General features: G+C 47.1%; 41 protein-coding genes. 38 read left to right on the forward strand and 3 right to left on the reverse strand.

The window, feature by feature from the left end; all coding sequences use genetic code 11:
- Positions 1-129 precede the first annotated feature (129 nt).
- Positions 130-1,332: an Rpn family recombination-promoting nuclease/putative transposase gene (locus tag Selli1_RS14165; RefSeq protein ID WP_281873549.1), complete on the reverse strand. Its 1,203-nt coding sequence runs from the start codon at positions 1,330-1,332 to the stop codon at positions 130-132.
- A gap of 411 nt (positions 1,333-1,743) precedes the next feature.
- Here Selli1_RS14165 and Selli1_RS14170 point away from each other — a divergent pair, with 411 nt between their 5' ends.
- The 30 genes from Selli1_RS14170 to Selli1_RS14315 all read left to right on the forward strand — a co-directional run bounded on the left by Selli1_RS14170 (position 1,744) and on the right by Selli1_RS14315 (position 32,940).
- Positions 1,744-2,124 (forward strand): Asp23/Gls24 family envelope stress response protein, encoded by a 381-nt coding sequence (locus Selli1_RS14170; RefSeq protein WP_087167318.1) that lies wholly within the window; start codon positions 1,744-1,746, stop codon positions 2,122-2,124.
- A gap of 184 nt (positions 2,125-2,308) precedes the next feature.
- Positions 2,309-2,716, forward strand: coding sequence for a transcription antitermination factor NusB (nusB, locus tag Selli1_RS14175; protein WP_087167317.1), 408 nt, complete (start codon positions 2,309-2,311; stop codon positions 2,714-2,716).
- Positions 2,717-2,719: 3 nt separating this feature from the next.
- Entirely contained in the window at positions 2,720-3,946 is a 1,227-nt protein-coding gene (gene xseA, locus Selli1_RS14180) for an exodeoxyribonuclease VII large subunit (RefSeq protein WP_281873551.1), read from the forward strand.
- Positions 3,924-4,121: an exodeoxyribonuclease VII small subunit gene (gene xseB / locus Selli1_RS14185; RefSeq protein WP_281873553.1), complete on the forward strand. Its 198-nt coding sequence runs from the start codon at positions 3,924-3,926 to the stop codon at positions 4,119-4,121. The genes xseA and xseB overlap by 23 nt, the downstream gene beginning before the upstream one ends.
- Entirely contained in the window at positions 4,108-5,007 is a 900-nt protein-coding gene (locus Selli1_RS14190; protein WP_087167314.1) for a polyprenyl synthetase family protein, read from the forward strand. Before xseB ends, Selli1_RS14190 begins: the two co-directional genes overlap by 14 nt.
- A gap of 12 nt (positions 5,008-5,019) precedes the next feature.
- The gene (gene dxs / locus Selli1_RS14195) at positions 5,020-6,921 is read left to right on the forward strand and encodes a 1-deoxy-D-xylulose-5-phosphate synthase (protein WP_281873556.1); all 1,902 of its coding nucleotides are present in this window, start codon (positions 5,020-5,022) and stop codon (positions 6,919-6,921) included.
- 3 nt (positions 6,922-6,924) lie between these two features.
- Positions 6,925-7,737 (forward strand): TlyA family RNA methyltransferase, encoded by an 813-nt coding sequence (locus Selli1_RS14200; RefSeq protein WP_087167312.1) that lies wholly within the window; start codon positions 6,925-6,927, stop codon positions 7,735-7,737.
- Positions 7,738-7,741: 4 nt separating this feature from the next.
- A complete protein-coding gene (locus Selli1_RS14205; protein WP_087167311.1) occupies positions 7,742-8,551 on the forward strand; it encodes an NAD(+)/NADH kinase in 810 nt (269 codons plus the stop codon).
- A 4-nt stretch (positions 8,552-8,555) separates the two neighbouring features.
- Positions 8,556-9,005: an arginine repressor gene (gene argR / locus Selli1_RS14210; RefSeq protein ID WP_087167310.1), complete on the forward strand. Its 450-nt coding sequence runs from the start codon at positions 8,556-8,558 to the stop codon at positions 9,003-9,005.
- 38 nt (positions 9,006-9,043) lie between these two features.
- On the forward strand, positions 9,044-10,729 hold the full coding sequence (gene recN, locus Selli1_RS14215; protein ID WP_087252883.1) for a DNA repair protein RecN: 1,686 nt from the start codon (positions 9,044-9,046) through the stop codon (positions 10,727-10,729).
- Between the two features lie 103 nt (positions 10,730-10,832).
- The gene (locus Selli1_RS14220) at positions 10,833-11,894 is read left to right on the forward strand and encodes a SpoIVB peptidase S55 domain-containing protein (RefSeq protein WP_281873558.1); all 1,062 of its coding nucleotides are present in this window, start codon (positions 10,833-10,835) and stop codon (positions 11,892-11,894) included.
- Between the two features lie 130 nt (positions 11,895-12,024).
- Complete coding sequence (spo0A, locus tag Selli1_RS14225) at positions 12,025-12,813, forward strand: sporulation transcription factor Spo0A (protein ID WP_087167511.1); 789 nt, start codon at positions 12,025-12,027, stop codon at positions 12,811-12,813.
- A gap of 70 nt (positions 12,814-12,883) precedes the next feature.
- Positions 12,884-14,320 (forward strand): glycogen synthase GlgA, encoded by a 1,437-nt coding sequence (gene glgA, locus Selli1_RS14230; RefSeq protein ID WP_087167307.1) that lies wholly within the window; start codon positions 12,884-12,886, stop codon positions 14,318-14,320.
- A gap of 32 nt (positions 14,321-14,352) precedes the next feature.
- A complete protein-coding gene (gene metF, locus Selli1_RS14235) occupies positions 14,353-15,222 on the forward strand; it encodes a methylenetetrahydrofolate reductase [NAD(P)H] (RefSeq protein ID WP_281873560.1) in 870 nt (289 codons plus the stop codon).
- Positions 15,215-15,862, forward strand: a complete 648-nt coding sequence (locus tag Selli1_RS14240) for a vitamin B12 dependent-methionine synthase activation domain-containing protein (RefSeq protein WP_087167305.1) — start codon at positions 15,215-15,217, stop codon at positions 15,860-15,862. The genes metF and Selli1_RS14240 overlap by 8 nt, the downstream gene beginning before the upstream one ends.
- A gap of 16 nt (positions 15,863-15,878) precedes the next feature.
- Positions 15,879-18,341: a homocysteine S-methyltransferase family protein gene (locus tag Selli1_RS14245; protein ID WP_281873561.1), complete on the forward strand. Its 2,463-nt coding sequence runs from the start codon at positions 15,879-15,881 to the stop codon at positions 18,339-18,341.
- 87 nt (positions 18,342-18,428) lie between these two features.
- The gene (gene alaS / locus Selli1_RS14250) at positions 18,429-21,074 is read left to right on the forward strand and encodes an alanine--tRNA ligase (RefSeq protein ID WP_281873563.1); all 2,646 of its coding nucleotides are present in this window, start codon (positions 18,429-18,431) and stop codon (positions 21,072-21,074) included.
- Positions 21,075-21,215: 141 nt separating this feature from the next.
- Complete coding sequence (rpsU, locus tag Selli1_RS14255) at positions 21,216-21,392, forward strand: 30S ribosomal protein S21 (RefSeq protein WP_005603101.1); 177 nt, start codon at positions 21,216-21,218, stop codon at positions 21,390-21,392.
- A 108-nt stretch (positions 21,393-21,500) separates the two neighbouring features.
- Positions 21,501-22,175: a response regulator transcription factor gene (locus tag Selli1_RS14260; protein ID WP_087167302.1), complete on the forward strand. Its 675-nt coding sequence runs from the start codon at positions 21,501-21,503 to the stop codon at positions 22,173-22,175.
- An 89-nt stretch (positions 22,176-22,264) separates the two neighbouring features.
- A complete protein-coding gene (locus Selli1_RS14265) occupies positions 22,265-23,191 on the forward strand; it encodes an ATP-binding cassette domain-containing protein (RefSeq protein WP_281873565.1) in 927 nt (308 codons plus the stop codon).
- Positions 23,175-24,023 carry an ABC transporter permease gene (locus tag Selli1_RS14270; RefSeq protein WP_281873567.1) on the forward strand — a complete coding sequence of 283 codons (849 nt, stop codon included), beginning with the start codon at positions 23,175-23,177 and terminating at the stop codon, positions 24,021-24,023. Before Selli1_RS14265 ends, Selli1_RS14270 begins: the two co-directional genes overlap by 17 nt.
- Positions 24,024-24,926 (forward strand): sensor histidine kinase, encoded by a 903-nt coding sequence (locus tag Selli1_RS14275; protein ID WP_281873570.1) that lies wholly within the window; start codon positions 24,024-24,026, stop codon positions 24,924-24,926.
- Between the two features lie 123 nt (positions 24,927-25,049).
- Positions 25,050-26,177 (forward strand): D-alanyl-D-alanine carboxypeptidase family protein, encoded by a 1,128-nt coding sequence (locus Selli1_RS14280; protein ID WP_281873581.1) that lies wholly within the window; start codon positions 25,050-25,052, stop codon positions 26,175-26,177.
- Positions 26,178-26,223: 46 nt separating this feature from the next.
- Positions 26,224-27,042: an HAD-IIA family hydrolase gene (locus Selli1_RS14285; RefSeq protein WP_191436544.1), complete on the forward strand. Its 819-nt coding sequence runs from the start codon at positions 26,224-26,226 to the stop codon at positions 27,040-27,042.
- On the forward strand, positions 27,039-27,938 hold the full coding sequence (locus tag Selli1_RS14290) for a metallophosphoesterase (RefSeq protein WP_281873573.1): 900 nt from the start codon (positions 27,039-27,041) through the stop codon (positions 27,936-27,938). Before Selli1_RS14285 ends, Selli1_RS14290 begins: the two co-directional genes overlap by 4 nt.
- Positions 27,939-28,042: 104 nt before the next feature.
- Positions 28,043-28,831 carry a segregation and condensation protein A gene (locus Selli1_RS14295; RefSeq protein WP_191426474.1) on the forward strand — a complete coding sequence of 263 codons (789 nt, stop codon included), beginning with the start codon at positions 28,043-28,045 and terminating at the stop codon, positions 28,829-28,831.
- Positions 28,800-29,369 (forward strand): SMC-Scp complex subunit ScpB, encoded by a 570-nt coding sequence (gene scpB / locus Selli1_RS14300; RefSeq protein ID WP_087167295.1) that lies wholly within the window; start codon positions 28,800-28,802, stop codon positions 29,367-29,369. Before Selli1_RS14295 ends, scpB begins: the two co-directional genes overlap by 32 nt.
- Before the next feature lie 104 nt (positions 29,370-29,473).
- Positions 29,474-30,505 carry a 3-deoxy-7-phosphoheptulonate synthase gene (locus Selli1_RS14305; RefSeq protein ID WP_087167294.1) on the forward strand — a complete coding sequence of 344 codons (1,032 nt, stop codon included), beginning with the start codon at positions 29,474-29,476 and terminating at the stop codon, positions 30,503-30,505.
- A gap of 239 nt (positions 30,506-30,744) precedes the next feature.
- Entirely contained in the window at positions 30,745-31,968 is a 1,224-nt protein-coding gene (locus tag Selli1_RS14310; RefSeq protein ID WP_281844595.1) for a D-alanyl-D-alanine carboxypeptidase family protein, read from the forward strand.
- Positions 31,969-32,187: 219 nt separating this feature from the next.
- A complete protein-coding gene (locus Selli1_RS14315; RefSeq protein ID WP_281844596.1) occupies positions 32,188-32,940 on the forward strand; it encodes a transposase in 753 nt (250 codons plus the stop codon).
- A gap of 64 nt (positions 32,941-33,004) precedes the next feature.
- Here Selli1_RS14315 and Selli1_RS14320 read toward each other — a convergent pair whose 3' ends face one another.
- On the reverse strand, positions 33,005-34,795 hold the full coding sequence (locus Selli1_RS14320) for an aminopeptidase P family protein (protein WP_087254885.1): 1,791 nt from the start codon (positions 34,793-34,795) through the stop codon (positions 33,005-33,007).
- Between the two features lie 225 nt (positions 34,796-35,020).
- Positions 35,021-36,397 carry a peptide MFS transporter gene (locus tag Selli1_RS14325; protein WP_281844598.1) on the reverse strand — a complete coding sequence of 459 codons (1,377 nt, stop codon included), beginning with the start codon at positions 36,395-36,397 and terminating at the stop codon, positions 35,021-35,023.
- A gap of 1,066 nt (positions 36,398-37,463) precedes the next feature.
- On the opposite strand from Selli1_RS14325, the gene Selli1_RS14330 reads away from it, so the two are divergent.
- From Selli1_RS14330 to cmk, 8 genes are all read left to right on the forward strand, one after another.
- Positions 37,464-38,900 carry an acyl-CoA carboxylase subunit beta gene (locus tag Selli1_RS14330; protein WP_138372876.1) on the forward strand — a complete coding sequence of 479 codons (1,437 nt, stop codon included), beginning with the start codon at positions 37,464-37,466 and terminating at the stop codon, positions 38,898-38,900.
- Between the two features lie 14 nt (positions 38,901-38,914).
- Positions 38,915-39,676 (forward strand): OadG family transporter subunit, encoded by a 762-nt coding sequence (locus tag Selli1_RS14335; protein WP_087254875.1) that lies wholly within the window; start codon positions 38,915-38,917, stop codon positions 39,674-39,676.
- 12 nt (positions 39,677-39,688) lie between these two features.
- Positions 39,689-40,057: a biotin/lipoyl-containing protein gene (locus Selli1_RS14340; RefSeq protein WP_087167287.1), complete on the forward strand. Its 369-nt coding sequence runs from the start codon at positions 39,689-39,691 to the stop codon at positions 40,055-40,057.
- Positions 40,058-40,084: 27 nt separating this feature from the next.
- Positions 40,085-41,236 carry a sodium ion-translocating decarboxylase subunit beta gene (locus Selli1_RS14345; RefSeq protein ID WP_087254871.1) on the forward strand — a complete coding sequence of 384 codons (1,152 nt, stop codon included), beginning with the start codon at positions 40,085-40,087 and terminating at the stop codon, positions 41,234-41,236.
- 19 nt (positions 41,237-41,255) lie between these two features.
- Positions 41,256-42,668, forward strand: a complete 1,413-nt coding sequence (locus Selli1_RS14350) for an oxaloacetate decarboxylase subunit alpha (protein ID WP_087167285.1) — start codon at positions 41,256-41,258, stop codon at positions 42,666-42,668.
- Positions 42,669-42,865: 197 nt separating this feature from the next.
- The gene (locus tag Selli1_RS14355; RefSeq protein WP_191436532.1) at positions 42,866-43,819 is read left to right on the forward strand and encodes a MurR/RpiR family transcriptional regulator; all 954 of its coding nucleotides are present in this window, start codon (positions 42,866-42,868) and stop codon (positions 43,817-43,819) included.
- Positions 43,804-45,039, forward strand: coding sequence for a BaiN/RdsA family NAD(P)/FAD-dependent oxidoreductase (locus Selli1_RS14360; protein WP_281873578.1), 1,236 nt, complete (start codon positions 43,804-43,806; stop codon positions 45,037-45,039). The genes Selli1_RS14355 and Selli1_RS14360 overlap by 16 nt, the downstream gene beginning before the upstream one ends.
- A gap of 46 nt (positions 45,040-45,085) precedes the next feature.
- A complete protein-coding gene (gene cmk / locus Selli1_RS14365) occupies positions 45,086-45,751 on the forward strand; it encodes a (d)CMP kinase (protein ID WP_087167282.1) in 666 nt (221 codons plus the stop codon).
- Positions 45,752-45,957: the final 206 nt, after the last annotated feature.

Genomic DNA, 45,957 nt, shown 5'->3' on the forward strand with positions numbered 1-45,957 from the left:
GATCTGCCCAAAGATCAGCTTTTGAGATTACATTATTATTCATATCCATTGGTATTACCTCCATCATTTGAGACCATCTTATCAAATGCAGGAAGGGATTTGAAGGTACGGATGATTACCTACTTACGTTTAAACGAACTGCTTTTGAAAATCGTCTGGGGACATCCCGCATGCAGACGCTGCCTGTTCTAGATTCAGGACCCCTTCCTGATATAATTCCATCACGGCATCCTTCCGTCCCTGCTCATGCGCAGCATCTTTCTGCGCACGAACTGTTTCCAACAGCCTTTGAGCTTCGGAAAGCTTTCCCTGAGTCTTTTCAGACCGTTGTTCCGCCTCAATCGTTTTTTGTTCCGCCTCAATCGTTTTTTGTTCCGCCTCAACCGTTTTTCGTTCAGCCTCGGCAGTTTTTTGTTCAGCCACGGCAGTTTTTTGTTCAGCCACGGCAGCCTTTTGTTCTGCTTCGACTGCTTTCTGTTCAGCCACGGCAGCCTTTTGTTCTGCTTCAACCACTTTTCGTTCTGCCTCGACTATTTTCCGCGCTGCCTCTTCCAGTTTTTCCTGTGCGTCTGTCAACTGCTGAAAAGTACGTTCGGCCTGTCGCTGCAGGGACAGCTGATCTCGAATTGCACGTTCTCTTGCCTCATATGCACGGCGTTTTTCTTCATCCTGGCTCATTTCCATCAGATCTTCATAGGCTTCTTCAAGATAAGAATTTCCTTTTGACATCTCCTTTAAGTCCTCCTTTTTACCGCCGCGGAAGAATTTCATCCATGCAATGATACCGTCCGGATGATGATACTCCTTGGGAATCTTGGGGAGTTCCAGAACCTGAATTTCCAGCTTGTCACTGTACAGGCTTCCGGTTTCTTCATCGTAAATCCGGGCCTTGCGATAACAGATATCATCATTTTTATAGTAGGTAAAATTCAAAACGCCGACATGCACGCATTTTTGAAGCTGATCATAGTCCTCGCCTTTGTGGAGTTGACTGGAAAACATCTTGCACAGATAAAACAGACTCCGGTCGTCCCAGTAGTGCATGTAGACGACCTGCATCTCGATGTCCAGCTGAGTGCCGTTTTCCAGAAGAACGTGAACATCCAGTACTCCCTTCTTTTCCTCCTCCGACCGTTTGGAAAGTTCATTTTCCAGGATGGTCGTATTCCCGATCTGATCAGGGGAAAGCTTCAGCAATTCGGCGATGAACCCTCTTCTTGTATTCGGATTCCGCATCAGCTCTTTGAAGCACCAGTCGATGTAAGGCTTCATAATAAAATCTTCTTCCGAAGTGGCCGCGGTGGTTTGATTTGTCATGTTGTTTTGCTGCATAAACAGTCTCCTTTCTGCGATGGCAATGCCTCTGACATAAGAAAACTGTTTCCGTTTCTTGTAGTCTACCATACTTTCCGGTATCAGAAAAGAGACACCCCGAAGGAAACGGATTTTCCAGATATATTTTCTAAACACATTTTCCAGACAGGAAGCTGCCAGCCATGTTTCTTTTGTCAAACAGTTGGGTAAATCGGCGAATGCCGTGAACGATGAAAAAGCAGAATGCTTTTTCCGATGGCCAAAGGATAGCACGAAAAACCGCAGCGGACAAGATGGAGAAAGATAAAATTTTTATGAAATGGCAAATCGCCTTGTAAGCATCCGGGGAATTTGGTATAATGAACACAGTAATTGTGTATTCTATACACAGGAAATGTGCATTAAGACCGAGATGAGGAGGTTTCAGATATGGGGAAAGAAGAAAGAAATACCTATACGATCCAGGAAGAGGAGATCGGACAGGTACAGATTGCTGATGAGGTGGTAGCGATTATTGCAGGCCTTGCGGCAATGGAAGTGGACGGCGTATCTTCCATGGCTGGCACATCCACGAGAGATCTCATCAGTAAACTGGGAAAGAAGAATCTCTCAAAGGGAGTCAAGGTAGATGTTCTGGACGGCGTAGTGACAGTATCCTTATCACTGAATTTACGGTTTGGAAAGAATATTATGGAAGTATCTTCCAAGGTACAGGAAAAAGTCAAGACAGCAATTGAAAATATGACAGGACTGACTGTCGCTGATGTCAATATCCGTGTTGTAGGCGTTGATGATGACACAGAAGCATAAAACCCGCACATTGTAAAGAATAAATATACGAGAAAATGCATTTTTATGCACAATAGATTGCCGCATAGCGGAAAGTACGGTATAATGAGGGGTGTCGGGATGATGCCCCTTTTTTATTCCACAGAAAAGTTCTGCCGGTAAAAGGCAGGAAAGCCATGCGGGAAGAGCAGAGAAAGGAAGTAATATGGGAAGATCAGAAATCAGAGAACACATTTTCAGAATTTTATTTGGAAAGGAATTCCACACACCGGAAGAGCTTCCGGAGCAGGCGGACCTCTATATGGACCTTCTGAAGACGGAACGGGAAGTAAGAGAAGAGGATGAGGCGTATATTGAGGAAAAAAGCAGGAAAATTGAAGCGCTGATCCCGGAGATTGACGTGCTGATCAATGAACATACGACCGGATGGAAGACCGGAAGAATGAATAAAGTGGACCTGACAATTTTGCGGCTTGCAGTCTACGAAATCAAATGGGACGATGACATCCCGGTCAAGGTGGCGATCAATGAAGCGGTAGAACTTGCGAAGCGGTACAGCAGTGACGAGGGTCCGGCTTTTATCAACGGAGTTCTCGCAAAGCTGGCAGATTAACAGATGATGAAAAATATATATACCGTCAGTCAGGTTAATCAATACATCAAAAATATGTTTACCCAGGACTTTATGCTGAGCCGCATCTATGTCCGGGGCGAAGTGTCAAATTGTAAATACCATCCGAAAGGACACATTTATTTTTCTCTGAAAGATGAGTCAGGAGCGATTTCCTGCATTCTGTTTGCGGGAAACCGGAAAGGACTGCCGTTTCGGATGCAGGACGGGCAGCAGGTTGCTGTGTTTGGCTCCATTTCTGTGTATGAGCGGGACGGGACCTATCAGTTGTATGCCAGGGAGATTGTCCTTGACGGTGCAGGGATTCTGGCGCAGAGATTTCAGGAGCTCAAAGAAGAGCTGGAAGAGATGGGCATGTTTGCGCCGGAATATAAGCAGCCGATTCCGGCTTTTGCGAAAAAGATCGGCATTGTGACCGCACCGTCCGGAGCAGCCGTCCGGGATATCATTCACATCGCAAAACGGAGGAATCCATACATAGAACTGATTCTCTCCCCGGCACTTGTTCAGGGAGCGGAGGCAGCGCCAAGTATTGTAAAGGCGCTTGAACGGATTCAGAAAGAGGATGTGGATGTTATTATCGTCGGAAGAGGCGGCGGATCCATGGAGGATCTGTGGGCATTTAACGAGGAAGAAGTGGCAAGAGCCATTTTTGACTGCCCGATTCCGGTGATTTCCGCGGTCGGACATGAGACAGATACGACGATTGCGGACTATGTGGCGGATTTACGTGCGCCTACGCCGTCGGCGGCCGCCGAACTGGCAGTATATGACTGCCGGGCGGTGAAAGACGAAATGGAAACGAGACGCCAGAGACTGAAGCGGGAAATCAACAGACAGACAGCCATCCGGAAGATGCGTCTTTCCCAGGAATACGAAGTGTTCCGGAGACTGCATCCGGGCACCCGGATTGCGGAAAAAAGGAAGCGTCTTGCGGATCTCGAAATGAGGATCAGAGAAGGAATGGATATAAAAATCCAGAGGCAGCGCCAGCGTCTTGCAGTGCAGATCGAGACTTTTTCCGGTCTGTCTCCAGTGAGCCGGCTCAATCAGGGCTATGCGTTTGTGCAGGATGAAACACGCCATGCGGTAAGGACGACCGGTCAGGTCCGGCAGGGAGACCGGCTGACTTTGTATGTGACAGACGGAACGATTCATACGATCGTGGAAAGGATAAAGAAGAACGACGATGGAGATCAACGAAATCTTTGAAAAACTGGATGAGATCCAGGAGAAGATGCAGTCGGAGGAAATCTCTCTGGAAGATTCCTTCCGGTATTATGCGGAAGCGATGGAGCTTTTAAAACAGTGCGATGAGCAGATCGGCACCGTGGAGAAACAGGTGCAGATTCTGGACGAGAATGGAGAAAAGCATGAGTTTGAATAGTTGGGAAAAAGAAAGAGAAAATAAAGTAAAAGAGCTGGAAGAGATCATCGTCTCCTATCTTCCGAAACAGGAGGGGTTTCAGAAGGTAATCATGGAGGCTATGGAATACAGTCTGATGGCAGGTGGAAAGCGGCTTCGTCCTATGCTGATGATGGAGACCTACCGGATGTTCGGAGGTACTTCCGACATCATCCGGCCGTTTCTTGCGGCACAGGAGATGATTCACACCTACTCTCTGGTGCACGATGATCTCCCGGCGATGGACAATGACGAATATCGAAGAGGGCGGAAGACTACTCACATCGTCTATGGAGAGGATATGGGAATTCTGGCCGGAGATGCCCTGTTAAATTATGCCTTTGAGACGGCTTCAAAAGCTTTTGATATGAAGCCGGAGGCGTCCCGGATGATCGGGAAGGCACTGCAGGTACTTGCAGGGAAAGCGGGAATCTACGGCATGATCGGAGGCCAGGTTGTGGATGTTGCTTCCACGGGAAGCCGGATCGGGAAAGATAAACTGGACTTTATCTATGAGCTGAAAACAGGCGCCCTGATCGAGAGCTCCATGATGATCGGAGCGATTCTTGCCGGAGCGTCCGAAGCGGAAATCCGGACGATGGAACGCATTGCGTCCAATGTGGGGATTGCGTTTCAGATTCAGGATGATATCCTGGATGTGACAAGCACGACGGATGAGCTTGGGAAACCGGTCCACAGTGACGAAAAGAACGAAAAGACAACCTATGTGACGCTGCGTGGACTTGAGAAAGCAAAAGAAGATGTGGAGCGGATTTCCCAAGAGGCGCTGACGCTTCTTTCAGGACTATCTGTGGAGAATCCATATCTGACATGGCTGATAAAGGAATTGATACATAGAAAGAAATAGTGAGGGATTTCTATGGTACTTGAGAGGATACAAAAAGAAAATGATATTCAGAACATAGCAAAAGACGAACTGCCGGTTCTCGCGCAGGAGATCCGGGAATTTCTTGTGGAGAAAATCAGCCGTACCGGCGGACATCTTGCGTCCAACCTTGGTGTGGTGGAACTGACAATCGCGATGCATCTGTGTTTCCATCTCCCGGAGGATAAGATGATCTGGGATGTGGGACACCAGTCCTACACGCACAAGATTCTGACAGGACGCCGGGAAGGTTTTGACGAGCTGAGAAAATACGGTGGAATGAGCGGATTCCCGAAACGGAATGAAAGTAAGTGTGACGCATTTAATACAGGACACAGTTCCACATCGATTTCCGCAGGACTCGGCTATGTGGAGGCACGGGATATCCGTGGAGAGGACTATTATGTGATCTCCGTCATCGGGGACGGTGCCCTGACAGGCGGAATGGCATTTGAGGCACTGAACAATGCTTCGAATCTGAAGACAAATTTTATCATTGTGCTCAACGATAATCAGATGTCGATCTCTCAGAACGTGGGCGGGATGTCCTGGTATCTGGATGAAATCCGGACGGCGGATGCCTATACGAACCTGAAGAAAAGTCTCGAAAAGGCGATTCGCAAAATTCCGTCAGGCGGCGATCAGATCATGAATCATCTGAGAAAGACAAAGAGCAGTCTCAAGCAGCTGTTTGTCCCGGGAATGTTTTTTGAAGATATGGGGATCACCTATCTGGGACCGGTGGACGGGCACAATATCAAAGAACTTGTCCGTGCCTTTCATGAGGCGAAGAAGGTCCAGGGACCGGTGCTGTTACATGTTCTGACGAAAAAGGGAAAAGGATATCTTCCTGCTGAGGAGGAGCCGTCCCGGTTCCACGGTACGGAGCCCTTTGATATCCGCACAGGAAAACCTTTAAAAAAGAAAGAGAAAGACACCTATACTGATGTGTTTGCAAAAGTCATGTATGAGATGGGCGCAAAGGAGCCATCTCTTGTGGCCCTCACGGCTGCAATGGAAGACGGAACCGGCCTTGCCCCGTTCCACCGGAAATACAAGGAACGATTTTTTGACGTGGGAATCGCAGAAGGACATGCAGTGACCTTTGCTGCAGGGCTTGCCGCAGGTGGACTCAAACCGGTGTTTGCGGTGTACTCTTCTTTCCTGCAAAGGGGCTTTGACCAGATCATTCACGATGTGGCCCTTCAGAATCTTCCGGTTGTGTTTGCCGTGGACAGAGGCGGACTGGTCGGAAGTGACGGCGAGACTCATCAGGGGATTTTTGATTTGTCCTATCTGTCCATGATTCCGAACATGACAGTGATGTCCCCGAAGAATAAATGGGAGTTTGCGGATATGATCAGGTTTGCTATCGGATTTACCAAAGGACCGGTTGCCATCCGCTATCCAAGAGGAACGGCATATGACGGATACCGGGAGTTCCGGCCGGCGATAGAATATGGAAAATCAGAAGCAGTCTTTGAGGAGGAGGACATTGCCCTGATCAGTGTCGGTCATATGTTTGAAACGGCTGCAAAAGTCCGGGAAAAGCTAAAAGAGGCGGGTCTCAATGCAAGCCTGATCAATGCCAGATTTGTAAAGCCTCTGGATGAAGAGCGGATTGCAAAGCTGGCGGAAGATCACAGACTTCTGGTAACAATTGAAGAAAATGTAGAAAGCGGCGGTTTTGGAGAACGGGTGCTGGAATTTGCCAATCGAATGGCTCTGGATGTCCGGATCTTAAACATCACTCTTCCGGATGATTATATTGAACACGGCAGTGTGGATATGCTGAGAAAAGAGGTCATGCTGGACGAAGAATCGATTCTGAAAAAGGTTCTGACCGTCTATGCGGGTATGCAGCATGAGATAGCAATGAAAAAAGGAGACCAGTAAAAAATGAAAGAACGTCTGGACGTATTACTTGTAAAACGAAATCTGGCTGAATCCAGAGAAAAGGCAAAAGCAGTCATCATGTCCGGCAATGTTTTTGTGGACGGACAAAGGGAGGACAAGGCCGGGACAACGTTTCCGGAGGATGTCGCCATTGAGGTGCGGGGCCATGCGCTTCCCTATGTCAGCAGAGGCGGACTGAAACTGGAAAAAGCCATGAAAGAATTTGACGTGGAGCTGCAGGATAAAGTATGCACGGACGTGGGATCCTCCACCGGAGGGTTTACAGACTGTATGCTTCAGAACGGGGCAAAAAAAGTATTTGCCATTGATGTGGGGAGAGGACAGCTTGCCTGGAAACTGAGGCAGGACGAGCGGGTGGTATGCATGGAAAAGACCAATATCCGCTATGTGACGCCGGAGGATCTGGGAGAGCCGATTGACTTTTCTTCCATCGATGTATCCTTTATTTCCCTGACCAAGGTTCTTCTTCCGATTTATCAGTATCTGACGAAGGACGGAGAGATTGTGGCGCTGATCAAGCCGCAGTTTGAGGCCGGCAGGGAAAAAGTCGGCAAGAAAGGGGTCGTGCGGGAAAGAAGCACACATGAAGAAGTGATCCGGATGGTGACGGACTATGCAGCTTCCATCGGATTTACGGTGAAGGATCTGACCTTCTCCCCGATCAAAGGACCGGAGGGAAATATCGAATATCTGGTCCACTTAAAGAAAACAAATGGGGAGGAGGATCGGGATGTGCCGTCAGATGAGGCGATCAAACGCGTCGTGACAGAGGCCTTTGAGACACTGGCAAAATAGAAAGATGAAACAGATTTACATTATCACAAACAGTGGAAAAGACGAACATCATAGAGTGACAAAGCAGGCGGTGTCTTATCTGGAAAGTCATGGTGTGCGCTGCATTCTGAACCGGGAAGAGGCGGAACAGGAAACAATCGACTGCGCCCTTGTCATCGGAGGTGACGGGACATTGATTCTTGCGGCCAGAGAGCTCCTGGGACGGGATGTTCCGATTCTCGGAGTGAATATGGGAACACTTGGATATCTGACAGAAGCGGAGGTGCAGAATCTGATTCCGGCACTGGACCGGCTGCTGGCGGGAGAATATTCTGTGGAAAACAGGATGATGCTTTCGGGAACGCTTAAAGATCTGAGGACAGATACGGCACTCAACGATATAGTTGTAACAAGAAGTGAATCGCTTCATATTGTCAGGCTGAATCTATATGTGAACGGAGAGTATCTGACTTCCTATCAGGCGGATGGCCTGATTATCTCTACGCCGACCGGCTCTACTGCCTACAATCTGTCGGCAGGCGGTCCGATTGTGGAGCCGACGGCATCGCTGATTTTGATTACGCCGATCTGTTCACACTCCCTGAATAACAGCAGCATTGTCGTATCGGATGCTGATCTGATTGAAGTGGAGATCGGATCCAGAAGAAACAAAGAAGAGGAAGAAGCGGTCGTGACCTTTGATGGAACCGACATTATGAGGCTGAAAACAGGAGAACGGGTGCGTATCCGAAAAGCCAAAGAAGTGACGAAACTGATCCGGTTAAGCAGGATCAGTTTCCTGGAGACACTGCGGGAAAAAATGAAAGGAAATTAGCCGAATGAAAGTAAACAGACATGCAAAGATTGTGGAATTGATCCGGAAATATGATATCGAGACACAGGAAGAGCTGGCAGAGCGCTTAAATGAGGCGGGATTCAAGGTGACACAGGCAACCGTCTCCAGAGATATCAGGGATCTGAAACTGACGAAGGTGCCGTCAGAGAACGGGAGACAGAAATATGCCCTTCTCAGGCATGATGGAAAAGAAATGAGCGAGAAGTACATCCGTATTTTACGGGATGGCTTTGCGTCAATGGATATGGCAGAAAATATTCTGGTTATCAAAACCGTGCCGGGAATGGCCATGGCTGTTGCGGCAGCCATTGACGCCATGCAGTGGCATGAGATTGCCGGATGTATTGCAGGGGATGACACGATCATGTGTGCCATCCGAAGCAGGGAAGAAACAGTGGAAGTGATGGACCGGCTCAGAGGAATGGTCATGTAACTGCAGCCGGACGGATGTGCATAGAAAATGGAGGAGACATGTTACAAAGTCTGCACGTAAAAAATCTGGCGCTGATCGAAGAGGCAGAAGTCGAATGGAAGGACGGGCTGAATATCCTGACCGGGGAGACCGGAGCGGGAAAGTCCCTTCTTCTTGGTTCAGTACATCTGGCTCTCGGAGGAAAATACAGCGCCTCCATGCTCCGCGAAGGGGCGGATTACGGACTGGTGGAAATGGTCTTTTATATCCGGGATCCGAGACAGAAAGAAAAGCTTGTAGCACTCGAAATTGAACCGGAGGACGGGATTGTGGTTCTGAGCAGAAAACTCATGGACGGAAGGAGTATCAGCAGGATCAACGGAGAGATGGTTCCCATCGGGCGGCTGAAAGCAGCAGCGGAGATCCTGATTGATATTCACGGACAGCATGAGCACCAGTCCCTGCTGTACAAGAAAAAGCATCTGGAAATTCTGGATGCCTACGCAAAGGAAGAGGCAGACCCGGTAAAGAAAAAAGTCCGGGATGCATACCGTGTATACCGGGAGGCGGTAAAGACGTTGGAAGAGGCGGACAAAGCAGAGACCGAGCGCAGGAAAGAGGCCGATTTTCTTTCCTTTGAGGCATCGGAAATCCGGGAAGCATCCCTTGTAACCGGAGAGGATGAGGAACTGGAACAGCGCTATAAAAAGATGCTCAATGCAAAGAAAATCACAGACAGCATTCAGGAAGCCTACCAGTGCACAGGGGAACTCTCCGATGTATCGGCATCCAGTCTGTTAAGCAGAGCCATCCACGCCATGTCGGAAGCATCGGCGTATGATGAACATATTAAAGAGCTTTACGGAGAACTGCTGGAGATCGACAGCCTGTTGAATGATTTCAACCGGGAACTCTCCGACTGTCAGGAAGAATTCCGCTTCTCCGAAGAAGAGTTTTATGAGACCGAAAACCGGCTCAATACGATCAATCATCTCAAAACAAAATACGGAAAAACCATTGAGGACATTCTGGCATACGCGGAAGAGACCGAAAAAAAACTCGCTGTACTGGCAGACTATGACGCATATCTGGAACAGCTTAGAAAACAGAAAGAAGAGGCACGAGAAGAGCTTCAGATCTGGACGGATCAGCTGACCCGGATTCGGAAATCCTATGCAAAAGGACTTTCCGAAGAAATCCGTCAGGGAATTCTCGACCTGAATTTCCTGAACGTTGAATTTGAGACAGAAATCCGGCCTCTTTCCGATTTCACCGAATACGGAAAAGACGAGGCGGAATTCATGATTTCCCTCAATCCGGGAGAAAAGAAAAAGCCCCTCGGCATGGTAGCATCCGGAGGAGAACTCTCCAGAATCATGCTGGCCGTCAAATCTGTACTGGCTGACAAAGATGAAGTTGAGACACTGATTTTTGACGAAATCGATACCGGAATCAGCGGCAGAACCGCACAGAAAGTATCCGAGAAAATGGCACTCCTCGGAAAACGCCATCAGGTTCTCTGCATCACCCACCTGGCCCAGATCGCAGCCATGGCAGACGCACATTACCTGATCGAAAAACAGACCGATGATCAGAAAACAACAACCGGAATCCGGCTTCTGAATGAAGACGAAGAAATCCAGGAACTCGCAAGGATTCTGGGAGGAGCCGAAATCACGCATGCAGTTCTTGCCACAGCCCGGGAAATGAAAAAGCTTGCCGGAAACATGAAAAAAACAGAATAGAATACATGGTTTTGAAAATACTAATTGGGGACGTGTTCCGATGCAAAGGAACCCGTCCCCAATGATCATTTTCAGAATATTCAGTTTTTTAGGAGGCGGCGTTATGTGGGTGAAATGGTATCGAAGGGGCGTGCTGATCGTGCTTGTGGCGTTTATGCTCCTGGGTGGGAGCTATTGTTTTCTGGAGTGGAAGCAGGGACAGTTTGAACAGGAGGTCAGTACATCGGAAATTGACGAAAATCTTGTCATTCCCGGAGGTATGCCGGTGGGGCTTTATCTGGAGACAGACGGTGTGATGGTTCTTGGGACAGAGGCTGTGGAGGATGCGGACGGGATCGCAAAGGAGCCTGCCAGACATCTGGTAAAACCGGGAGATTACATTGTAGGAGTTGATGAAAAAGAGATTGGTACGAAAAAAGAGCTTCAGGCGGCGGTGGCCCGGGAAGAAGCAAGTGAAGTTGTCCTTCATCTGCGCAGGGAGGAAGAATACCTGGATGTGAAGACCGAACTGGTTGACAGTGAAGAGGGAAAGAAACTTGGTATCTGGGTAAAGGACAATGAACAGGGGCTGGGAACGATTACCTTTCTGGACAGTCAGAGTCATTTTGGCGCGCTTGGACATGGAATCCGTGATACGGATACGAACGAACTTCTGGAAATCGGGGACGGACGCCTTTACACGACCAGCATTCAGGATATCCAGAAAGGAAAGGCGGGGGATCCGGGAGGAATGGAAGGCGTGATTGTCTACAATAATTACAATATCCTTGGATCCATCGACCAAAATACCGAGGAAGGAATTTACGGAACCGTTGACCGGATTGACGCACTGTTTTCGGATCAGGAGCCGGTTCCGGCGGCTGCAAAAAAAGAGGTTCACACCGGAGATGCCGTGATCCGGTGTGCAGTCAGCGGAGAGGTGGAAGACTACCGGATTCGTATTACAAAAATCGACTGGAATGCCAGGGAAGCAAATAAGGCATTCGTAATCGAGGTGACGGACGAAAAGCTCCTCGGCCTGACCGGCGGAATTGTGCAGGGAATGAGCGGAAGCCCGATTCTTCAGGATGGGAAACTGGTGGGGGCAGTAACCCATGTTTTTGTCCAGAACGCGGCCAGGGGGTACGGGATCTACATCGGGAATATGTTGAACCATGTCAGATAAGGAAAAAGAATGCAGGGAGATGTCGAATTGTTACGACAGCAATTTCTTGATTTGGCAAAATGTGAAATTTATAATAGTGATCGTAGCGTTTTTTAGGAAAGAATGGGAGAAAGCGGAGGTTGAAAGGAAAATGGATCAAGTAAATGTAGCGATCGCAGACGACAATGAACGAATGCTGGAACTTTTGGGAAATATTATCACATCGGACAAAGATCTTTCCCTCGTCGGCAAGGCGAACAATGGGGAAGACGTCTATCAGATTATAAAAACAAAAGAACCTGATGTCGTATTGCTGGATCTGATCATGCCGAAAGTCGACGGGTTAAGTGTGATGGACATGGTCAATAAAGACAGGACAATCCAGAAACGGCCGGATTTTATCATTGTTACAGCGGTTGGACAGGAGAAGATTACAGAAGATGCATTCCGCAAAGGTGCGGCCTACTACATTATGAAGCCATTTCGGAACGAAGTACTGATTGAGAAAATCAAAAGCACAAGATGCAAAAGACATATGGAAGCCCCTATGCAGGCGATGGAGGTACGAAAGAGAGAAGAAGACGCAAAGCCTCTGGAGACGAGGGTGACTGATATGATCCATGAGATCGGGATTCCGGCACATATCAAAGGATATCACTATCTGAGAGATGCGATTATCATGGCGGTGGAAGATATGGATGTTCTGAATGCCATTACGAAAATCCTCTATCCGACGGTAGCTAAAAAGCACCAGACAACGGCAAGCAGAGTGGAGCGGGCCATCCGCCACGCCATTGAAGTGGCATGGAGCAGGGGAAAGCTTGATGTTCTGGATGATCTGTTTGGCTATACAGTAAGCAACGGGAAAGGGAAACCGACCAATTCGGAGTTTATCGCCCTGGTAGCGGATACGATCCGATTAGAATACAAACATCGATAAATTCTTTGCAAATGCCGGAAAATGCGGTATAATAAGTCCATAGTTTATGTTTTATTCAGGAGGAAGACTTATGAAGAAAATATTATTTGTAGCATCTGAGTCGGTTCCATTTATCAAAACAGGAGGACTGGCAGACGTTGTAGGTTCCTTACCAAAATATTTTGACAAAGAAGAGTACGATGTCAGAGTAATGCTTCCGAAATACATGTGTATGAAAGAAGAGTGGAAAGAAAAACTGACATATAAAATACATTTTTATATGGACTTAAACTGGAGAGAGCAGTATGTCGGAATTCTGGAGCTTGTTCATGAGGGCATTACCTTCTATTTCATCGATAATGAATACTATTTCAACGGATTTACTCCGTACGGCGATACGAAATGGGATATTGAGAAGTTTGCGTTCTTCTCAAAGGCAGCATTAAGCGCCCTTCCGCTGATTGATTTCCGCCCGGATATCATTCACTGCCACGACTGGCAGACAGGACTTGTGCCGGTTTATCTGGACAATTTCCGGTACGGCAACGAATTCTTCCGCGGCATCAAGACGGTGATGACGATTCACAACCTCAAGTTCCAGGGAATCTGGGATACGAAGACAGTGAAGGACATCACAGGACTTCCGGCATATTATTTCGCGCCGGACAAGCTGGAAGCATACAAAGATGCCAACCTGTTAAAGGGCGGTATCGTTTATGCGGACAAGGTGACGACCGTCAGCAATTCCTATGCAGAAGAGATCAAGCAGCCGTTCTACGGAGAGCGCCTGGACGGTCTGATGAATGCAAGATCCAACTGTCTGTCCGGTATCGTAAATGGTCTTGATTATAATGAGTGGAATCCGGCGACGGACCCGATGATCGAGCACCACTACGATGTAACGAATTTCCGCAAGGAAAAGGTAAAGAATAAACTTGCGCTTCAGGAGGCACTTGGACTGAATCAGGATAAGAAAACCATGATGATCGGTATCGTATCCCGTCTGACTGACCAGAAGGGATTTGATCTGATTGCGTATGTGATGGATGAGCTCTGTCAGGATGCGGTTCAGATCGTGGCTCTTGGAACAGGAGAAGAGCGTTACGAAAATATGTTCCGCCACTTTGCATGGAAATATCAGGGTAAAGTATCGGCAAATATTTATTATTCTGAGCCGATTTCCCATAAGATTTATGCATCCTGTGATGCCTTTTTGATGCCGTCTCTCTTCGAGCCGTGCGGACTGAGCCAGCTGATGAGTCTGCGCTACGGTACCGTACCGATTGTCAGAGAGACCGGAGGATTGAAAGATACGGTAGAGCCGTACAATGAATTTGAAAAGACAGGGACCGGTTTCAGCTTTGCAAACTACAATGCCCATGAGATGCTTGCAACCATCCGGTACGCGGAGAAGATTTATTATGACAAACGCCGTGACTGGAACAAGATCGTAGAGCAGGGCATGAAGAAAGACTTCTCCTGGAAGAATTCCGCAAGGCAGTACGAAGAGCTTTATGAGAGCCTGTAAAGAATAAAACATAGACAGCTTAGGAGTACAACATGAAAATAAGAGAAAAATTACAATCAGGAAAAGTACATATTTCCTTTGAGGTGTTTCCACCGAAGACGGATGACAAATATGAGAGCGTCCTGAAAGCGGTGGATGAGATCGCCACTGTCAGACCTTCCTTCATCAGTGTTACTTACGGTGCAGGCGGCGGCACAAGCAAGAATACGGTGGGTATCGCATCCCATATTCAGAATGATCTGAAGGTGCCAAGCCTTGCTCACCTGACCTGCGTTTCTTCTACGAAAGCAGAAGTGCGGGAAGTGATCAAAAAATTAAAAGAAGAAGGTATTGAAAATGTGCTGGCTCTTCGGGGCGACATTCCGGAGGGAATGGAGTATCCGGCGGAGGACAAGTTTCAGCATGCCATCGGACTGATCGAACTTTTAAAAGAAAGTGGAGATTTCTGTCTTGGCGGAGCCTGCTATCCGGAAGGACATGTGGAGAGTGAAACACAGAAGGAGGATATCCGGCACCTGAAAGAAAAGGTGGACTGCGGGCTTGATTTCCTGACGACCCAGATGTTTTTTGACAATCATATTTTATACAATTTTCTGTATAAGATCCGGGAGGCAGGGATCACGGTTCCGGTGCTTCCGGGCATCATGCCGGTCACAAACAAAAGCCAGATCAAGAGGATCTGTTCACTGTCCGGAACTTATCTGCCGGAGCGGTTCAAAGCATTGGTAGACCGGTTCGGGGACAACCCGAAAGCAATGCGTCAGGCAGGCGTTGCATACGCGACGGATCAGGTGATCGATCTGATTGCAAACGGAATCAATAATATCCACATTTATTCCATGAACAAGCCGGAGGTTGCAAGGGCGATCATGGAGAATCTATCGGAGATTGTAGATGAATAGAAAGATAAGGGAGGCTGTCCGTTATCTGGGATATGGAAGACATGCGATAGATGAACAGACACTTGCTTTGGTGGAAAGCTCCATGGAGGAGCTTTCTTCCGGGGTAAGAGAGCGATTCATCTATCGCATTTTTGAATTATCTCAGGAGGGGGAGACCTTGAAAATCGGAGATTGGGAAATCAAAAGCAGAAGCCTTTCTAAAAACATGAAAGGCTGCAGACAGGCAGCAGTGTTTGCGGCGACTCTTGGGCCGGAAGCTGACCAGATGATCCGCAGGGCTTCTGTGACGGAGATGGCAAAAGCAGTTGTCCTGCAGGCCTGTGCAGCAGCGCTTCTGGAGGAGTACTGTGACAGCTGTCAGGATCGGATCGCGCAGGAAATGGCAGAAGAAGGAAAATACCTCCGTCCAAGATTCAGCCCTGGATATGGAGATTTTGATATCTGCCATCAGGAGATGCTTTTGAAGATCCTGCAGGCGGACAAGACCATCGGTCTTACGATGACAAAAAGTTTCATGCTGACGCCCACCAAATCGGTGACAGCACTGATCGGAATCAGTACGGAGCAGACGCCCTGTCACAGGCAGGGGTGCGAGGTCTGTGAAAAGACAGACTGCGCATACAGAAGAGACAGCAAGTAAGAAGGAGTGACCAGATATGAGAGAGCGGCTTGGAAAAGAGCTCCTGTTTTTAGACGGTGGAATGGGGACACTTTTGCAGGAGAGAGGTTTAAAGCCCGGAGAGCTTCCGGAGACATGGAATCTGAAGAGAAAGGAAGAGATTATTGAGATCCACAGACAGTATTATGAGGCCGGGAGCGACATAGTGCTGTCCAATACTTTTGGGGCCAATGCGCTGAAATTTCATGACGAGGACTGTTCTCTGCGGGAGATTATCTTTGCTGCGGTAGACAATGTCAAGACCGCCAGAGCTTTGGCCGGAAAGGATGACGGCAGACATTACGCGGCGCTGGATATCGGGCCGACGGGAAAGCTGCTTGAGCCAATGGGAGATTTGTCCTTTGACGAGGCTTACGAAGCCTTTGCTCAGGCGGCCCGTTATGGAGCTGAGGCAGGGGCGGATCTGATTCACATCGAAACCATGAGCGATACGTACGAAGTCAAGGCTGCAGTTCTTGCGGCAAAAGAGCAGACCGGTATTCCGGTGTTTGCGACATTGATTTTTGATGAAAGAGGAAAACTGCTGACCGGGGGCGATGTGACGGGGACAGTGGCCATGCTGGAAGGACTCGGCGTGGATGCTCTTGGAATCAACTGCGGACTGGGACCGGAGCAGATGCTTCCGATTTTAAAGGAGATCTGCCGACATGCCAGTGTTCCGGTGATTGTAAAGCCGAATGCGGGTCTTCCAAAGCAGAGAGACGGAAAGACATGCTACGATGTGACGCCGGAGATTTTTGCGGGATGGATGAAGCAGCTTGTGGAGACCGGAGCCTGCATCATTGGTGGATGCTGTGGTACGACCCCGGCTCATATCCGGGCCATGACAAAGGCATGCAGGGGTATGCAGATCCAGGTTCCAACGGAAAAAACGGAGACGATTGTTTCCTCCTACGGACAGGCTGTGGTACTTGGCGACTGCCCGGTGATTATTGGAGAGCGGATCAATCCGACCGGAAAGAAACGCTTCAAACAGGCGTTAAAAGAGCATGATATTGATTATATTTTAAAGGAAGGCATCCGCCAGCAGGAGCAGGGAGCCCATATTCTGGATGTCAATGTGGGCCTGCCGGATATTGATGAGCCGGCCATGATGGAGGAAGTTGTAAAGGAGCTTCAGGGCATTACGAGCCTGCCTCTGCAGATTGATACGGTGGATCAAAGAGCCATGGAGCGTGCCATGCGGATTTATAATGGAAAGCCGATGGTCAATTCCGTCAGCGGAAAACAGGAATCCATGGACATGGTCTTCCCGCTTGTGAAAAAATACGGCGGTGTGGTGATCGGCCTTGCACTGGATGAAAACGGAATTCCAAAGACCGCCGAAGGACGTGTGGAAGTAGCCGGAAAGATTATCCGGGAGGCTGCAAAGTACGGAATCAGGCCGAAAGACATTGTCATTGATGTGCTGACCATGACTATCAGTTCCGAGCCGGAAGGAGCCATCACGGTGCTTCAGGCACTGGAGATGGTACGGAAGAAATACCATGTCCGCACGGTGCTTGGCGTGTCCAATATTTCCTTCGGGCTTCCGTACCGCCCGGCAGTAAACTCCGTCTTTTATGCCCTTGCCATGCAGAAAGGCCTGACCGCGGGCATCATCAATCCGGGATCCGAAGAGATGATGAAGGCCTACCGTTCCTATCTGGCGTTGATGAACTTTGATAAAAACTGTGAGGCGTATATTGCGGCGTATGCAGATTATAAACCGGCCGGACCGGCCCGGACAGGCAGTCCGGCATCCGGGAAGACAGACAGTGCCGGCGGTGCTTCCGGAACTGGAAACGACCGGAAAACCGGGGAGATGGATCTGCGTTACACCATTGAGCGGGGGCTGAAAGAGGAAGCAGGCCGTCTGGCAAAAGCCCTTGCAGAGACGGAGGAGCCTCTTTCCATTATCAATCAGCATCTGATTCCGGCCCTTGACACGGTGGGAAAACGGTTTGAGCAGGGAACGCTGTTCCTTCCGCAGCTGTTGATGAGTGCGGATGCGGCGAAAGAGGCCTTTGCGGTACTCAAGGATACGATGGAACAAAGCGGCATTGTGCAGGAGAAAAACGGAAAAATCATTCTTGCCACGGTCAAGGGCGACATCCACGATATTGGGAAAAATATCGTCAAAGTGCTGCTGGAAAATTACGGATTTGACGTGATTGACCTGGGAAAAGATGTAGATCCGGAGCGGATCGTGGAAACAGCGGTCAAAGAGGACATCCGCCTCGTGGGATTAAGCGCGTTGATGACAACAACCGTGGTCAATATGGAGGAAACCATCCGGCTGCTCCGAAAAGAAAAGCCGGACTGCCAGGTTATGGTGGGCGGAGCGGTGCTCAATCAGGAGTATGCAGACATGATCGGAGCGGATTTTTACGGGAAAGACGCCATGCAGTCCGTCCATTTTGCGCAGAAAGTCCTGCATTCCGGGGAGAAGGAATCTTGACACCTTCCGTGCAATCCAGTATGATTAATAAGATAAGCAAAAGAAGAGAGAACGCTTGAAATATACAATGAGGAGGCAGACAGCGTCATGCAGACTTATGGAGTCAATGAGTTAAGAAAGATGTTCCTGGACTTTTTCGAGAGCAAAGAACATCTCGTTCACAAAAGTTTTTCCCTGGTGCCGCACAACGATAAGAGTTTGTTGCTCATCAATTCCGGGATGGCACCATTAAAACCATACTTTACCGGACAGGAGATTCCGCCGAGAAGACGGATGGCTACATGCCAGAAATGTATCCGTACCGGTGATATCGAAAATGTAGGAAAGACCGCAAGACACGGTACCTTTTTCGAGATGCTCGGGAACTTTTCCTTCGGAGATTATTTTAAAAGAGAGGCGATCCACTGGTCCTGGGAATTCCTGACCGAAGTGGTAGGACTTGATCCAAACCGCCTGTATCCGTCCGTTTACGTGGATGATCAGGAAGCCTTTGATATATGGAACAAGGAGATGGGCATCTCGGCAGACCGGATTTACAAGTTTGGAAAAGAAGACAATTTCTGGGAGCACGGTTCCGGACCTTGCGGACCATGTTCCGAGATCTACTATGACCGCGGCGAAAAATACGGCTGCGGCAAACCGGACTGTACAGTAGGCTGTGAGTGCGACCGTTACATGGAAATCTGGAACAACGTATTCACCCAGTTTGACAACGACGGACACGGCAATTACAGCGAACTGGAACAGAAGAATATCGATACAGGAATGGGACTGGAGCGTCTGGCAAGTGTTGTACAGGACGTGGATTCCATTTTTGATATTGATACAATGAAAGCGCTCCGTGACCATGTATGCCGGATTGCGGGCGTGACTTACAAAGAGGATGAGAAGACGGATATTTCCATCCGTGTCATCACAGACCATATCCGTTCCGTGACATTTATGATTTCCGACGGAATCATGCCGTCCAACGAGGGAAGAGGCTACGTGCTTCGACGTCTCCTGCGCCGCGCATGCCGTCACGGAAGAATTCTGAATATCGAAGGAAAATTCTTGTCCGGTCTTTGCGAGACGGTAATCGCCGGATCCAAAGACGGGTACCCGGAACTGGAAGAAAAGAGAGATTTCATTCTCAATGTCATTAGTAAAGAGGAAGACCAGTTTAATAAAACCATCGACCAGGGTCTCGGCATCCTTGCAGAGATGGAAGCAGAGATGAACGAAAAAGGAGAGAAGATTCTTTCCGGAGACAATGCGTTCAAGCTCTACGACACATATGGATTCCCGCTGGATCTGACAAAAGAGATCCTGGAAGAAAAGGGAATTTCCGTAGATGAGGAAGGATTCCAGAAAGCCATGCAGGTACAGCGGGAGACCGCACGTGCAGCAAGAGGCGTAACAAACTATATGGGAGCAGACGTGACTGTTTATGAGTCCATCGACCCGTCTGTGACATCGACTTTTGTTGGATATGAGATACTGACACACAGCTCCAGGGTAACGGTGCTGACGACAGAGAACGAACTGACTGAGGCGCTGACCGAAGGCGTGGAAGGTACGATTTTCGTAGAAGAGACTCCGTTCTATGCAACAAGCGGTGGACAGAATGCAGACAAAGGTGTGATTACTTCCGAAGATGGAAGCTTTGAATTCGTAGTAAAAGATGTGAAGAAACTTCTGGGCGGAAAGATCGCGCATATTGGATATACAGTAAAAGGCATGATCCGTACCGGAGAGACGGTTGTGCTGAAAGTCGATGAGGAGAACAGAAGACTCTCCGCAAGAAACCACAGTGCGACTCATCTGCTTCAGAAAGCACTGCGTACCGTACTTGGAACGCACGTAGAGCAGGCTGGTTCCTACGTGGATGCGGCAAGACTTCGTTTTGACTTTACCCATTTCTCCGCACTGACGCCGGAAGAAATCAAAAACGTAGAAGATATTGTAAACAAGGCCATTGCCGATGCACTTCCGGTGAAGGTAGAAAACCTTCCGATCGAAGAGGCCAAAAAGACAGGGGCGCAGGCTTTGTTTGGTGAAAAGTACGGCGATATCGTCCGCGTTGTCAGCATGGGAGAATTCTCCAAGGAATTTTGCGGTGGAACACACGTGGACAATACTGCATCCATCGGATCCTTCAAGATTGTTTCCGAAGCAGGTGTGGCAGCAGGTGTGCGCCGTATCGAGGCACTGACTTCCAAAGGACTGATGGAATACTATGCAAATCTGGAAATGATTCTTCATGAGGCTTCCAGGGCTTTGAAGACGACACCGGATCATCTGGAAGAGAAGATCAGCCATCTGCAGGCAGAGAACAAAGAGCTTAGAAGCGAAGTGGAAAGCCTGAAGAGCAAACTGGCAAAGGATGCCATGGGAGATGTCACAGATCAGGCAGAAGTGATCGATGGAATTTCCGTGATCGCAACAAAAGTCGAAGGCGTAGACATGAACGGACTGCGTGATCTCGGCGATCAGTTAAAGGAAAAAGTCGGTGAAGGCGTCATCGTGATCGCATCTGTGACAGACGGAAAAGTCAGCCTGATGGCGACGGCGACAGACGGCGCGGTGAAGAAAGGCGCCCATGCAGGAAACCTGATCAAAGCCATCGCAGGACTGGTCGGCGGAGGCGGCGGCGGACGCCCGAACATGGCACAGGCCGGCGGCAAGAATCCGGATGGCGTGGATGCTGCACTGGAAAAAGCAAGAGAAACCGCAAAGGAACAGCTGGCATAATCCCGCAAAAGCGCGTATAAAGATGCGAAAAACTCCTTGACGGATAAAGAAAATATGGTATAATACTTGTAGTGCAATAAAATACCCGAACAGTCGTATGATGCACAATACAGGACTGGAGGGGAGGTTAGGTGTGAGACTATGTCAAATGTAATCGTTAAAGAAAACGAAAGTTTAGACAGCGCTTTACGCAGATTCAAACGTAACTGCGCAAAAGCTGGTATCCAGCAGGAGATTCGTAAGAGAGAACATTACGAAAAACCAAGCGTAAGACGTAAAAAGAAATCTGAGGCTGCTAGAAAACGTAAATATAACTAAGATGTGCAGAGACAGGATGCCGGAAGGCATCCTGTTTTTTTCTATGTTTACAGAAAACTTCGGACGTGCTACGATAGGAAAAGATGAGCCAAAAGGAAGGAAGACAGGATGAATATGATTTTGATTGTGGAAGATGATGTCAATATCAATGAGATGCTGAAAGAAGCGTTGGAAAAGGAAGGATACCGCTGCGTACAGGCATTTTCCGGGACAGAAGGGAGATTTGTGCTTTCGCAGGAACGGCCGGATCTGGTCCTTCTGGATCTGATGCTGCCGGGCATGTCCGGGGAGGCGCTTCTGAAAGAGATCCGTGCAAAAGGGGCCATTCCGGTTATTGTTCTTTCTGCAAAAGATGAGATGGACGATAAGGTGGATGTTCTCCTTGGCGGCGCGGATGATTATGTGGTCAAACCTTTTGAGATCCGGGAAGTGCTGGCAAGAGTCCAGGTACAGCTCAGAAAAAGTTCCGGGGCCAAAGAAACGAAAGTGCTGGAGCACAATGGACTTCTCCTTGACCGTGAGGAGCACCAGATCTACGTAGACGGGGTGCGTCTGGAAGGAGTGACCAGGCAGGAGTTTTTGATTCTGGAACTGTTTCTTAGCTGGCCCAAAAAAGTATTCAGCAAGGAAGAGATTTTTGAGGCGGCGTGGGAGGAGCCGTTTATGGGTGAAACGAAGGCCATTGATGTGCATATCAGCAATATCAGGAAGAAACTAAAAACAGTATCGGACCGGTCGTTTATCGATACAGTATGGGGAATCGGCTATACACTTTCCAGATGAGATCTTTACGAAGTCTTTACTTTTTATTTGCGAAGGATTTGGAAAGAGAGTGTAAGATGAAAGCAAATAAAAAAAGGAGATGAATAAAAGTGAATCAGACGATAGTCAGAACCCAGGGACTTACAAAACAATACTGGCATCACAGGGCGGTCAGCCGGATCAGCATGCATGTCCGGAAAGGGGCGGTATACGGACTGATCGGACGAAACGGCGCCGGGAAGACAACGTTTTTAAAAATGCTTGCCGGACTTGCATCGCCAAGCAGCGGTGAGATCGAGATATTCGGGCTGAGGGGAAAAGAACTTGCAAATGTACGGTCCCGGATCGGGTGCCTGATCGAGGCACCGGGGATTTACGGAAATTTAAGCGCCTATGATAATCTGGACCTGAAATGTCGTTTTTTCGGAATTCATAAAAAAGGATACATTGAGGAGATTCTGAAAATTGTAGGCCTTTCAGACACGGGAAAGAAAAAAACGAAGCACTTTTCCCTCGGGATGAAACAGAGACTTGGAATCGGCCTTGCTCTGGTAGGCGAGCCGGACCTGCTGCTGCTCGACGAACCGATTAACGGACTGGACCCGCAGGGAATTGTGGAGATCAGAGATACCATCCTGAAACTGAATAAAGAGAAAAATATGACGATTGTGATTTCCAGCCATATTCTGGAGGAACTCTCCAAGATTGCGACGGATTATGGCATTATCCATCACGGGGAACTGATCGAGGAGATTACACGGGAAGAACTGATGGAGCGCTGCGGCGAGCGGATTGAGATTGCTACGGGAGTGCCGGAACAGATTGTGCCGATACTGGACCGGCTTGGAATTCAGCAGTATCAGATCGTGGATTCCGGTCATGTGTGGGTCTTTGAGAAGATGGACCGGAGCGCATGGTTAAACAGGGAGCTGATTCGTGCCGGGGCGGATATCCGGGAATTGAAGGTGTGCAGCGAGAAGCTGGAGAATTATTATCTGAATCTGACAGGAGGTGCCGGTCATGCTGAATATCATTAAAATGGACTTTTACCGGATGCTGAAATCAAAAAGCCAGTACATTCTCTGGATCTTGCTTACTGTGATGCTGGTTCTCACTACTGCATTCATGCGGGAAGAATATAAGGATCCACAGGCAAGTGCCAATAACTGGGAGACGATGCAGGAAGGAGTAGAAGATACGGCGGAGAATCTTGGCATGTATGTGACAGTGCCGACAGAACCGGGGCAGAAAGCAACGCTCTATGACATGTTTTATGCCAACACGCAGGGGAAAGTGGAAGCGATTTTTATCGTCATTTTTGCCGTTCTCTTTGCAACGGCAGATATTCGGAGCGGATACATTAAAAACATCGGAGGACAGTGCAGGAGGCGGTCGGATCTGGTGATTTCCAAGGCAGTGATTTTATTTTTCTATACGGTACTGACCTTTTTGCTTACTTTGGCAGTTCAGGCTTTCTGTAATGCAGTATTTTACGGATATCTGGAGGTCGGTCCGGTATCGGAGTTCCTCGGATATATCGGAACCCAGCTGCTGCTGCACTATGCACTGGCTCTGATTGTGATGGGAATTTCGATCCTTATTCTCAATAATATTATCAGCATGACGCTGGCGATCATGCTCTGCATGAATATGACGGTCCTGCTCTGGGGAATGGTCGGAAGAGGACTTCAATCAGTCTTTGACAGGACAGTGGACGTTCTTTCTTACACGGTAACGGGATCGATCAGTATACTGCAGCTTCACGGAGATCCGGATCTCCTGATTAAGGCAGCCCTGGTGGCGATTGTCTACGGTACAGTCTTCACTGTAGTCAGTGCCATTGTATTTCAAAGAAGGGACATCAGATAAATGGAATGGATCATTGGAATTCTTGCGGCCCTGGTGGCTGTACTTCTTATCATACTGGCAGTATACAAGCGGCAGATACGGGATATCTGCCGCCAGCTGGCGTTTCTGAAAGAATATGACAGCAATCTTCTGATTACAAGGCAGATGGATGCTTTCGGCATCCGGGAACTGACAGATGAACTGAATGAAATGCTGGAACTGCAGAGAGAGCAGCGGCGGAGATATCTGAAAAAAGAGCAGGACATTTCCGATGCTTATACGAATCTTTCCCACGATATCCGGACCCCTTTGACTTCGCTTGATGGATATTTCCAGCTGTTAAGAGACAGCAAAGAGCAGAAAGAACGGGAACGGTATCTAAAAGTGATTCAGGAGCGGATTGTAAGCCTGAAAGAAATGCTGGAAGAGTTGTTCACCTATACAAAACTGAAAAATGAGACCTATGAGCTGAAACTGGAGCCCCTTTATCTGAACCGGATTTTGACCGAGACGGCGTTTTCTTATTATGATGTCTGGGTGGAAAGAGGCATGGAACCGGAGATTGATCTTACCGAGGAGCAGCTGCAGATCGAAGGAAACGAAGCGGGGCTTCGCCGGACGCTCCAGAATATTATCAAAAATGGTCTCGATCATGGAGAGGGGAAGATGAAATTCTCCATGTTCAGGAAAGAGGGCTGGGCTGTGGTGGAGTGTGCCAACTATACGGCCAGGCCGGATGAAATTGATGTAGGGAAAGTATTTGAACGGTTTTATAAGGCGGACGAGGCAAGAAGCAGGAACGCTTCCTCCGGCCTTGGACTTTCCATTGCAAAGGAATTTACTGTACGGATGCACGGAGAGATCCGGGCCTGGCTGAAGGGGAACTGGTTTACGATTCAGCTTCGATTTCCGCTCCTTTCTTGATGGGACAGACATATTTTGGCAGGCAGAATCCTACAATGTAATAAATGCCAGATGAAGAGGTAAGAAGTGAAAAAGTGGATAGCAATGCTGATGGCGTCGGTCCTGTTCTGCATTTCGGGGAGTATGGCCGTCATGGCAGAAGAAGAGACAGGAGGAGAAAGTGCGGGAAGTGTGACCGTCACGGCTCCTTCTGTTTTTTTGATGGAGGCGTCAACGGGAAAAGTATTGTATGAAAAGGACGCGGATACCAGAAGACCGCCGGCCAGTGTGACCAAAGTTATGACGATTCTTTTGATTTACGACGCCCTTTCGGCAGGGAAAATTCACAAAGAAGATGTGGTGACCACCTCGGAGTATGCCGCTTCCATGGGAGGCAGCCAGGTGTTTCTGGAAGCCGGAGAAGAACAGACGGTGGATACCTTGCTGAAATGTATCGTTGTATCCAGTGCCAATGATGCCTGTGTCGCCATGGCAGAATACATTTCCGGCACAGAGGAGGCGTTTGTGCAGCAGATGAATGAACGGGCCAAAGGTCTCGGGATGGAGAATACAGTGTTTAAAAACTGTAACGGCCTGGATACGGACGGTCATGTGACGACAGCCAGAGATATTGCACTGATGTCACGGGAACTGATTACAAAATATCCGGATGTGTACGAGTATGCGAAAATCTGGATGGATACCATCGTACATAAAACGAAAAAGGGCGAGGAAGAGTTTGGCCTTTCCAATACGAATAAGCTCATCCGACAGTACTCCTATGCCACCGGGCTGAAGACAGGATCCACAGGAGAGGCAAAATTCTGTTTGAGTGCCACCGCACAGAAAGACGGAATTGATCTGATTGCCGTTATTATGGCGGCGCCGGACGTAAAGACACGGTTTGCAGATGCTCAGACACTGCTGAATTATGGATTCTCCATCTGCCGGAAGTACGAGGATCCGGACTGGGAGTCCGTGCAAAAAACGGTAAAAGTGGAACGTGGAGAAGAGGATCAGGTAAAGGTCGTGCAGAAGAGCGGTTTCTCTTATCTCGACGTCAGCGGAGCGGATGTAAGCGGAGTAGAAAAGGAAGTGGTGCCAAAGGCCTCTTTAAAAGCTCCGGTGAAGAAAGGACAGAAGGCTGGAACGGTACAGTATCTGCTGAACGGGGAGAAGATCGGAGAAGTGGAGCTGGCTGCGGCGGACGATGTGCCGGCCATGTCGCTAAAACACGCAATCGAAGATGTTTTGGACAGCTTTTCGTTGTAAAAGGAAGAGAAAAATTATATAATGTCTAGGAAAAGGAGCCAAAAGCATGTTAAAAGAAAAAAAGTATTTTTTATTTGATATTGACGGAACGCTGGCTGTCGGAGAGACATTATATGACGGAACCAAAGAGTTGCTGGAATGGATTGAAAGAAAAGGCGGCCGGAGTTTCTATATCACAAACAATTCTACAAAGAGCAGGAAAGACTATGTTGACAAATTTGCAAGATGGGGCATCGAAGCTTCGGAGGAGCAGTTTATGACTGCTTCCTACGCGGCATGCCTTTATATGAAAGAACACTATGCGGGGAAGAAGGTGTTTGTACTTGGGACACCTTCTTTCGTGGAAGAACTGAAAGGATTCGGAGTGCAGGTGACGGAAGAGGCAGAGCAGGATGTGACCTGTGTTCTTGCCGGGTTTGACGATACACTTCGGTATGAAAAACTGGAAAAAGCGTGTAAACTGCTGTTCCGGGAGGAAGTGGATTTCCTCGGAACCAATCCGGATCTGAGGTGTCCTGCACCTTTCGGATTCATTCCGGACTGTGGTGCTATCTGCGGGATGATCCGTGATACCGTCGGTCGTGAGCCGCACTTTATCGGTAAACCAAACCGGGTAATTGCGGATCTGTGTGCAAAGCAGTGCCGGGGATCTTCGGAAGAGTTCCTTGTTGTAGGGGACCGGCTTTACACCGATATCGCCTGCGGCATCAATGCCGGAATGGAGACGGCGGTTGTCTACACCGGAGAAGCCGATGAGGAGGAAGTGCGGACAAGCATCTGGAAGCCGGACTATTGTTTTGACACGATCCGTGACCTGTACGAGGCAGTTAAAGAAGCGGCAGAAACGGGGGAAAAGGCAGAATGATAACCGTTATCGTGTGTCTTTTCTTTCTTGCGCTTCTGGTGCTTTTGAGAATTTTTTATGAAAACCATACCTTTGTAGTAACACGCTATGATGTGGATTCCGGGACCAATGGCACAGGAGATGACTGGAAGATTGTTTTTTTAAGTGACCTTCACAATCAGGAATACGGAGAAGGCAATGAAAAACTGCTCCGCGCAGTACGTGACGAGAAGCCGGATCTGATCCTTGTTGGAGGGGACATGCTGATCCGAAGTACCGGTGAAAAATCGGAGAAGGCGGCACGCTTTATGGAACAGCTTCCGTCCATTGCTCCGGTTTACTGTGCCAATGGAAACCATGAGCAGAAGATGAAAGAGTGCGAGGAAGAATATGGAAAGGCCTATCAGAATTATAAAAAAAGGCTGGTCGACGCCGGAATTCATATGCTCGAAAATGAAGCCTGCACCCTGAAGCTTGGAGGACAGAATGTACAGATCGGAGGACTGGAAATTCCGGTTTCCTTTTTTGCCAAGCAGGTTCCATGGAAACACTATGATTCTTTTTGTGATGAGAGTCCGGAACAGTTGATGCCGGAACAGTTTGACATGCGTCCGGTCAAAGACGGAGGTCCGTATAAGATTCTGCTGGCTCATCAGGCACTTTATGCGGAAACCTACGCGGACTGGGGAATGAACCTTGTCCTGTGCGGACACCTTCACGGCGGAGTCGTACGCCTTCCCGGGATCGGCGGAATCATTTCACCGCAGCTGACATTATTTCCGAAATATTCGGGAGAACATTCCAGGCGCGGCGAGAGTGATATCATTGTCAGCAAAGGACTGGGAGGACACAGCATCCCGATCCGCTTGTTTGACCGGGCGGAAGTGGTTGTAATCTGCGGACGGCAGGAAAAATAGCAGCGTGTGGGAAACTGCGGGAAGGGAGCGGAATCTCTTGAGAAAAGAAGCAGGATCATGTATAATAAAACGGTTAGACGAAGCGTAGAGAAAGAAGGAACCAAATGGGCATACCGGTAAAGCTTCCGGTGTTTGAGGGGCCGCTGGACCTGCTCCTGCACCTGATTGATAAAAATAAAATAGATATTTATGATATCCCGATTGTAGAGATTACCAACCAGTACATGGAATATATCCGGCAGATGGAACGGGAGGATCTGAATGTCATGAGCGAGTTTCTCGTAATGGCGGCGACTCTTCTGGATATCAAATGCAGAATGCTTCTTCCAAAAGAAGTCAACGAAGAAGGAGAGGAAGAAGATCCAAGACAGGAGCTGGTAGAACAGCTTTTGCAGTATAAGATGTACAAGTATATATCGTATGAACTGCGGGACCGGGAAGTATTAGGCGAAAGGCGGATGTACCGGGAAGCGGATCTCCCGAAAGAGGTGGCTGAGTACACACCACCGGTAGATCTGGACGAGCTGATCGGGGATCTGACCCTGACCCGGTTAAACGAGATTTTTCAGGAAGTCATGCGCCGTCAGAACGATAAGATTGACCCGGTCAGAAGCCGGTTTGGCAAGATTGAAAAAGAAGAAGTAACACTCCCGGAGAAGATGGAATACATTTCAGAATATACAAGGACACACCGGTCATTTAAGTTCCGTGATCTGCTGATGAAACAGTCATCGAAAGTACAGGTTATCGTGACCTTTCTTGCAGTACTGGAGATGATGAAAGCCGGGAAGATCACTGCAAGTCAGGAAGAAACATTCGGGGACATTTTGATTCTGTCCACAGATGAGGAGGAAGAGGACAATGGAGATACGGAAACTGGAAGGAATCATTGAGGCCATCCTCTTTACCATGGGAGGAGCAGTGGAACTCTCACGCATTGCAAAAGCGGTAGAAGAGCCGGAAGAACGGATTAAAGAGGCGGTTACATCCATGCAGAAACGATACGAAGAAGAGGACAGAGGAATCAGCATTATTGAACTGGAAGATTCCTGCCAGATGTGCACAAAACCCGAGGCTTATGAGTATTTGATCCGCATTGCAAAACAGCCGAAAAAGCAGGTGCTCAGCGATGTTCTTCTGGAGACACTTTCCATCATTGCGTATAAACAGCCGGTTACCAAAATTGAAATTGAAAAGATCCGCGGCGTCAAGTCCGATCACGCAGTCAACAAATTGGTAGAATATAACCTCGTCTGTGAAGTTGGAAGACTGGACGCGCCGGGAAGGCCGCTTCTTTTCGGAACGACAGAAGAATTTTTAAGAAGATTCAGCGTACAGAAACTGGAGGATCTGCCGGGCATCGATCCGGATCAGATGGAACAGTTTAAAGAAGAGGCAGAGGATGAAGCGGAGATCAAGCTGCATGTATGATAATTGCAAACGGGCAATTTGATTGAAACTGTACAGAGCAAACAGAGATCAGGCAAATTTAAAGAAGACAGCAAAAGATAGAAAAAAAGAAAGAGGACAAGATTATGGCAATGAAGATACAGGCCAGACTTCCGGAGCCGGAAGAGCTGAAACAAAAATATCCTATGTCTGCGGACATGAAAAAAATCAAAGAAGAACGGGATGGAGAGATTCAGAATGTATTCACCGGGTATTCCGATAAATTTCTCGTTATCATCGGACCATGCTCCGCAGATAACGAAGATGCAGTCTGCGAATATGTAGAACGGCTCGCCCGACTCAACGAAGAAGTCAAAGACAAACTGATTCTGATCCCGAGGATCTATACGAACAAACCAAGAACAACAGGAGAAGGATACAAAGGCATGCTGCATCAGCCGGAACCGGACAAAGAGCCAAACCTTCTGGAAGGCTTGATCGCTATCCGGAAACTTCATCTGCATTCCATCGAAGTCAGCGGACTCACCGGAGCCGACGAAATGCTTTATCCGGAAAACAGAAGCTACCTCGATGACATTCTCTCCTATGAGGCTGTAGGAGCAAGATCTGTTGAAAATCAGCAGCACCGATTGACGGCAAGCGGCATGGATATCCCGGTAGGAATGAAAAATCCGACCAGCGGCGATCTTTCTGTTATGCTCAACTCTATCAAAGCAGCACAAGGCGCCCACCAGTTTATCTACCGGACACTCGATGTCACCACCAGCGGCAATCCACTCGCACACGCCATTCTCCGCGGCGGCGTAGACAAATACGGAACCTGCATACCAAACTACCACTATGAAGACCTTTACCGGCTCAGCGCAATGTACAAAACATCCAGACTCAAAAACCCGGCAGTCATCGTAGACGCAAACCACTCTAACTCAAACAAACAATACAAAGAACAGATCCGTATTGTCAGCGAAGTCCTGCATAGCAGAAATTATAACACCGATCTCAAAAAACTCATCAAAGGAGTCATGATCGAAAGTTACCTCATCGAAGGCCGCCAGGAAATCACCGACAACCGCACCTACGGACAGTCCATTACTGATCCATGCATCGGATGGGACGATACCGAAAAACTCGTCAAAAAAATCGCAGAAGAATGTTAAAATTTTTATTTTTCAACGTTTCAACGGGGACGTGTTCCGATGCACCGGAACACGTCCCCGTTGAAAAAATTATGAACAAAATGAGTAGCAAACCTTACATGAATATTACGGTAAAAGAACATTTTTGGAATAAAGGTGTCTGAATTTTCATAGAGTTGTCTTAGAAAGTTTGATCTGGGAGTGGTCTGTTGAAAATGAGGAGTTGTAGACGGTTGAAGTGGAAGGCCGGAGTAATTTTTATGATAGGTGTACTTTGTATTAGTGTTGGTTTTCCGGTGTTGCAGGTACAGGCGGAAGAAGAAGCTCAGGTGGATAATTTGCAATTATATGCACAGTCAGCTGTTCTCATGGATGGTGAAAGTGGACGGATACTGTTTGAAAAAGACGGTGGGGAAGAGCGTCCAATGGCAAGTACAACGAAGATTATGACCTGTATTCTTGCATTGGAAACAGCAAATCTTAACGATATTGTAACAGTTTCGAAAGAAGCAGCAAGACAGCCGGAAGTGCATCTTGGGATGAAGGAAGGCGATCAATTTTATATGGAAGATCTCCTGTACTCAATTATGCTGGAGTCTCACAATGACAGTGCGTGGGCAGTGGCGGAGCATATTTCAGGAACTGTGGATGAGTTTACAAGTCTGATGGATCAGAAAGCAAAAAAACTGGGGTGCAACCACACGAATTTTGTGACACCAAACGGGCTGGATGGAAAAGACGAAGACGGAATTCATCATACAACGGCGAAAGATTTGGCGAGAATTATGAGGTATTGCATTATGGAATCGCCACAAAAGGAAGCGTTTTTGCGGATCACACAGACAAAGACAAAAACATTTCAGGATACCACAGGGAAGAAACAATTCACATGCAGCAATCATAATGCATTTCTGGATATGATGGAAGGCGCACTGACCGGGAAAACCGGATTTACCGGAGAAGCAGGATACTGTTATGCGGGAGCGGTAAGACAGGGAGACAAAACACTGATCGTAACACTTCTTGCCTGCGGATGGCCGAATAACAAATATTATAAATGGGATGATATGAAGAAACTGGTGCAGTACGGGCTCGACCAGTACGAATACCGCCAATATTGGGAGGAAGCACTGCAAAATGGCGAAATACGACTTCTGGAGGCAGGAAAAGAAAAAGAAGTGAAGGATTCAACACCACAGGATGGAAATTTATACAATGATGGAACTGTGAATGCATTCCTGAATATATCTACAACAGACAGGCAAAAACGGATTCTGATGAAAAAGACAGAAACGATCGAAATCCAGATCCAGGAGCAAGATACGATCCAGGCCCCGGTAGAAAAAAAACAAAAACTTGGAGAAGTAACCCTTCTACTAAACGGAGAAGTTCTTGAACAAAAAAATATCATCAGCGGAGACCAAATTTCCAGAAAAGACCTGCTCTGGACCTACCGACAGATCTGGAAAACCTATGCACTGTAAATACACATAAGCAGTCGTCGAAATATACATAAAAAGAATAAGAAACAGTGGTACACTTCTATAAAAAAGAGTATAATATTTTTGGGGACGTGTTCCGGCGTATCGGAACCTGTCCCCGATGAAAAAAATCTGAAATCATATCTTTTAGTTTCTTTTTTCTAAATTGTATCTTATTTATTTTCAATTTTTAATTTGAAATTTACAGAACGGAGTGATGAATTGCCAAGAAATGGTAGAAAAAAATCTTCTTCGGATTTTTATCATGTAATCATCCGGGGAATCAATCGAGAACGCATTTTTGAAACAAATCGACATAAAGAAAAGTTGACAAAGTATTTAAAAGAGAAGGAAGTAGAGACGGTGGAAATCTATGCGTACTGTATTATGTCGAATCATTTACACCTTCTCCTGCACGGACCACTGAAAGAGATTTCTGAGTACATGAAAGCTGTGCAGACGGCTTATGCAATGTATTACAACCGAAAGATGGAAAGAAATGGACATGTATTTCAAAACAGATTTAAAAGTTTCCCAATTGAAAGTGAAGAATATCTCTGGCAGTGTTTCTATTATATCCACTTAAATCCAGTCAAAGCAAAGATTACAGGAAAAATGAACCGATATCAATATAGCAGCGCGCAGGAGTACCTTTATGAAAAGGAGGGACTGATACACGAAAATGCACGTCAGTTTATTAAAAGTGGACAAATGGTGTATTCGTCCGAAAGAGTGATCCCTCAATTAGAAGAAGTATTTATAGAAGATCTACCGGAAGATACCAGAGAACAAAAGGAAAAAATATTTCGGAAATGGATAGAAATTTATCTAGAAGAACATCCGGATTTGCAACTCTGGGATCTACAGAAATTACCTGAGAATCGAAAAAATTTTGCAGAAACAATGCTGGATCCTAGAATTATGTCGAGAAAAGAATTGTTTCGAAGACTTGATAAATTCAGACAACAGGGATAGGAGAGGATTTTTTATCGCGTCGGGGACGTGTTCCGATGCATCGGAACACGTCCCCGATTTCAAATTAAATTTCTCTTGTATATGTTTTGAGCCATTCTTTTTCTTCGTCTGTTAAGTGTGGAGAAATTTTTTCATATACTTGTTTGTGGTAGTTATTGAGCCATTCTCTTTCTGTTTTGGACAGGTATTCTGGATCGATTCCATCGAGATCGATTGGTGCGAAGGTGATGGTTTCAAAGTACATGAACTGTCCGTATTTGTTTTTGGTTCCTTTTCTGACGATGAATTCGTTTTCGGTACGGATTCCGAATTTGCCGTCTTCGTAGATTCCCGGTTCGTCAGTGATAACCATGCCTTCTTCGAGCTGGTGGTGTTCGTTCTTGCTCGGTACGACATACCAGCGGAAGCCTGTCGGTGGTTCGTGAATATTTGCAAGGTATCCTACGCCATGGCCGGTGCCGCACTGAAAATCAAGATCCAGTTCCCAGATTGGTCCTCTTGCAAGGACGTCAAGATTATATCCGTAACATCCGTAGAGGAATTTTGCTCTCGCAAGATTCATCATGGCACGTACAACAGCGGTATAGTATTTTTTCATTTCATCGCTGACAGAACCGAGTACAAAAGTACGGGTGATGTCTGTAGATCCTTCATAGTAACCGCCGCCTGTATCATTGAGGAAGAATCCGCCTTCCTTGAGTTGTACATCACTTTCTTCAGATGGTGAATAATGCATCATGGCTGCGTGGTCGCCGAATGCGCAAAGAGGTTCGAAACTGTCACGGATGTAGCCTTCCTGTTCAGCGCGCAGGGATGTAAGTTTTGCAGCGGAACTTAATTCTGTGATAACCTCTTTATCGTAGCGTGTTTTGATCCAGTGCATGAATTTTGTGATTGCCACACCGTCTTTGATATGAGCTTCTTTAATATTTTCAAGTTCAACCGGGTTTTTCATGGCTTTCATGAGGATAGTCGGGTTTGCGCATTCTACAATTTTGCAAGGAATGTTTTTGTAAAGTGCATAATTCATTTTCATTGGATCGATCATAGCGACTTCATCTGCAGAAAGTGTTTTGATATCTTCGTAAATGTCATTGTATGGATGAATATTTACATTGTTCTTTGCAAATTCTGCATGGATCTGTTCGTTTAATTTACTGTCGTCCACATAGAGTTCTACACTGTCCATTTTTACAATGGCGTAGGAGAGCAGAAGCGGGAAGAAATCGATATCATCCCCACGGACATTTAACAGCCAGCAGATATCATCGAGCGATGCAATCACATGTGCGGTAGCACCCTGTTCGGACATTGCTTTTCTCACGCGCTCCAGTTTGGAAGAGGTACTTTCTCCGGAATATTTTTCTTCAAGGAAAAATGCCGGTTTGTCTGAAAGAGGCGGGCGATCTTCCCAGATCGAGTCGATCAGATCTTCCATATAATCGATACGAATTCCTTTGGAAGCAAGTGCTTCTTCATACTCCTGACCTTCTCCCATGGAAAGTACACGTCCGTCAAATGCGACAGTGCCTCCCTCCGGAACATAGGAAGCAAGCCATTCTGTAACAGAAGGTGTATCGCCTACAAACATCTTCATCAGGCGGATACCGCTTCCTTTCATTTCGTTTTCAGCCTGGAAGAAATATCTTCCGTCTGTCCAGAGTCCGGCATCGTCCTTTCCGATGACAGCAGTACCGTAGGAACCACTGAATCCTGTAATAAATTTTCTTGCTTTGAAGTGTTCGCCTACATATTCGCTTTGGTGAAAATCAGCAGTCGGAACAACATATGCGTCAATTCCTTTTTCTGCCATCAGTGCACGAAGTCTGGCGATTCTGTCTGCTACAACAGTCATGAGAAAAACCTCCTTTTTATCTGAAATAATTTTAGCTATAAATATTTTATCACTATTGGTGCTTAAGTTCAAATCTTATATGGAAGAAATTGTAAAAAATGTACAAAAAACATAGAAAATGATATAACAAAACCGGCATGACAAAAGTCATGCCGGTCTGTGGAAAACAGATTGTTTTCTAAGGAATCACACACAATCAATATGTGGAAATCCTTTGGTTTTCAATTATTTTTCATCAGCCAGTTTATCCAGCTTGCCGCTGAATGCGTACAGCAGAACACCACAGATGATAACAACTGCAGCAATGATGCTGTAGTACAGGTTGAAGTTACCAGCTCTTGAACCAGCATCGAGAGCACCGTACAGGTTCGGGTAAATCAGTGTAGCGATAAATACAGCGATTGGCCAGAATCCTAACAGGAATCCCATCAGTTTTGCCGGTGCGAACATGGAAATAAAGGAGTTTCCAAGTGGTGAGAAAATCATTTCACCAACGGACATTAATAATGCGATCAAGATTACCCAGAACCATGAGCACTGTCCGTCGCCACGAATTACGTTAGCTACAACCATAGCTACGTAGGAAAGACCTACTAAGAAGATACCGATAGCTGTCTTCTTGAACATGGACATATCGCCCTGCGGTCTTGCTGCCATTTTAGCCCATACAACAGCGAATACAGGTCCCAGAACGATACATGTCAGAGCGTTCAGAGAGTCAAAGTAGGATGTCTGCGGAATCTGCCATCCGAACAGGCTCCAGTCAGCCCAGTTCAGGAATTCGGAGCTGTCGCCGAATCCGAAGTAGTAGTATACTACGTTGTAGGACATATACCATGCAATCCAGAAAATAGCAGAGAAAAGTGTAACGATTACGATAGCAACAATACGTTTTTTGTCGCCGGATGTAAGCGGTTTGTTTTCTTCTGCGGATTTCTTCTCTTTGTCAACGAAAGATCTCTGGTCTTTCTTGAATGGCTGTTTACCCTTGTCACCAAGAGATTTGCCATTAGCAAGGAACCAAACTGCATCGATGAGCAGAAGAGCACCAGCGATAAGCAGCAGGAACTGATATCCCTGAGAATCTGCAAGCAGTACTACGAATGTCGTTCCGATGAAAGAACCGATATTAACGAAAGAGTACTGTACAGAGAATGCTGAGTTCAGTTCATCCTGATCATCAAACATCAAACTGTTGACACCGGATAAGTTACCTTTGAATAAACCTGTACCAACAGATACAAAGATAATCATTACCCATACAAGTGTCATGTTGCTTGCCTGCCATCCGATAAGGTAGCCGACACCCATAAGAATCATACCAAGAACTACGCAAAGTCTCGGGCTTACCCAGTAGTCAGCGAGGTAACCGCCGATCATAGGAGTAATGTAAGTAAATGCTACGAAATAAGCGGAAACCTGACTTGCTTCTACAGAAGAAAGTCCCATACCACCCATTGAACTTGTTGTTTCCGTAGCCAGCCAAATAGCAAGAAGCCATTTAACTGTGTAGAATGCACATCTTTCAAATGTGAATCCCAGAGCACAAGCGTAGAAACCAAAAGGATAACCTTTCTTGGATTTAGTAGCTGTGTTTCCCATAGTCAAAACCCTCCAATTTAATTTTTGATTTCTCATACGTAAATCATCCAAGTCATTTTCTTCCCTATATTAATTAAGAAAGAAAACTTACTCAACATACCAAAGTGTGATGAGCTGTCTAATTGAAACAGACACTTTCTGATGCAGCAGATCATGCCGGACTCAGTCAGACAAAAGCGGCCTTTCGGCCAGGTGTCTTTTACAGATTATGAAATCCATTTCCATAATATACCGGCTGGAAAAGACTATGTAAAGGAATATAGTTCGCAAAAGAACAACATCTAAGACAGAATGAACAACTGCCGGAAGCAGAAGTCAGGGAATGGTCTGCCTTGTAGTCTCTGCCTTCATGAAAAGAAGACAATCTGGCAAAAACGGAAGAGGAATTCTCCCTTTTCTTGTTCCGGATGGTGAGCTTTCCTGATTTTATCTGCGGAGACAGACAAAAATATGTCAAAGACTGGATATTCCGCAAAAATAAAATCCGGTCATTTCAGGCATCTGGAACAATATCCGCTATCTGACAGAGAACGGTACTGCACTAGCCGCACACTGAAAGATGCTCCCTTTCGGGAAAGTAAGACAGAAGCGGGAAACTGCCCCGGCCGGCACCGGAAAACCGCATCTTTTCTGACTTGGAAGAAAACATGACGCTTCCGGGTTTTCCTGAATCTGTATTACTGCTTATGCCATAAAAAAGACAAAAGATGTCATTTCCCTTGGTATTCCTTTATAACATTATGACATCCCTGTAATGGCTATTTTAGCACAGTTTCCGTGTCGACACAATGAATTTTTTGTAACACAGTCCAAAATTATTAAATTTTCATAAAAAAAAGACAGATAAAGAAAGAAACTAAAAATTATATTGGGCCAAGTGTAGAAAAAGCTTGAAATATGCTGAAAAAACATTAATACGTTAATATGATAACGCAATATACGAGTGAAAAAATATGTCAAAAATTTCACATAAACTCTTGAAAAAGGATATTAGAAAAAGTATAATATAATTGGCTAAAATTTGGTTTAACTTTTAGGAATATATCACAAATGGAGGGCTAGGTTTATGAGTAATGAAGCAGCAAAAACGCCGGCAGTTTTCAGAATTTCAGAATTACTGGATGCCGGCAGCTTTGTTGAGATCGGTGGCGCTGTCACAGCCAGGAACACGGATTTCAACATGCAGGAAAGCAAGGTTCCGGGAGATGGCGTGATCACCGGATATGGAGTCATTGACGGCAGTCTGGTCTATGTGTACAGCCAGGATGCATCGGTACTCGGCGGAGCAGTCGGAGAGATGCACGCAAAGAAGATTACAGGCCTTTATGACATGGCGATGAAAATGGGGGCACCGGTGATCGGCCTGATTGACTGTGCAGGACTCAGGCTTCAGGAAGGAACAGACGCATTGCAGGCGTTTGGCAGTATTTATGCGAAACAGGCACTCGCTTCAGGAGTGATCCCGCAGATTACTGCTGTATTTGGTACCTGCGGCGGTGGAGCTGCAATCCTTTCCGGACTTTCCGATTTCACATTCATGGAAGAAAAAGGAAAGCTTTTTGTTAATTCCCCGAATGCGATCCCGGGCAATCACATTGAAAAATGCGACACGTCCGGTGCGGCGTTTCAGACAGAGGAGGCCGGTAATGTAGATTTCCTTGGAACAGAAAGTGAAATCCTGTCCGGTATCCGGGAGTTGATCTGTATGCTTCCTGCAAACAATGAGGACAACGATTCTTATGAAGAATGCACCGACGACCTGAACCGGTTATGCGCGGGAATTGAAAATGGAGCCGATGACGCTGCCCTCGTGTTATCGATGATCGCTGATGATCAGAAATTTATAGAAGTAAAGGCAGGGTACGCAAAAGAAATGGTGACCGGTTTTGTCCGGATGAACGGACTGACGGTCGGAGCTGTTGCGAACCGTTCCAAAGTATACGATGAAGAAGGCAAAGTACAGCAGGAGTTTGACGGCTCTCTTTCTGCAAAAGGATGCCGGAAAGCAGCTGATTTTGTGACATTCTGCGATGCATTTGAGATTCCGGTTCTGACACTGACAGATGTCAATGGATTCAAGGCATCAAAATGCAGTGAGAAAACACTTGCAAGAGAAGCGGCAAAACTGGTCTACGCATTTGCGAATGCAACGGTGCCGAAGGTGAATGTTATGACAGGTAAAGCGATTGGAAGCGGTTACCTTGTAATGAACAGCAAGGCACTTGGAGCTGACATGGTTTATGCATGGCCGGATGCCGAAATCGGAGCAATGGAAGCAGGTCTTGCGGCAAAGATCATGTATCCTGACGTGTCTGCGGATGAGAGAAAGGAAAAAGAAGATCAGTACCGCAGTCTGCAGGAAAGCGCGGCATCTGCGGCGGCAAGAGGATATGTGGATACAGTGATCCGTCCGGAAGATACAAGAAAGTATGTGATCGGAGCTCTGGAGATGCTGTTCACAAAAAGAGAGGACCGTCCGTCCAAAAAGCACGGAACGGTATAGAGAGGTGAGACGAGTTGAAGAAAAGAATTAGTTTATTTGCAGTCATCCTTGCCCTCGTATTTACTCTTTCCGGATGCAGCAGCAGTTCTGATGCAAATTATGATGAAGATACAATGATCGAGCAGGCGGATGCGCTGATCTCAAGTTTCAGCCAGATGTCTACGGAAGAACTGGATGCATTTAAGGATGTAAGTGAACTGCAGTTGAATCTGACACTGCTTCAGTCAGGATTTAATGTGCAGGCGTCCAATTTTACCACGATGATTGATGCGTGGGAAGCTGGAATTGAAGAGTGTGGTGATTATATCAGCCACGGAGATTTCACTGTGGAGCAGAGCTCGGACAGCATCATGCTGACAACAGATGCCGAGTACGAAGACAGAGATGCTGAGATTACGATTGAGTTTAACGAAAAATCGGAGATGGAGAGTTTTACGGCGGCAGCCAAATATTCAACCGGAGAAATTCTTCAGAAGGCCGGTCTGAATACAGTCCTTGGAATGGGAACCGTGTTTGTCGTACTGATTTTCATTTCCTTTATCATTTCCCTGTTCGGCCTGATCGGGAAAACACAGCAGAAAAAGACAGAGCCGAAACAGACAGAAGCAGCACCTGCTGCTGTTGAAGAAGAGACTGTCCAGGAAGAGGATCTGACGGATGATCTGGAGCTGGTTGCAGTCATCAGTGCGGCAATCGCGGCAAGTGAGGGGACTTCTACAGACGGATTTGTAGTACGTTCCATTAAAAAAAGAAGAAAGAACAGTCAGTGGAAATAGGAGGAAGCAATCATGAAAAGTTATACAATTACAGTAAATGGAAACGTATATGACGTTACAGTAGAAGAGAAGAATGAAGCAGGAGCGGCATCTGCGCCGGCAGCGGCACCAAAGGCAGCACCGAAAGCACCAAAGGCACCGGCTCCGAAAAAAACGCAGGGTGCAGGCAGCATCCGTGTGGAAGCAGGGGCGGCCGGAAAAGTATTCAAAATCGAAGCTTCTGTAGGTCAGAAAGTCAAAAGAGGAGAGCCGGTTGTCATCATTGAGGCGATGAAGATGGAGATCCCTGTTGTTGCTCCGGAAGACGGAACAGTGGCAAGTATCGAACTTGCAGTAGGAGATGCATGTGAAGCGGGAACCTTGCTTGCAACATTAAATTAATGACAACTGACAATTGGAGGTTAGAACATGAGCTATATAGTTGAGACGTTAGGGCGTCTTGTAGAGCAGACGGCATTTCTGAACCTGACGGTTGGCAACCTGATCATGATTGCAGTTGCATGCTTGTTTCTGTATCTTGCGATCAACAGAGGGTTTGAACCGCTTCTTCTCGTCCCGATTGCTTTTGGGATGCTCCTTGTAAATATCTATCCGGACATTATGCTGTCTTTTGAAGATTCGGATAATGGAACCGGTGGACTTTTGTATTATTTCTATAAACTGGACGAGTGGTCTATTCTGCCGTCGCTGATTTTCATGGGTGTCGGAGCAATGACAGACTTCCGCCCGCTGATTGCGAACCCGAAAAGCTTCCTTCTGGGAGCAGCTGCACAGTTTGGTATTTTTGCAGCATACCTCGGGGCAATGGCAATGGGATTTTCTGACAAAGCAGCGGCAGCAATCGCCATCATCGGCGGAGCGGACGGACCGACATCGATTTTCCTCTGCGGAAAGCTTCAGCAGACCGCACTTCTTGGACCGATTGCGGTAGCGGCTTATTCCTACATGGCACTGGTACCGATTATCCAGCCGCCGATCATGAAGCTTCTGACAACGGAAAAAGAACGTAAGATCAAGATGGAACAGCTCCGGCCGGTATCCAAGCTGGAAGCGATCCTCTTCCCGATCATCGTTACCATTGTTGTCTGCCTGATTCTTCCGACGACAGCACCGCTTGTCGGAATGCTGATGCTTGGAAACCTCTTCCGTGAATCCGGAGTGGTACGCCAGCTGACAGAAACCGCGTCCAACGCGTTGATGTATATCGTTGTCATCCTGCTTGGTACTTCCGTAGGAGCAACGACAAGCGCGGAAGCGTTTTTGAATCTGGATACGATCAAGATCGTCATCCTGGGACTGATCGCATTCGCGTTCGGTACCGCGGCGGGTGTTCTTCTTGGTAAAGTCATGTGCTATGTAACCGGAGGCAAGGTCAATCCGCTGATCGGGTCCGCAGGAGTATCTGCAGTGCCGATGGCAGCCAGAGTATCACAGAAAGTCGGTGCTGAGGCAGATCCGACAAACTTCCTTCTGATGCATGCAATGGGGCCAAACGTAGCCGGCGTTATCGGAACGGCAGTCGTGGCAGGAACATTTATGGCGATATTCGGAGTGAAATAAGTTCGAGGAGGAGATTGAAATGGCAGAGAAAAAACCAATTAAAATAACAGAGACGATTCTGCGTGATGCACATCAGTCCCTGATCGCAACAAGAATGACGACCGAGCAGATGATGCCGATCGTAGAAAAACTTGACAAAGTCGGATATCATTCCGTGGAATGCTGGGGAGGAGCAACATTTGACGCTTCTTTACGTTTCCTGAAAGAAGATCCATGGGACAGACTCCGTAAATTCCGTGACGGTTTTAAAAACACAAAGCTGCAGATGCTGTTCCGCGGACAGAACATCCTCGGATATCGTCCTTACGGCGATGATGTAGTAGAGTACTTTGTGCAAAAATCCGTTGCAAACGGAATTGATATCATCCGCATTTTCGACTGTCTGAACGACCTTCGGAATCTTCAGACCGCAGTCAGGGCGGCAAACAAAGAAAAAGCCCATGCACAGGTGGCCCTCTCCTACACAATCGGAGACGCCTACACTCTGGAATACTGGGTACAGAAAGCAAAAGAAATCGAGGAGATGGGTGCGGATTCCATCTGCATCAAAGATATGGCAGGCCTCCTGCTTCCTTATAAAGCAACCGAACTTGTAACCGCTTTAAAAGAAGCAACAAACCTTCCGATCCAGCTCCACACCCACTATACATCCGGAGTCGCTTCCATGACCTACTTAAAAGCAGTGGAAGCAGGTGTAGATGTGATCGATACGGCAATGTCACCATTTGCACTCGGAACATCCCAGCCGGCAACCGAAGTCATGGTAGAAACATTCAAAGGCACACCGTACGACACCGGATTTGACCAGCAGCTGTTGTCCGAGATCGCAGATTACTTCCGCCCGATCCGTGATGAAGCACTGGAAAGCGGACTCTTAAATCCGAAGAATCTGGGAGTTAATATCAAAACACTCCTCTATCAGGTACCGGGAGGCATGCTCTCCAACCTGACCTCCCAGTTGAAAGAACAGGGAGCGGAGGACAAATATTATGAAGTGCTTGAAGAAGTACCAAGAGTCAGAAAGGACCTCGGAGAACCGCCGCTTGTCACACCGTCCTCCCAGATCGTAGGAACACAGGCTGTCTTCAACGTTTTGATGGGAGAACGCTACAAAATGGCAACCAAAGAAACAAAAGATATCCTGAAAGGCAAATACGGCGCAACCGTCTGCCCGTTCAACGAAGACGTCAAGAAAAAATGCCTCGGCGACGAAATTGATGACTGCATCACCTGCCGCCCGGCAGATCTTATCCCGGACGAACTGGAAACACTCGAAAACGAGATGAAACAGTGGAAACAGCAGGACGAAGATGTACTGACCTATGCCCTCTTCCCGCAGGTTGCAATCGACTTTTTCAAATACCGTCAGGCACAGCAGACAAAAGTAGACGAGACAATTGCAGACACAAAAAACGGAAGTTATCCTGTTTAAACGTACAACTTCTAAATAAAAAGCAATACAGATTTTTCTATTGGGGACGTGTTCCGATTCATCGGAACACGTCCCCAAAATTTAATAAATGCTTAAATCTTTGTCCTCTTTCTTGTCGACTCTTGTGAAATGCTTGTAATTAAGGTGAAAAAGGAGTATACTTAATTAGCTATTATGGACTTTTGGAGGAGTTAGTCATGACCGGCAAAAATGAGTTGCTTGAAAGAATTGAGGAGCGGTATGACGGGATGAGCAAGAGCCAGAAGAAACTGGCGGACTATATACGGTCTTCTTATGAGAAGGCTGTTTTCATGACTGCGGCCAGACTGGGTGATGTGGTCGGTGTCAGTGAGTCTACAGTTGTACGTTTTGCGTCCGGTCTTGGGTACAAGGGCTATCCGCAGTTTCAGAAAGCGCTTGAGGAGCTTGTGAGCAACCGCCTGAATTTTATTCAGAGGATGGAGGTTACTTACGGGCGGATCAGCCAGTCTGAGATTCTGATGAGTGTGCTCCAGTCGGATATAGAGAAGATTAAGCTGACGATGGAGCATATTGATCAGAATGCCTTTGAGACGGCGGTCGATACGATTTTAAATGCCAGGAAAATCTACATTGTGGGCATACGAAGCTGTGCCACACTTGCAAATTTTCTTGGCTTTTATCTGAATCTGATCCGGGACAATGTGGTCAGTGTGGACACGAACAGTTCCAGTGAGATTTTTGAGCAGATTATCCGGATTACGGAGGAGGATGTGATCATCGGTATCAGCTTCCCGAGATACTCCATGAGAACATTAAAGGCTCTGGAATTTGCGAACAACCAGGGAGCAAAGATCATCACACTGACGGACAGCGTTCACTCACCGATGAATCTTTATTCGTCCTGCAGTCTGATCGCGCGCAGCGATATGACTTCGATTGTGGATTCGCTTGTGGCGCCGCTGAGTGTGATTAATGCGCTGGTGGTTGCACTCTGCATGAAAAAGCAGGACGAGGTTGTGGACACGCTGGGGACACTGGAACAGATCTGGGATGAGTATCAGGTTTACTCAAGCGATGAACTGCATCCGGTCAGGGATAAAATACCACTTCATTTTCCGGACCAGAAGAAAGTGAATGATCAGAGGAGAACGGAATGGGAAAAACAGTAGTAATCGGAGGAGGCGCGGCAGGAATGATGGCCGCCATCTTCGCAGCAAGAAATGGAAACCAGGTAGAATTATTTGAGAAAAATGAAAAACTGGGTAAAAAGATCTATATTACCGGAAAGGGAAGGTGCAATCTGACGAATTCCTGTGATATGGAAGAGCTTCTGGATTCTGTGGTTACAAATAAAAAGTTCCTTTACAGCAGTTTTTACGGATTTACAAACGAAGAGACCATGGAGTTTTTCAGCGAAATCGGACTGAAGATGAAAACAGAGCGGGGAAACAGGGTGTTTCCGGAGTCCGATCATTCTTCTGATGTCATCCGTGTACTGGGAGATGAATTGAAACGCCAGGGAGTTCAGGTACACTTAAACACGAAAGTACAGCAGATCGGAACAAAAGACGGGGCGTTTGCCTGCCTGTACCTTGCGGACGGGACGGAAGTACAGGCAGATACATGTATTATCGCCACAGGAGGAAACTCCTACCAGACGACAGGGTCAACAGGAGACGGTTACCGGTTTGCAAAAACCCTTGGACATACCGTAACCAGCATCCGTCCGGCGCTGGTGCCGATGGAGACGAAGGAAGCTTTTGTAAAAGATCTTCAGGGCCTTTCTCTTAAGAATACGGCAATTACCATCCTGGACGGGTCGAAAGTCCTTTACGAAGATTTTGGTGAAATGCTTTTTACGCACTATGGAGTGAGCGGGCCGATGATATTAAGCGCCAGCTCTTTTGTCGGAAAAATTCTGGAGGAAAGACCGCTGAGACTCCGGATTGATTTGAAGCCGGCGCTTTCCTTTGAACAGCTGGATGCGAGACTTCTGCGGGATTTCGAGGAGAATAAGAACAAGCAGTTTAAAAACGCACTTGCCAGGCTTCTCCCGGCCAAGATGATTCCGGTGGCTGTTGAGCAGAGCCGGATTCATCCGGAAAAGAAGATCCACGAAATCACCAGAGAAGAGAGGCTTGCTTTCGCGGCATTGCTAAAAGGTCTGGAGCTGACCGTTACCGGGCTTCGGGATTTCAATGAAGCCATTATTACACAGGGAGGCGTCAATGTCAGGGAGATCAACCCGGCAACGATGGAATCCAGACTGGTAAAACATGTCTATTTTGCGGGAGAGGTTCTGGATTTGGATGCTGTGACAGGCGGATTCAATCTTCAGATTGCATGGTCTACCGGAAATGCGGCGGGTTCCTGTGCTTCTGAGGAATAAGGCACAGTCAGACTGAGAATAAATACAGTATCGGAGGATGAAAATAATGGGTTATCAGATAGCGATTGACGGACCGGCCGGCGCCGGGAAAAGCACCATAGCAAAACTTCTGGCAGAAAGAAAAGGCTTTATTTATGTAGACACCGGGGCAATGTACCGGGGGCTAGCCTGGTATTTTCTGACAAAAGGAATCCGGCCGGACGATGAAGAGGCGGTCACAAAAGCATGTGAAGAGGTGAAAATTGACATTGCCTATGAAAATGGAAAGCAGCAGATTTATGTAAATGATAAAAATATTACAGACCATCTCCGGGAGGAAGCAGTCGGAAATATGGCATCAAAAAGCTCGGCCGTTCCGGCGGTACGCGCCAGACTGCTGGAACTGCAGCGGGATCTGGCAAGGAGAGAAGATGTTGTAATGGACGGCAGAGATATCGGAACAAGTGTTTTGCCGGATGCAGATGTCAAGATATTCCTGACGGCAAGTGTTGACACGAGAGCCGGACGAAGGTACAATGAATTGTTGGGAAAAGGGGAATCCTGCGATTATGCTCAGATCGCAGCAGATATAGAAGAACGTGACAGAAGAGATATGACCAGAGAGATTTCCCCGCTGTGCCGCGCAGAAGACGCAGAGCTGATTGACAGCTCAGAGATGACGATTGAAGAAGTTGTAGAAAAAATAGAATCTTTCTGCCGCGAATCAAGATAAAAAGGAATGAGAACTGACCGGAGAGGAGGAATTACTGTAATAAATTGTAATAACGACGTAAAAAAATAGAAAGGATTGTAAGTTAGTGTATAATTATTATTGGCAAAAATAGGAATTTTTCCTAAATAAAAAGGGAAGCAGAGAAAATCCCTACTTCCCAATCATACAGTTTTTCTTTATGATGTTAGTTGCAAAATAAAACACGT

Source organism: Sellimonas catena (assembly GCF_027924685.1).
Taxonomy (GTDB): domain Bacteria; phylum Bacillota; class Clostridia; order Lachnospirales; family Lachnospiraceae; genus Sellimonas; species Sellimonas catena.

Bases quoted from the DNA above. Each gene is read 5' to 3' on its own strand.
- Selli1_RS14165 (WP_281873549.1), bottom strand. From the start codon at position 1,332: ATGCAGCAAAACAACATGACAAATCAAACCACCGCGGCCACTTCGGAA.
- Selli1_RS14170 (WP_087167318.1), top strand. From the start codon at position 1,744: ATGGGGAAAGAAGAAAGAAATACCTATACGATCCAGGAAGAGGAGATC.
- nusB (WP_087167317.1), top strand. From the start codon at position 2,309: ATGGGAAGATCAGAAATCAGAGAACACATTTTCAGAATTTTATTTGGA.
- xseA (WP_281873551.1), top strand. From the start codon at position 2,720: ATGATGAAAAATATATATACCGTCAGTCAGGTTAATCAATACATCAAA.
- xseB (WP_281873553.1), top strand. From the start codon at position 3,924: ATGGAGATCAACGAAATCTTTGAAAAACTGGATGAGATCCAGGAGAAG.
- Selli1_RS14190 (WP_087167314.1), top strand. From the start codon at position 4,108: ATGAGTTTGAATAGTTGGGAAAAAGAAAGAGAAAATAAAGTAAAAGAG.
- dxs (WP_281873556.1), top strand. From the start codon at position 5,020: ATGGTACTTGAGAGGATACAAAAAGAAAATGATATTCAGAACATAGCA.
- Selli1_RS14200 (WP_087167312.1), top strand. From the start codon at position 6,925: ATGAAAGAACGTCTGGACGTATTACTTGTAAAACGAAATCTGGCTGAA.
- Selli1_RS14205 (WP_087167311.1), top strand. From the start codon at position 7,742: ATGAAACAGATTTACATTATCACAAACAGTGGAAAAGACGAACATCAT.
- argR (WP_087167310.1), top strand. From the start codon at position 8,556: ATGAAAGTAAACAGACATGCAAAGATTGTGGAATTGATCCGGAAATAT.
- recN (WP_087252883.1), top strand. From the start codon at position 9,044: ATGTTACAAAGTCTGCACGTAAAAAATCTGGCGCTGATCGAAGAGGCA.
- Selli1_RS14220 (WP_281873558.1), top strand. From the start codon at position 10,833: ATGTGGGTGAAATGGTATCGAAGGGGCGTGCTGATCGTGCTTGTGGCG.
- spo0A (WP_087167511.1), top strand. From the start codon at position 12,025: ATGGATCAAGTAAATGTAGCGATCGCAGACGACAATGAACGAATGCTG.
- glgA (WP_087167307.1), top strand. From the start codon at position 12,884: ATGAAGAAAATATTATTTGTAGCATCTGAGTCGGTTCCATTTATCAAA.
- metF (WP_281873560.1), top strand. From the start codon at position 14,353: ATGAAAATAAGAGAAAAATTACAATCAGGAAAAGTACATATTTCCTTT.
- Selli1_RS14240 (WP_087167305.1), top strand. From the start codon at position 15,215: ATGAATAGAAAGATAAGGGAGGCTGTCCGTTATCTGGGATATGGAAGA.
- Selli1_RS14245 (WP_281873561.1), top strand. From the start codon at position 15,879: ATGAGAGAGCGGCTTGGAAAAGAGCTCCTGTTTTTAGACGGTGGAATG.
- alaS (WP_281873563.1), top strand. From the start codon at position 18,429: ATGCAGACTTATGGAGTCAATGAGTTAAGAAAGATGTTCCTGGACTTT.
- rpsU (WP_005603101.1), top strand. From the start codon at position 21,216: ATGTCAAATGTAATCGTTAAAGAAAACGAAAGTTTAGACAGCGCTTTA.
- Selli1_RS14260 (WP_087167302.1), top strand. From the start codon at position 21,501: ATGAATATGATTTTGATTGTGGAAGATGATGTCAATATCAATGAGATG.
- Selli1_RS14270 (WP_281873567.1), top strand. From the start codon at position 23,175: ATGCTGAATATCATTAAAATGGACTTTTACCGGATGCTGAAATCAAAA.
- Selli1_RS14275 (WP_281873570.1), top strand. From the start codon at position 24,024: ATGGAATGGATCATTGGAATTCTTGCGGCCCTGGTGGCTGTACTTCTT.
- Selli1_RS14280 (WP_281873581.1), top strand. From the start codon at position 25,050: ATGGCCGTCATGGCAGAAGAAGAGACAGGAGGAGAAAGTGCGGGAAGT.
- Selli1_RS14285 (WP_191436544.1), top strand. From the start codon at position 26,224: ATGTTAAAAGAAAAAAAGTATTTTTTATTTGATATTGACGGAACGCTG.
- Selli1_RS14290 (WP_281873573.1), top strand. From the start codon at position 27,039: ATGATAACCGTTATCGTGTGTCTTTTCTTTCTTGCGCTTCTGGTGCTT.
- Selli1_RS14295 (WP_191426474.1), top strand. From the start codon at position 28,043: ATGGGCATACCGGTAAAGCTTCCGGTGTTTGAGGGGCCGCTGGACCTG.
- scpB (WP_087167295.1), top strand. From the start codon at position 28,800: ATGGAGATACGGAAACTGGAAGGAATCATTGAGGCCATCCTCTTTACC.
- Selli1_RS14305 (WP_087167294.1), top strand. From the start codon at position 29,474: ATGGCAATGAAGATACAGGCCAGACTTCCGGAGCCGGAAGAGCTGAAA.
- Selli1_RS14310 (WP_281844595.1), top strand. From the start codon at position 30,745: ATGATAGGTGTACTTTGTATTAGTGTTGGTTTTCCGGTGTTGCAGGTA.
- Selli1_RS14320 (WP_087254885.1), bottom strand. From the start codon at position 34,795: ATGACTGTTGTAGCAGACAGAATCGCCAGACTTCGTGCACTGATGGCA.
- Selli1_RS14325 (WP_281844598.1), bottom strand. From the start codon at position 36,397: ATGGGAAACACAGCTACTAAATCCAAGAAAGGTTATCCTTTTGGTTTC.
- Selli1_RS14330 (WP_138372876.1), top strand. From the start codon at position 37,464: ATGAGTAATGAAGCAGCAAAAACGCCGGCAGTTTTCAGAATTTCAGAA.
- Selli1_RS14340 (WP_087167287.1), top strand. From the start codon at position 39,689: ATGAAAAGTTATACAATTACAGTAAATGGAAACGTATATGACGTTACA.
- Selli1_RS14345 (WP_087254871.1), top strand. From the start codon at position 40,085: ATGAGCTATATAGTTGAGACGTTAGGGCGTCTTGTAGAGCAGACGGCA.
- Selli1_RS14350 (WP_087167285.1), top strand. From the start codon at position 41,256: ATGGCAGAGAAAAAACCAATTAAAATAACAGAGACGATTCTGCGTGAT.
- Selli1_RS14355 (WP_191436532.1), top strand. From the start codon at position 42,866: ATGACCGGCAAAAATGAGTTGCTTGAAAGAATTGAGGAGCGGTATGAC.
- Selli1_RS14360 (WP_281873578.1), top strand. From the start codon at position 43,804: ATGGGAAAAACAGTAGTAATCGGAGGAGGCGCGGCAGGAATGATGGCC.
- cmk (WP_087167282.1), top strand. From the start codon at position 45,086: ATGGGTTATCAGATAGCGATTGACGGACCGGCCGGCGCCGGGAAAAGC.